The 56048-nt window shown below is 71.1% G+C and carries 53 protein-coding genes (2 of these 53 only partly in view); 25 read left to right on the top strand and 28 right to left on the bottom strand.

The genetic code is table 11. The features are described 5' to 3' along the window. Positions 1-828: the 5' portion of a protein kinase gene (locus ACIBHY_RS01310; protein WP_397305576.1), read on the bottom strand. 672 nt of this gene lie to the left of the window's left edge; only the first 828 of its 1500 coding nucleotides appear in the window; it begins with the start codon at positions 826-828; its stop codon lies off the left edge, out of view. A 124-nt stretch (positions 829-952) separates the two neighbouring features. Here ACIBHY_RS01310 and ACIBHY_RS01305 point away from each other — a divergent pair, with 124 nt between their 5' ends. Both ACIBHY_RS01305 and ACIBHY_RS01300 read left to right on the top strand, forming a co-directional pair. Beyond that, positions 953-2659 carry a DEDD exonuclease domain-containing protein gene (locus ACIBHY_RS01305; RefSeq protein ID WP_397245712.1) on the top strand — a complete coding sequence of 569 codons (1707 nt, stop codon included), beginning with the start codon at positions 953-955 and terminating at the stop codon, positions 2657-2659. Positions 2660-2669: 10 nt separating this feature from the next. Next, the gene (locus ACIBHY_RS01300; protein WP_184970864.1) at positions 2670-2957 is read left to right on the top strand and encodes an Lrp/AsnC family transcriptional regulator; all 288 of its coding nucleotides are present in this window, start codon (positions 2670-2672) and stop codon (positions 2955-2957) included. Positions 2958-3305: 348 nt separating this feature from the next. Here ACIBHY_RS01300 and ACIBHY_RS01295 read toward each other — a convergent pair whose 3' ends face one another. From ACIBHY_RS01295 to ACIBHY_RS01280, 4 genes are read right to left on the bottom strand one after another with little or no spacing between them, the layout of a single operon-like run. Then, a complete protein-coding gene (locus ACIBHY_RS01295) occupies positions 3306-4955 on the bottom strand; it encodes a cytochrome bc complex cytochrome b subunit (RefSeq protein WP_397305575.1) in 1650 nt (549 codons plus the stop codon). Continuing rightward, a complete protein-coding gene (locus ACIBHY_RS01290) occupies positions 4952-6052 on the bottom strand; it encodes a Rieske 2Fe-2S domain-containing protein (RefSeq protein ID WP_397105213.1) in 1101 nt (366 codons plus the stop codon). Before ACIBHY_RS01290 ends, ACIBHY_RS01295 begins: the two co-directional genes overlap by 4 nt. Further along, a complete protein-coding gene (locus ACIBHY_RS01285; RefSeq protein ID WP_397245707.1) occupies positions 6049-6858 on the bottom strand; it encodes a c-type cytochrome in 810 nt (269 codons plus the stop codon). Before ACIBHY_RS01285 ends, ACIBHY_RS01290 begins: the two co-directional genes overlap by 4 nt. A 14-nt stretch (positions 6859-6872) precedes the next feature. After that, positions 6873-7520 (bottom strand): heme-copper oxidase subunit III, encoded by a 648-nt coding sequence (locus ACIBHY_RS01280; RefSeq protein WP_184970856.1) that lies wholly within the window; start codon positions 7518-7520, stop codon positions 6873-6875. A gap of 207 nt (positions 7521-7727) precedes the next feature. Between ACIBHY_RS01280 and ACIBHY_RS01275 the strand changes: the two genes are divergently transcribed. Continuing rightward, the gene (locus tag ACIBHY_RS01275) at positions 7728-8126 is read left to right on the top strand and encodes a hypothetical protein (protein ID WP_184970982.1); all 399 of its coding nucleotides are present in this window, start codon (positions 7728-7730) and stop codon (positions 8124-8126) included. Positions 8127-8136: 10 nt separating this feature from the next. Further along, positions 8137-9183, top strand: a complete 1047-nt coding sequence (trpD, locus tag ACIBHY_RS01270; RefSeq protein ID WP_397245705.1) for an anthranilate phosphoribosyltransferase — start codon at positions 8137-8139, stop codon at positions 9181-9183. A gap of 335 nt (positions 9184-9518) precedes the next feature. Here trpD and ACIBHY_RS01265 read toward each other — a convergent pair whose 3' ends face one another. From ACIBHY_RS01265 to ACIBHY_RS01245, 5 genes are all read right to left on the bottom strand, one after another. After that, on the bottom strand, positions 9519-11072 hold the full coding sequence (locus ACIBHY_RS01265; RefSeq protein ID WP_397305574.1) for an MFS transporter: 1554 nt from the start codon (positions 11070-11072) through the stop codon (positions 9519-9521). Positions 11073-11194: 122 nt separating this feature from the next. Then, positions 11195-12391 carry an Ig-like domain-containing protein gene (locus tag ACIBHY_RS01260; protein ID WP_397245702.1) on the bottom strand — a complete coding sequence of 399 codons (1197 nt, stop codon included), beginning with the start codon at positions 12389-12391 and terminating at the stop codon, positions 11195-11197. A 142-nt stretch (positions 12392-12533) separates the two neighbouring features. Further along, positions 12534-12947 carry a cytochrome c oxidase subunit 4 gene (locus tag ACIBHY_RS01255; RefSeq protein WP_184970847.1) on the bottom strand — a complete coding sequence of 138 codons (414 nt, stop codon included), beginning with the start codon at positions 12945-12947 and terminating at the stop codon, positions 12534-12536. Beyond that, complete coding sequence (gene ctaD / locus ACIBHY_RS01250) at positions 12947-14599, bottom strand: cytochrome c oxidase subunit I (RefSeq protein ID WP_397245700.1); 1653 nt, start codon at positions 14597-14599, stop codon at positions 12947-12949. Before ctaD ends, ACIBHY_RS01255 begins: the two co-directional genes overlap by 1 nt. Then, positions 14596-15372, bottom strand: coding sequence for a cytochrome c oxidase subunit II (locus tag ACIBHY_RS01245; RefSeq protein WP_397305573.1), 777 nt, complete (start codon positions 15370-15372; stop codon positions 14596-14598). Before ACIBHY_RS01245 ends, ctaD begins: the two co-directional genes overlap by 4 nt. A gap of 199 nt (positions 15373-15571) precedes the next feature. Between ACIBHY_RS01245 and ACIBHY_RS01240 the strand changes: the two genes are divergently transcribed. From ACIBHY_RS01240 to ACIBHY_RS01230, 3 genes are read left to right on the top strand one after another with little or no spacing between them, the layout of a single operon-like run. Then, positions 15572-16705: a cysteine desulfurase family protein gene (locus tag ACIBHY_RS01240; RefSeq protein WP_397245696.1), complete on the top strand. Its 1134-nt coding sequence runs from the start codon at positions 15572-15574 to the stop codon at positions 16703-16705. Continuing rightward, on the top strand, positions 16702-16947 hold the full coding sequence (locus tag ACIBHY_RS01235) for a sulfurtransferase TusA family protein (protein WP_379611596.1): 246 nt from the start codon (positions 16702-16704) through the stop codon (positions 16945-16947). The genes ACIBHY_RS01240 and ACIBHY_RS01235 overlap by 4 nt, the downstream gene beginning before the upstream one ends. Before the next feature lie 56 nt (positions 16948-17003). Next, positions 17004-17438 (top strand): CBS domain-containing protein, encoded by a 435-nt coding sequence (locus tag ACIBHY_RS01230; RefSeq protein ID WP_379611595.1) that lies wholly within the window; start codon positions 17004-17006, stop codon positions 17436-17438. A 61-nt stretch (positions 17439-17499) separates the two neighbouring features. Here ACIBHY_RS01230 and ACIBHY_RS01225 read toward each other — a convergent pair whose 3' ends face one another. Together ACIBHY_RS01225 and ACIBHY_RS01220 are read right to left on the bottom strand one after the other, a co-directional pair. Further along, complete coding sequence (locus tag ACIBHY_RS01225; RefSeq protein ID WP_397245694.1) at positions 17500-18486, bottom strand: carbohydrate kinase family protein; 987 nt, start codon at positions 18484-18486, stop codon at positions 17500-17502. Between the two features lie 176 nt (positions 18487-18662). Beyond that, positions 18663-19016, bottom strand: coding sequence for an iron-sulfur cluster assembly accessory protein (locus ACIBHY_RS01220; protein ID WP_184970832.1), 354 nt, complete (start codon positions 19014-19016; stop codon positions 18663-18665). A gap of 184 nt (positions 19017-19200) precedes the next feature. On the opposite strand from ACIBHY_RS01220, the gene nadA reads away from it, so the two are divergent. Next, the gene (nadA, locus tag ACIBHY_RS01215) at positions 19201-20334 is read left to right on the top strand and encodes a quinolinate synthase NadA (RefSeq protein ID WP_397245692.1); all 1134 of its coding nucleotides are present in this window, start codon (positions 19201-19203) and stop codon (positions 20332-20334) included. 4 nt (positions 20335-20338) lie between these two features. Here nadA and ACIBHY_RS01210 read toward each other — a convergent pair whose 3' ends face one another. From ACIBHY_RS01210 to ACIBHY_RS01175, 8 genes are read right to left on the bottom strand one after another with little or no spacing between them, the layout of a single operon-like run. Further along, positions 20339-20947, bottom strand: a complete 609-nt coding sequence (locus ACIBHY_RS01210) for an SIMPL domain-containing protein (RefSeq protein ID WP_397245690.1) — start codon at positions 20945-20947, stop codon at positions 20339-20341. Between the two features lie 44 nt (positions 20948-20991). Continuing rightward, positions 20992-23340 (bottom strand): protein kinase, encoded by a 2349-nt coding sequence (locus ACIBHY_RS01205; protein WP_397305572.1) that lies wholly within the window; start codon positions 23338-23340, stop codon positions 20992-20994. Positions 23341-23398: 58 nt separating this feature from the next. Next, entirely contained in the window at positions 23399-26602 is a 3204-nt protein-coding gene (lysX, locus tag ACIBHY_RS01200) for a bifunctional lysylphosphatidylglycerol synthetase/lysine--tRNA ligase LysX (protein ID WP_397305571.1), read from the bottom strand. 17 nt (positions 26603-26619) lie between these two features. Next, a complete protein-coding gene (locus ACIBHY_RS01195; RefSeq protein ID WP_397305570.1) occupies positions 26620-27984 on the bottom strand; it encodes an alpha/beta fold hydrolase in 1365 nt (454 codons plus the stop codon). 51 nt (positions 27985-28035) lie between these two features. After that, a complete protein-coding gene (locus tag ACIBHY_RS01190; protein WP_397245682.1) occupies positions 28036-28593 on the bottom strand; it encodes a hypothetical protein in 558 nt (185 codons plus the stop codon). After that, entirely contained in the window at positions 28590-29486 is an 897-nt protein-coding gene (gene htpX, locus ACIBHY_RS01185) for a zinc metalloprotease HtpX (RefSeq protein ID WP_397245680.1), read from the bottom strand. Before htpX ends, ACIBHY_RS01190 begins: the two co-directional genes overlap by 4 nt. A 3-nt stretch (positions 29487-29489) precedes the next feature. After that, a complete protein-coding gene (locus tag ACIBHY_RS01180) occupies positions 29490-29768 on the bottom strand; it encodes a hypothetical protein (RefSeq protein ID WP_397245678.1) in 279 nt (92 codons plus the stop codon). Then, on the bottom strand, positions 29765-30589 hold the full coding sequence (locus ACIBHY_RS01175; protein WP_379611584.1) for a PspA/IM30 family protein: 825 nt from the start codon (positions 30587-30589) through the stop codon (positions 29765-29767). The genes ACIBHY_RS01180 and ACIBHY_RS01175 overlap by 4 nt, the downstream gene beginning before the upstream one ends. 126 nt (positions 30590-30715) lie before the next feature. On the opposite strand from ACIBHY_RS01175, the gene ACIBHY_RS01170 reads away from it, so the two are divergent. After that, complete coding sequence (locus tag ACIBHY_RS01170) at positions 30716-31327, top strand: DUF3043 domain-containing protein (RefSeq protein ID WP_397105179.1); 612 nt, start codon at positions 30716-30718, stop codon at positions 31325-31327. Between the two features lie 28 nt (positions 31328-31355). On the opposite strand, the gene ACIBHY_RS01165 is transcribed toward ACIBHY_RS01170, so the two are convergent. Beyond that, positions 31356-32336 (bottom strand): SMI1/KNR4 family protein, encoded by a 981-nt coding sequence (locus ACIBHY_RS01165; protein WP_397305569.1) that lies wholly within the window; start codon positions 32334-32336, stop codon positions 31356-31358. 80 nt (positions 32337-32416) lie between these two features. Between ACIBHY_RS01165 and ACIBHY_RS01160 the strand changes: the two genes are divergently transcribed. After that, a complete protein-coding gene (locus ACIBHY_RS01160) occupies positions 32417-33415 on the top strand; it encodes an aldo/keto reductase family protein (RefSeq protein ID WP_397245674.1) in 999 nt (332 codons plus the stop codon). 62 nt (positions 33416-33477) lie between these two features. Here the strand turns inward: ACIBHY_RS01160 and ACIBHY_RS01155 are convergent, their stop codons facing one another. Next, entirely contained in the window at positions 33478-33684 is a 207-nt protein-coding gene (locus ACIBHY_RS01155) for a hypothetical protein (protein ID WP_397245672.1), read from the bottom strand. 82 nt (positions 33685-33766) lie between these two features. On the opposite strand from ACIBHY_RS01155, the gene ACIBHY_RS01150 reads away from it, so the two are divergent. Then, positions 33767-34450 carry an SCO2322 family protein gene (locus tag ACIBHY_RS01150; protein ID WP_397305568.1) on the top strand — a complete coding sequence of 228 codons (684 nt, stop codon included), beginning with the start codon at positions 33767-33769 and terminating at the stop codon, positions 34448-34450. Positions 34451-34507: 57 nt separating this feature from the next. Continuing rightward, complete coding sequence (locus ACIBHY_RS01145) at positions 34508-35458, top strand: bifunctional adenosylcobinamide kinase/adenosylcobinamide-phosphate guanylyltransferase (RefSeq protein WP_397245668.1); 951 nt, start codon at positions 34508-34510, stop codon at positions 35456-35458. Here the strand turns inward: ACIBHY_RS01145 and ACIBHY_RS01140 are convergent, their stop codons facing one another. Both ACIBHY_RS01140 and ACIBHY_RS01135 read right to left on the bottom strand, forming a co-directional pair. Then, a complete protein-coding gene (locus tag ACIBHY_RS01140; protein ID WP_397245666.1) occupies positions 35459-36343 on the bottom strand; it encodes an aldo/keto reductase in 885 nt (294 codons plus the stop codon). Beyond that, complete coding sequence (locus ACIBHY_RS01135) at positions 36334-37188, bottom strand: NAD-dependent epimerase/dehydratase family protein (RefSeq protein ID WP_397305567.1); 855 nt, start codon at positions 37186-37188, stop codon at positions 36334-36336. The genes ACIBHY_RS01140 and ACIBHY_RS01135 overlap by 10 nt, the downstream gene beginning before the upstream one ends. Before the next feature lie 71 nt (positions 37189-37259). Here ACIBHY_RS01135 and ACIBHY_RS01130 point away from each other — a divergent pair, with 71 nt between their 5' ends. Further along, positions 37260-38198, top strand: a complete 939-nt coding sequence (locus ACIBHY_RS01130) for a LysR family transcriptional regulator (protein ID WP_397305566.1) — start codon at positions 37260-37262, stop codon at positions 38196-38198. On the opposite strand, the gene ACIBHY_RS01125 is transcribed toward ACIBHY_RS01130, so the two are convergent. Beyond that, on the bottom strand, positions 38145-38945 hold the full coding sequence (locus tag ACIBHY_RS01125) for an ABC transporter ATP-binding protein (RefSeq protein ID WP_397245660.1): 801 nt from the start codon (positions 38943-38945) through the stop codon (positions 38145-38147). The two genes, ACIBHY_RS01130 and ACIBHY_RS01125, sit on opposite strands and share 54 nt — an antisense overlap. Before the next feature lie 24 nt (positions 38946-38969). On the opposite strand from ACIBHY_RS01125, the gene ACIBHY_RS01120 reads away from it, so the two are divergent. Together ACIBHY_RS01120 and ACIBHY_RS01115 are read left to right on the top strand one after the other, a co-directional pair. Further along, positions 38970-40274, top strand: coding sequence for a phosphotransferase (locus ACIBHY_RS01120; protein ID WP_397305565.1), 1305 nt, complete (start codon positions 38970-38972; stop codon positions 40272-40274). Positions 40275-40276: 2 nt separating this feature from the next. Continuing rightward, positions 40277-41092 carry an adenosylcobinamide-GDP ribazoletransferase gene (locus ACIBHY_RS01115; protein ID WP_397305564.1) on the top strand — a complete coding sequence of 272 codons (816 nt, stop codon included), beginning with the start codon at positions 40277-40279 and terminating at the stop codon, positions 41090-41092. Positions 41093-41150: 58 nt separating this feature from the next. Here the strand turns inward: ACIBHY_RS01115 and ACIBHY_RS01110 are convergent, their stop codons facing one another. The 3 genes from ACIBHY_RS01110 to ACIBHY_RS01100 are packed head-to-tail and all read right to left on the bottom strand — an operon-like array spanning position 41151 to position 43335. Then, on the bottom strand, positions 41151-42029 hold the full coding sequence (locus ACIBHY_RS01110; RefSeq protein ID WP_397305563.1) for a CPBP family intramembrane glutamic endopeptidase: 879 nt from the start codon (positions 42027-42029) through the stop codon (positions 41151-41153). After that, on the bottom strand, positions 42029-42991 hold the full coding sequence (locus ACIBHY_RS01105) for a hypothetical protein (RefSeq protein WP_397245653.1): 963 nt from the start codon (positions 42989-42991) through the stop codon (positions 42029-42031). Before ACIBHY_RS01105 ends, ACIBHY_RS01110 begins: the two co-directional genes overlap by 1 nt. Next, the gene (locus tag ACIBHY_RS01100; protein ID WP_397305562.1) at positions 42988-43335 is read right to left on the bottom strand and encodes a GntR family transcriptional regulator; all 348 of its coding nucleotides are present in this window, start codon (positions 43333-43335) and stop codon (positions 42988-42990) included. The genes ACIBHY_RS01105 and ACIBHY_RS01100 overlap by 4 nt, the downstream gene beginning before the upstream one ends. A gap of 105 nt (positions 43336-43440) precedes the next feature. Here ACIBHY_RS01100 and ACIBHY_RS01095 point away from each other — a divergent pair, with 105 nt between their 5' ends. The 10 genes from ACIBHY_RS01095 to ACIBHY_RS01050 all read left to right on the top strand — a co-directional run. After that, positions 43441-44892, top strand: coding sequence for a leucyl aminopeptidase (locus ACIBHY_RS01095; protein WP_397305561.1), 1452 nt, complete (start codon positions 43441-43443; stop codon positions 44890-44892). A gap of 48 nt (positions 44893-44940) precedes the next feature. Beyond that, positions 44941-46305: a dihydrolipoyl dehydrogenase gene (gene lpdA, locus ACIBHY_RS01090; protein ID WP_397305560.1), complete on the top strand. Its 1365-nt coding sequence runs from the start codon at positions 44941-44943 to the stop codon at positions 46303-46305. A 21-nt stretch (positions 46306-46326) separates the two neighbouring features. Continuing rightward, positions 46327-47796, top strand: coding sequence for a 2-oxoglutarate dehydrogenase, E2 component, dihydrolipoamide succinyltransferase (gene sucB / locus ACIBHY_RS01085; RefSeq protein WP_397305559.1), 1470 nt, complete (start codon positions 46327-46329; stop codon positions 47794-47796). Positions 47797-48167: 371 nt separating this feature from the next. Beyond that, positions 48168-49052: a TIGR01777 family oxidoreductase gene (locus tag ACIBHY_RS01080; protein WP_397305558.1), complete on the top strand. Its 885-nt coding sequence runs from the start codon at positions 48168-48170 to the stop codon at positions 49050-49052. 31 nt (positions 49053-49083) lie between these two features. Beyond that, positions 49084-49821: a Type 1 glutamine amidotransferase-like domain-containing protein gene (locus tag ACIBHY_RS01075; RefSeq protein WP_397245640.1), complete on the top strand. Its 738-nt coding sequence runs from the start codon at positions 49084-49086 to the stop codon at positions 49819-49821. Positions 49822-49859: 38 nt separating this feature from the next. Beyond that, positions 49860-50534: a lipoyl(octanoyl) transferase LipB gene (gene lipB / locus ACIBHY_RS01070; protein WP_397245638.1), complete on the top strand. Its 675-nt coding sequence runs from the start codon at positions 49860-49862 to the stop codon at positions 50532-50534. Positions 50535-51022: 488 nt separating this feature from the next. Continuing rightward, the gene (locus ACIBHY_RS01065; protein ID WP_397245636.1) at positions 51023-52006 is read left to right on the top strand and encodes a hypothetical protein; all 984 of its coding nucleotides are present in this window, start codon (positions 51023-51025) and stop codon (positions 52004-52006) included. Positions 52007-52053: 47 nt separating this feature from the next. Next, positions 52054-52983: a lipoyl synthase gene (gene lipA, locus ACIBHY_RS01060; protein WP_379611560.1), complete on the top strand. Its 930-nt coding sequence runs from the start codon at positions 52054-52056 to the stop codon at positions 52981-52983. Positions 52984-53099: 116 nt separating this feature from the next. Further along, positions 53100-55475, top strand: coding sequence for a beta-glucosidase (locus tag ACIBHY_RS01055; RefSeq protein ID WP_397305557.1), 2376 nt, complete (start codon positions 53100-53102; stop codon positions 55473-55475). 93 nt (positions 55476-55568) lie between these two features. Then, a protein-coding gene (locus ACIBHY_RS01050) for a DUF4191 domain-containing protein (RefSeq protein ID WP_379611558.1) crosses the window boundary here: on the top strand, positions 55569-56048 show its 5' portion. It continues 195 nt past the right edge of the window; 480 of the gene's 675 nt are visible here — the first part of the coding sequence; its start codon is at positions 55569-55571; its stop codon lies beyond the right edge, outside the window.

Raw genomic sequence — 56048 nt, 5'->3', positions numbered from 1 at the left:
GTGGCCTCTGGGCAGCTCGGGGTTCTGGCCGGCGGCAAGCTGCCGCAGCGCGTGCAGGGCCGTGGCCGCGTCGGGGCGGGCGGCGGGGTCGCGGGCGAGCATGGCGGCCAGGAGGAGGCCGATCTGGCCGCGGGCGGGCCTGGGCGGCCTGGTGAGCGTGTTCTTGATCCGCTCGGCCACCGGCCCGTCGTACACGGGGCTGCCCTCGGCCGCCAGGAAGAGCGTGGCGGCCAGGGACCACAGGTCGCTGGCGGGGCCGCCCGGGTGGCCCTCCAGGCGTTCCGGCGCGATGAAGCCGGGCGAGCCGATCATCAGCCCCTGCTCGGTCAGCGTGGCCTGGCCCTCCTGGCGGGCGATGCCGAAGTCGGTCAGCACCACGCGGCCCGAGTCGGTCAGGAACACGTTGCCCGGCTTCACGTCCCGGTGCTGCAGGCCGCGGGCGTGGGCGGCCGACAGCGCGTCGAGCGTCTCGGCGCCGATGCGGGCGACCTGGGCGGGCGGCAACGGCCCCTGGGCGGCCACCAGCGCGCCGAGGTCGCGGCCGCGCAGCAGTTCCATCACCAGCCAGGGCCGGTCGTGCTCGACGATGACGTCGTGCAGCGCGACGATCCCCGGGTGGCGTAGCTGGGCGGTGGCCTGCGCCTCGCGTACCGCCCTGGTCACGGCCTCGTGGCGCTCGCGCGGGGCCAGGTGTTCGGGCAGCGTGAGCTCCTTGACCGCGACCTCGCGATCAAGCATCTCGTCTCGTGCCAGCCAGACGCGGCCCATGCCGCCGCTGCCGAGCGGCCGGATCAGGGCGTACCTGTTGGCGAGTCGTCCCCCGGACATAGATAGGAGACTAACGAAAGATCAGGATTTATCGGTCAGGTACGCTCCCGAACCCCCGGCGCGATCGGTGAGACAGGGGATGCGGGCGGATAACTGTCGGTCCTCCCTTCTATGGTCTTGGGTCGTGGACGCGGTTCAAGGCACTCTCGACGAGCTAGGCACTCCCCTCAGCGAAGTCACGTTCGTCGTCTTCGACCTTGAGACGACCGGCGGCTCCCCCGCCGAGCACGCGATCACCGAGATCGGCGCGGTGAAGGTCAAGGCCGGCGAGGTGCTCGGCGAGTTCTCCACGCTGGTCGACCCGGGTGGACCGATCCCGCCGTTCATCTCGGTGCTGACCGGCATCACCGACGCCATGGTCGTGGCCGCGCCACGCATCGAGTCGGTGCTGCCGAGCTTCCTGGAGTTCGTCAGCGGCGCCGTCCTGGTCGCGCACAACGCCGGGTTCGACACCCGCTTCATCAAGGCCGCCTGCGCCGCGCTCGGCTATCCGCCCCCGCTCAACCCGGTGGTCGACACCGTCGACCTGGCGCGCCGCGTGCTCACCCGCGACGAGGTGCCCAACGCCAAGCTCGGCACGCTCGCCCGCTTCTTCCGCAGCCCCACCGAGCCCTGTCACCGCGCCCTCCAGGACGCTCGGGCCACCGTGGACGTCCTGCACGGCCTGATCGGCCGGGCCGGCTCGTTCCAGGTCCACACGCTGGAGGAGCTCAAGTCGTTCGTCCGCGCCCCCACGCCCGAGCAGCAGCGCAAGCGCCACCTCGCCGAGTCGGTGCCCCACGCCCCCGGCGTCTACCTGTTCGAGGACGAGCGCGGCGAGGTCCTCTACATCGGCAAGTCCAACAACCTGCGCAACCGCGTCCGCTCCTACTTCACCGCCAGTGAGACCCGCCCGAGGGTGCGCGAGATGATCGGCATCGCCGAACGCGTGCGCCACGTGGTCTGCGCCACCGCCCTGGAGGCCGAGGTACGCGAGCTGCGCCTCATCGGCGGCGCCAAACCCCGCTACAACCGCCGCTCCCGCTTCCCCGAGAAGGTCGTCTGGCTCAAGCTGACCCAGGAGCCCTTCCCCCGGCTCTCGATCGTGCGCGAGGTACGCGACGACGACGCCGCGTACCTCGGCCCCTTCAGCAGCGCCAGAGCCGCCGACGACGCCAGAACGGCCCTGCACGAGGCCGTCCCCCTGCGCCAGTGCACCCAGCGCCTGACCGCCTCCACCCGCGTCGCCGCCTGCGCCCTGCACGAGATGGGCCGCTGCGGCGCCCCGTGCGCCGGCCACGAGAGCCCCGCCGACTACTCCCTGCACACCGAGGCCGCCAGACGCGCCATGCAGCACGACGCCGGCGCCGTCTACACCGCCGTCAGCGCCCGCATGGAACGCCTGTCGGTCGAGCAGCGCTACGAGGAGGCCTCCGTCGACCGCGACCGGCTGGCCACGTTCATCCGCGCCGCCGCGCGCATGCAACGCCTGTCCGCGCTGACCGGCATCCCGCAGATGGTCGCCGCGAGCCCCGCCTTCGACGGCGGCTGGGACATCCACGTCATCCGCTACGGCCGCCTCGCCGCCGCCGGCGTCATGGCCCGAGGCACCCACCCCGTCCCCTATGTGGAGTCACTGGTCGCCGCGGCGGAAACCGTCATTCCCGGCCCCGGCCCCACCCACGCCGCCACCGCGGAGGAGACGGAGTGCATCCTGCGCTGGCTGGAGTCCCCCGGCATCCGCCTCGTGGAGGTCGACGGCGAATGGAGCCTGCCCGCCCGCGGCGCCGCCCGCCACAAGGCCCGCATCGACCTGGCCTACCGCGGACTCGACCACAAGGCGCTGCGATAAGGTGGCAGCCATGGTCACGGCAATCGTTCACATCAACGCCGAAGTCGACCGCATCCCGGAGGTCGCGCAGACGATCGCCGAGATCGACGGGGTCAGCGAGGTCTACTCCATCACCGGCGAATACGACTTGCTGGCCATGGTCCGCGTGTCGGCCTACGAGCAGATCGCCGAGGTCATCCCGGGCCGCCTGAACAAGGTGGCCGGCGTGCTCCACACCGAGACCCACATCGCCTTCCGCACGTACTCCAAGCACGACCTGGAGTCGGCGTTTTCCATCGGCCTCCCCGAGACCGACTGATCTTTCTCTCCTCAAGGCCCTTTTCCATTACGGCCCGCCGCGCCCCCCACCACCCGCCGCCGTGGGCTCAGGCCGATCGTGGGGATCGCTTCTCACGTCGGACGACACCCCACCGCAACGGCCATAGGCAACACGCGGCCGCGCCCCGCCCGCGGCTCCTGGGCCCTCTGGGCTCTTGAGCCGCCCAGTGCCTTCAGACCGCCTGCCGCTCTCCCTGGGTTGGCCGCCTCCCCCGGCCGGCAGAGCCGTGACGGAGGCGCCCGAACGGACAGCCCACCACACGAAGAGCCGGAAACGCGCGAAGGGCCTGAACACCTGGTTCGGGCCCTTCGCGGTATTACTGGTGAACTAGTGGCGCGTGATGGACTTGTCCTCGCCGGCGCCGACCGCGGCGTGTTCGTCCTCGTGGCCGTGGCCATCGTCGAGGGGGATCTTCTCCCCGCCGTACGACTTGGACATGGCCGCCCGCAGCCTGCCCAGCGGCCCGCGCATCCCCTTGGGCGGAATGCCCGCACTGTCCTCGGCGACCGCCACCATCGGCACCGCCTCCTTGGCCCGCAGCGAGTCCTCGACCGTGTCGATCGGCGGCGTGTGCACCTCGATGAACTCACCATGCGGCAGCCGCTTGATCACACCCGACTCCACCCCATGACCGATCACCGCGGCATCCGAACGCTGCAGCCCCAGGCAGATCCGATAGGTGATCACATACGCCAGCACCGGCCCGATGAGCACCAGCACCCGACCCACATACGTGGTCACATTCAAGCTGATCTGGAAATTGGCCGACAACTCGTCGTTGGCCCCCAGCAACCACAACACGCCATAGAACACGATGGCCGACATGCCGATCGAAGTCCGGTGCGGGTTGTTGCGCGGACGATCGGAGACATGCAGGGCACGATGATCACCGGTCACCCAGCGCTCCAGGAACGGATACAACGCCAGCCCCGTCATGATGATGCCCATCGGCAACAACGCCGGAATGATCACACTCAACGGCAGCGTCCCCGCATGGGACGTACCGAACAGATTGATCTCCCAAGCCGGCATCAACCGCAGCGACCCCTCCAGGAAACCCATGTAGAAGTCAGGCTGCGACCCCGCCGAGATGTCCGCCGGGTTGTAAGGCCCGAAAATCCAGATCGGGTTGATCTGCGCGAACGTCCCCAGCCCCGCCACCAGCGCGAACGTGAACAGGAACATCGCCCCGGCCTTGAGCATGAACGCCGGATAGAACGGCGCGCCCACCACATTGTGGTTGGTGGCGCCCCGGCCGGGCATCTGCGTGTGCTTCTGCACCCAGGTCAGCACCACATGAGCGCCGATCAACGCCAGCAAAATGCCCGGAATGAGCAGAATATGCAGCGAGTAGAACCGGGAAATGACATCCATACCCGGATACTCACCACCGAACAAGAAGAACGTGATGTACGTCCCCACCAGCGGCAGCGAGATCGCCACACCCTCGGTGATCCGCAACCCCGCACCCGACAGCAGGTCATCCGGCAGCGAGTAACCGGTCAAACCCTCGGCCAGCGCAAGCGTCAGCAGAATGACACCGATCAGCCACGTCAGCTCACGCGGCTTGCGATAGGCGCCCATGAAGAACACCCGCAGCATGTGCACCATCATGCTCGCCACGAACAACAACGCGGCCCAATGATGCATCTGCCGCATCAGCAGGCCGCCACGCACATCGAAGCTGATCTCCAGCGACGACGCGTACGCCTGCGACATCCCCACACCCTTCAGCGGGGCGTAGGAACCGTCATAGATCACATGCTCCATACCCGGCTTGAACCACAGCGTCAGGAACGTACCGGTCAGCAGCAAAATGATGAACGAGTAGAGCGCGACCTCGCCCAGCAGATACGTCCAGTGATCCGGGAAGATCTTGCGCAGGTTGCGCTTGAGGAAGTTGCCCGCCCCCAGCCGGTCGTCGAGGAAACTCGACGGCCCGCTGATGGCCTTGGGCACTGACGTGAGCTCACTCATGCCGTGCTCCCTTCCCTGGCCGCCTTCTCGGCGTCACCGCGCTCCCAGTAGCTGGGGCCGACGGGGACGTTGAAGTCTTCCTTGGCGATGAGGAAACCCTCGGCGTCGACACCGATGTGCAGTTGCGGCAGCGGCCGCGCGGCCGGGCCGAAGATGACCTTGGCGCCGTCGGCCGCGTCGAACGTCGACTGGTGGCAGGGGCACAGGATGTGGTGCGTGGTCTGCTCGTAGAGGGCCGCGGGGCAGCCGACGTGCGTGCAGATCTTGGAGTACGCCACGATCCCGTCGTGCGTCCAGTTCTTGTTCGTGCCCGGCTTGAGGTCCTCCGGCCTGAACTTGATCAGGATCAGCGTGGCCTTGGCCAGGGCGTTCATGTCGTGCTCGTAGCCCTCGGGCACGACCGACAGGATGCCGCCGGGCGAGTTGAAGTCCGCGGCGCGGATCGGCTGCCCGGTGCCCTCGACGATCAGCTTCATCGGCTTCTTGAGCGTCTCGGCCCACACGGTGTGGCGCAGGAGCTTGTTGAAGTTGGCGCCGGTCATCTTGGAGTTGTCGAGGTCGCGCAGCAGTACCAGCGGCAGCAGGCCGAGCGGCGCGGAGGCCAGCAGCAGCGTGCGGCGCAGGAGCGGCCGCTTGACGAAGCCGCTCTCGTTGGCGCCCTGCAGGAACGTGTCGGCGACCTCTTCACGGGTCGTCTCGTCCGTGGCGAGGTCGTGGCGTTCCTGGATCAGGTTGTACTTCGGCATGATCGACCGCACCCAGACGGTGACACCGACGGCCAGGCCGAGCAGCGCCAGCGTCAGCGTGCCGCCGAGGGCCAGGTTGGACTGGCCCGTCGACTCCGGCGTGCCGACCTGGATCTGCACGTACAGGATGATGAAGGCGATCGCCGACAGGAACGTGATCGTGAAGCAGAGCGCCACGACCTTCTCCGCCTTACGCGCCGACTTCTCGTCGGGGATCATCACGCCGGGCACGTCGGCGTCCTCGACGGTCTCCTTCGCACCGAGCATCGAGGTGCCCGGTGCGGGAGTGCCGATGACACGCTTGGGTACGCGCTCGTCCGGCTGCTCGATCTCGTGCTCGTTGTCTGTCATGACTTCTTCCGCTTCTTCGCGGTGATCCAGATGGCGACGAGCGCCATGAAGCTGATACCCACGACCCACGCCACGAGACCTTCGGTGACCGGGCCGATGCGGCCCAGGCCGAAGCCTCCGGGGTCCCTCTGGGAGCGGACCTCGGTGATGTAGGCGATCATGTCGCGCTTTTCCTGCGGCGTGATCGTCGTGTCGTTGAAGACCGGCATCGCCTGCGGGCCGGTGACCATCGCCTCGTAGATCTGCTGAGGAGAGGACTCGTTGAGGCTGGGGGCGTACTTGCCTCGGGTCAGCGCGCCGCCGGCGCCGCCCCAGTTGTGGCACTGGATGCAGTTGGCGCGGAAGAGCTCACCGCCCTTGGCCGCGTTGCCCATGGCCGGGTCGATCTGGTCCTTGGAGGGGATCGTCGGCCCGCCGCCCAGCGACTGCACGTATGCGGCCAGCTGGCGGGTCGTCTCCTCGTTCACCCACCGAGGGGTGGGCTTGCGCGGCGCCTGGGCACCGGGGTTGGCCGCCGGCATGCGGCCGCTGCTCACCTGGAAGTCGACGGCCGCGGCGCCCACGCCCACGAGCGTGGGGCCCGTGGAGGTGCCCTCCGCGCTGAGGCCGTGGCAGCTGGAGCAGTGGGCCTGGAAGAGGCTCTTGCCCTGTGCGACGTCGTCGAGCTTGCCGGACGCGAGAGCCGCGTCCGCCGGCCGGCTTCCCTGGACGAGCGTGGCGTAAGCCACCCCGATCAGCGCCAAGGCCAGTACCAGGACGGCATATCTCGCGAGGGGATGCCGCCGCCAGGCGGTGGTCCTAGTCACAGAGATCCCGTTCCTTAACGAATGATGTAGATGGTCGCGAAAAGACCGATCCAGACGACGTCGACGAAGTGCCAGTAGTAGGACACGACGATCGCGCTGGTGGCCTGCTCATGCGTGAAGCGCTTCGCGGCGTACGTGCGTCCCAGCATGAACAGGAACGCGATCAGGCCACCGGTCACGTGCAGGCCGTGGAAGCCCGTCGTCAGGTAGAACACCGAGGTGTAGGCGTTCGCCGACAGGGTCGCGCCCTCGCTCGCCAGCTCCGCGTACTCATACAGCTGACCGGCCACGAAGACCGCGCCCATGAGGAAGCTGACGAAGTACCAGAATCGGAGCTTGCCGACCTGGCCCTTTTCCGCGGCCCACACGCCCAGCTGGCACGTCACGGAGGACAGAACCAGGATGATCGTGTTGACCGTCGCGAACGGGATGTTCAGGTGAGCAGCCGCCTCCGTGCCCGCAGGCTGGAGGGACGGGCCCCATTCGAAGCCGTCACCGATGCTCACCGACCGGATGGTGAAGTACATCGCGAACAGCGCCGCGAAGAACATGAGCTCAGAGGACAGCCACACGATCGTCCCGACGCTGACCAGGTTCGGTCTGCGCGACGAATGTGCTGTCGTCGTCGAAGTTATTGCGGATGCTGTCGCCACGGGCAGCATTATTGCGGTTCCTGTGGTCGGTCCGGCGCACGACCCCCCGTTAGCAGGAACAAACATGCCACCAACCAGGGATAATCAGGGCAAATCACCCGCCAGGCCCGGCGGCCTGGGATTCCGTCCCGCGCCCCCGGTACGATCCAGTTGACCCTACCTCTACGACCGATAGCGAGCGCAGCAGTGAGCACCACTGGGAGCACCGACGAGACCATGAAGGTCCTCGTCTACAGCGACGACGCCGGCACCCGGGACAAGGTGCGGCAGGCGATCGGGCGCCGCCCCGCGGCCGACGTGCCGTTCGTGGAGATCGTCGAGTGCGCCACCGAGCCCAAGGTGCACCAGTGGCTCGGCTCCGGCGAGATCGACGTGGCCGTACTCGACGGCGAGACCCAGCCCGCGGGCGGCATGGGCGTCTCCCGCCAGGCCAAGGACGAGGTCTACGACTGCCCGCCCATCTGCCTCATCATCGCCCGCCGCGACGACCGCTGGCTGGCCGACTGGTCCAAGGCCGACGCCGTGGTCCCCCAGCCGATCGAGCCGATCGTGCTGGCCGACGCCGTCGCCGGTCTCATGCGCCGCCGTTCCTCCTCCCGACTCAACGCGAAGTAGGTACCCGACGATGGACTCCCGCACGACCTGGCCCGCCCTGCTGTCGGCCCTCCTCGCTGGAGAGCACCTCACCGCGGACGAGACCGCCTGGGCCATGCGGGAGATCATGTCGGGGTCGGCGACACCCGCCCAGATCGCCGGGTTCGCGATCGCGCTGCGGGCCAAGGGTGAGACCGTGGCCGAGGTCGTGGGCCTGTCGCGCACCATGCTCGACCTGGCCACCCCGCTGCACGTGGACGGTCCCGTGGTCGACGTCGTGGGCACCGGCGGCGACCGCGCCCACACCGTGAACGTCTCCACGATGGCGGCGATCGTGGCCGCCGCGGCGGGCGCCCGCGTCGTCAAGCACGGCAACCGGGCCGCGTCCTCCTCGTGCGGGGCCGCCGACGTGCTGGAGCACCTGGGCATCCGCCTCGACCTGACGCCCGAGCAGACGGCCGGTGTGGCGCGCGAGGCCGGCATCGCCTTCTGCTTCGCGCCCGTCTACCACCCGGCGCTGCGCTTCGCCGGTCCCCCGCGCAAGGAGCTGGGCGTCCCCACCGTCTTCAACTTCCTGGGCCCGCTCACCAACCCCGCCCGCCCCTCCGCGCAGGCCATCGGCGTCTACGACCTGGACATGCTGCCCGTGCTGGCGGGCGTGTTCGCCGAGCGCGGGGTCTCCGCGCTCGTCTTCCGCGGCGACGACGGCCTCGACGAGCTCACCATCGCGACCACGTCCACGGTCTGGGTGGTCAGGGACGGCACTGCCACGCAGACCACGTTCGACCCGGCGGTGCTGGGCATCCCGCGCGCCGAGGTGGGCGCGCTGCGCGGCGGCGACGTCGATTTCAACGCCCAGGCGGTGCACAACCTGCTGCGCGGCGACAAGGGCCCGATCCGCGATGCGGTCCTGCTCAACACGGCCGCGGCACTGGTCGCGCTGGACGGCGCGGGCGACGACCTCGACTCGGCCATGATCGACGGCTATGCGCGCGCCGTCCAGGCCATCGACTCCGGCCGCGCCGCCGCCACCCTGGACCGCTGGATCGAGACGAGTCGGTCTCATCGGCCGCTGTGATCTTCAAGGGCTTTTCCATCTGTTACGGCTTTCGCCGTGGCCGCCCGGACTCGCCGCCGTGAGCTGAGGTCTGTCGAGCGCCGGTCGTGAGGGCTCACGGGGTTGCGCGCCGCTACGACTCCGCCCTTGACCGGCCACCGCGCACCACGCCGGCCACCGCCCAACGGCGCCGGCCTCCGCCGACCCCCACCCCATCGCGCGGCGCCGCAACACCCGTGTGAGGTGCCCGTCTCACGGACACCCCACCCACAGACCTTCCCTGCGCCTCCCACCAAGGCCCCGGCGACCTCCCGGGAGCTCGTATCCCCCGGGACGGTCTCGGCCGGTTCGAGGGGTCAGCGGGATACCTGGTCGAGTTCTTCCGCGGGGTGTGCGCCGAGGCTTGGCTGGGTGGGTGGGATGTGGCGCAGGAGGCGGGCTATAAGGACGGCCATCGCGGCCAGGGCTACCGCGGCGACCAGTGCCACGACGTTCAGGCTGGTCGTGAAGGCCTCTCTGGCGGTCGTCACGAGGGCTGCGCCCGTTTCTCCGCCCACTCCCTCGGCTGCGGCCAGTGCGGTCGCCAGCGTGTCTCTGGAGGCCGTCTCCACGGCAGGTGCGAGCGAGCCGGGCAGGGACAGGGCGCCTCGGTAGAGCGCGGCGCCCAGGCTGCCCAGGATGGCGATGCCGAGGGAGAAGCCCAGTTCGCCGCTGGTCTCGTTCAGGGCGGCGGCCGAGCCGGCCTTCTCGGGCGGGACCGAGCCCACGATCAGGTCGGTGCTCAACGTCACCAGCGGGCCCGCGCCCAGGTTGATCAGGATCCAGCCGCAGGCCAGCGTCAGCGGGCCCGAGACCGTGTCCACCTGCGTGATGACGAGGAGACCGGTGACCGAGACGGCCAGGCCGTACCCGATCAGGTAGGCGGGGCGCACGCGGCGGGCCAGCAGCGGCGAGACCAGGAAGCTGACGCCGTTGGCGGCCACGGCGGGCAGCATCGACAGGCCGGCGGCCAGCGGCGACAGGCCCTCGACGAGCTGCAGGTGCTGGGTGAGGAACAGCATGAGGGCGCCCATCAGCAGGGTGGCGGCCATCATGCCGGCGAGTGCGGTGCTGAAGGCGCGGCGGGTGAACAGCTTCAGGTCCAGCAGCGGGTGGGCGAGCCTGCCCTGTCTGCGGGCGAAGAGGATGCCCATGGCCAGGCCCAGAGCGAGGCAGGCGAGGGCGACGGGCTCCCAGCCGTGCTTGGCGATCTCCTTGAGGCCGTAGACCACGGGGAGGATGGCGGCCAGCGAGAGCGCGACGCTGACGAGGTCGATCCGGCCCGCCGACGGGGCGCGGTACTCGGGCAGGAGCACCGGGCCGAGGATGAGCAGCAGCACCATCGCCGGCACGCCCAGCAGGAACGCCGACCCCCACCAGAAGTGCTCGAGCAGCGCGCCGCCCGCGATCGGGCCCAGCGCGGCGCCGCCCATGAAGCAGGCCAGCCACACCCCGATCGCCAGCCCGCGCTGGCGGGCGTCGGTGAACATGTTGCTGATCAGCGCGAGCGTGGACGGCGCCAGCGTCGCACCGGCCAGTCCCAGCAGCGCCCGCGCGGCGATCAGCATGCCGGGGCTGGTGGAGTAGGCGGCGGCGACCGAGGCGAGGCCGAAGGCTGCCGCGCCGATCAGCAGCAGCCTGCGGCGGCCGATCCGGTCCCCGAGGGTGCCCATCGTCACCAGGAACCCGGCCAGCACGAACCCGTAGATGTCGGTGATCCACAGCTGCTGGGTGCTGCTTGCGCCCAGGTCGGCCGCCAGGTGGGGCAGGGCCAGCAGCATCACGAACACATCGATGGAGACCAGCAGCGAGGTCAGGGCCAGCACCGCCAGCCCGATCCATTCGCGGCGTCCCGCCGTCGTCGCCGTCATGGCGCGTCCTTCCGTCGTCTCTCCCGCGTTCACGGGAGAGTTCTCCTGTCCGCGCAGGAGAGTTCTCCTGCTTTCACGGGAGAGTCGGAACGGCACGCGCGTTCTCTACATGACCGGGCGCGCTACATCGCGTCGGTGCGGCCCGACTTGATCGAGCTCCACTGCAGCCACTGCTTCCAGTCCTCCTGCCAGTGGCCCCAGCCGTTGGTGGGCTCCAGCTTGCGCGGCGTGCCCGTGATGATGATCGGGTCGCCGATCAGGGTGTTCCTGATGAACCAGGAGGCGTTGGCCGGGCTGATGTTCACGCAGCCGTGGCTGACGTTGGAGTAGCCCTGGGATCCGACGGACCAGGGGGCGCTGTGGACGTACTCGCCGCTGTTGGAGATGCGGACGGTGTTGTAGACGACCATGCGGTAGTAGCCGGGCGAGCCGGGGCCGATGCCGGGCGAGATCATGATGGTGACCGGCTCGCGGGACATCGCCAGGTGGACGCCGGAGGTCGTGTAGTACTTCCAGACTCCGCCCTGGCCGGCGCTCATCGGGATGTCGCGGATCTTCTTGCCGTCTCTGCGCACGGTCAGGTAGTGGGCGTCGGTGCTGCCCTTGGTGATCTGCTCGCGGCCGATCTTGAAGTCGAGCACGTGGTCGCGCTTGCCGTACATGCCGGGGCCGCCGCGTACGCCGGCCAGGCGCGCTTCGAGGCGGACCTTGGTGTGCGCGGGCCAGTACGTCTTGGGGCGGAAGTCCACGTGCCGGTCGTCGAACCAGTGCCAGGCTCCCTCTACGGGCTTGCTCGCCTTGACGTACAGGTTGCGCTCGACACTGACCCGGTCGGTGATGTCCCGGTCGAAGGCGATCATGATGGGCATGCCGACGCCGACGGTCAGGCCGGTGTTGTCTTTGTGCGGGGTCAGCTGCTCGATCTCGAAGCTCTTGGTGGCCTTGACCGTGGTGAACGTGCTGGTGCTCTGCTTGCCGTCGCCGGTCGTGACGGCGACCGTGTAGGTGGTGCCCGGCCTGGCGGTCCGGGTGCTGCGCCAGCGGGTGCCGTCGCCGCTGAGCACGCCGGGCAGCGTGGTGCCGGGGCCGGTGACGCGGACGCTCTTCAGCGTGCCGCCGCCCGGCGCGGCGACGATCACGGTCTCGTCGGTGCCGATGTTCACGGCCTGGTTGGCCGGAAGCACCGACACGGTGGTGGTTCCCGCCGCGGCCGCCACCGGGCTCGCGCCCTCGTCCGCTCCGGCCGCGTTGCTCGCCGAGCACGCGGTCGCCAGTGCCAGGGCAAGCAGCCCGGCCGATCCAGTCGTTACGCGCCCCACGACAACTCCCCCGTATGTGATCACTCCGCCCACGTCCCCTTACTACCCTCAGTGAGCGAAACGCCACGTATGGCAAGCGGTAAAAAACGCGAAAAACGGGTGCCCTCCCCCGGTTCGGAGGAGAACACCCGTGATCGCGGTCTCAGTGGGAGAAGTTGCCCCGGTAGTACTGGAACACGAACCCGATCATGGCCATGACGACCATGAACAGCCCGATCAGGAACATCCAGAGGCCGATCGCGAACCCGGCGAAGGCGAACGCCGCCGCCAGGCAGAGGAACAGCGGCCACCAGGAGCTCGGGCTGAAGAAGCCGATCTCACCGGCGCCGTCGCTGATCTCGCCCTGCTTGTTGTCCTCCGGCTGGTCGCCGATCCGGCGCGCCGTGAACATCAGGTAGTAGCCGATCATGAAGGCGAAGCCGACCGAGATGGCCATGGCCGTGGTGCCGACCGGCTCGCCCTGCCCGGTCGCCGACTTGGTCCAGAACCAGTAGGCGACGTCGACGGCGGCGAAGAACAGGCCGCAGAGCAGGAACAGCCAACCCTGTACCTTCATCAGGCCTCAACCTCCTGCTTGGCCGAAACGTGCGGGTAGTGCAGGTCGAACGCGGGCCGCTCGGAGCGGATGCGCGGCAGCGAGGTGAAGTTGTGCCGCGGCGGCGGGCACGATGTCGCCCACTCCAGCGAGCCGCCGTAGCCCCACGGGTCGTCCACGGTGACCTTGGGCGCGCTGCGCGCGGTCTTCCACACGTTGTAGAAGAACGGCAGCACCGAGATGCCCAGGACGAACGCGCCCACCGACGAGATCATGTTGAGGTCGGTGAAACCGTCGGCCGGGCTGTAGTCGGCGTAGCGGCGCGGGAAGCCGAGCACGCCGAGCCAGTGCTGGACCAGGAACGTCATGTGGAAGCCGATGAACAGCAGCCAGAACTGCAGCTTGCCGAGCCGGTCGTCGAGCATCTTGCCGGTGAACTTGGGCCACCAGAAGTAGAAGCCCGCGAACATCGCGAACACCACGGTGCCGAAGACCACGTAGTGGAAGTGGGCCACGACGAAGTAGGTGTCGGAGATGTGGAAGTCGAGCGGCGGCGAGGCCAGGATGACGCCGGTCAGGCCGCCCAGGAGGAAGGTCACCAGGAAGCCGACCGAGTAGAGCATCGGCGACTCGAACGACAGGTGTCCCCGCCACATCGTGCCGATCCAGTTGAAGAACTTCACGCCCGTCGGCACCGCGATGAGGAACGTCATGAACGAGAAGAACGGCAGCAGAACCTGCCCGGTCGGGAACATGTGGTGCGCCCAGACCGTGATCGACAGACCCGCGATGGAGATGGTCGCGGCGACCAGCGAGATGTAACCGAAGATCGGCTTGCGGCTGAAGACCGGCAGGACCTCGGTGACGATGCCGAAGAACGGCAGCGCGATGATGTAGACCTCGGGATGGCCGAAGAACCAGAACAGGTGCTGCCAGAGCAGCGCGCCTCCGGTCTCGCTGGCGAAGATGTGGGTGCCGAGCTTGCGGTCGGCCTCCAGGGCGAGCAGCGCGGCGGCCAGCACCGGGAAGGCCATCAGCACGAGCATGCTGGTGAGCAGGACGTTCCAGGTGAAGATCGGCATCCGGAACATGGTCATGCCGGGCGCGCGCATGCAGATGATCGTGGTGATGAAGTTGACCGAGCCGAGGATCGTGCCCAGGCCGGACAGCGCCAGGCCCATGATCCACAGGTCACCGCCGAGTCCCGGCGAGCTGATCGCGTTCGACAGCGGCGTGTAGGCGAACCAGCCGAAGCTGGCCGCGCCGTTCGGGGTGAAGAACCCGGACACCGCGATGATGCTGCCGAACAGGTAGAGCCAGTAGCTGACCATGTTCAGCCGCGGGAACGCCACGTCGGGGGCGCCGATCTGCAGCGGCATCAGCTCGTTGGCGAAGCCGGCGAACAGCGGCGTCGCGAACATCAGCAGCATGATCGTGCCGTGCATGGTGAACAGCTGGTTGAACTGCTCGTTCGAGGTGAACTGCAGGCCCGGCTGCGCCAGCTCGGCGCGCATGATCAGCGCCATCACGCCGCCGATCAGGAAGAACGCGAACGACGTGATGAGGTACAGGTGACCGATGATCTTGTGGTCGGTCGAGGAAAGCCACTTCGCGATGATCCGGCCCTTGGGAGTCGGACGCGCCGTGGTGATCGGCTCTTGGATGGCGGTCACTGGGTGCTCCCGGCCTGTGCGAGGTACTTGTCGTATTCATCCTGCGCAACGAGCTTCACCGAGAACAGCATGCGGCTGTGGTCGACACCGCACAGTTCCGCGCAACGGCCCGCGTAGACACCGGGCTCGTTCAGCGTCTTGACCTCGAAGGTCCGGCCGGGGTTGCCCTCCTTGATGCCGGGGATCACGTCACGCTTGAACCGGAACGCGGGCACCCAGAAGGAGTGGATCACGTCAGGAGAGGACAGGTCGAACTGGACCGTCTTGCCGACGGGCAGCACGAGCTGCGGACCCTGCCTGTAGTCGCTCACCGGCTGGCCCACCACGGGCGTCAGCTTCTTGCCGCCGACCTCGGTCGTGAAGCGCCAGCTCCACTGGAAGGCCTCGACCTTCACCTTGACGTCGGGAGTGGCCGACACCTTCTCCAGCGTGTTGCTGTCACGCGCGGTGTAGAAGAAGAACACCGAGACCATGACCAGCGGAACCAGCGTGTAGAAGATCTCGATCGGCAGGTTGTAGCGAACCTGCGGCGGCAGCTCGGCCGACTTTTTCCGCTTGCGGTGGAAGATGCATGCCCAAAGGATCAAGGCCAGGACAACGGCACCGGTGGCGAGAGCGGCGATCCAGGCCCCGTTCCAGAGGCTCTCGACGACATTTCCCTGCTCGGTTACGCCCTTCGGCAGGAGGCCGCTGGACCAGTCGGCCTCGGGAACATCATTCGCACACGCCGTAGCGGAGGCCAGCAGCAACGCCAAAGCGGCGGCGCGTGGCACTCTGCCCCGGACCAACGAACGCCGCGTCGAACGGCGAGTCGGACTCACGGATCGCCTACCCCACAGATGAAGCCCAGGAGTCACTCCTGGGCGCTCGTATTTCCAAATGCACAGCTGATTGCAGACACATTAGCGCGGAGGGGCCTCGCCCTCCCGCCCGCCCCCTCGATGGCGCGCCGGGAGTGGGACGATAAGTCGCGTGGCGTACTTCGACGCGGCCTCCACCGAGCCGCTTCACCCCCAGGCACGCGAGGCGTATCTGGCGGCCCTGGACGTCGGCTGGGCCGATCCGGCACGGCTCTACAACCAGGCCCGCCGCGCGCACATGCTGCTGGAGCAGGCTCGCACGGAGGTGGCAGAGGCGCTCGGCGCGCGTCCCGACGAGGTGTCGTTCACCTCTTCCGGCACGCAGGCCGTGCATCTCGGCGTGCTCGGCACCCTACACGGGCGGCGCCGTACCGGCCGCCATCTGGTCACCAGCGCGGTCGAGCACTCCAGCGTCCTGCACGCGGCCGGGGTGCACGAGCGCGACGGCGGCACGGTCGAGACCGTGGGCGTCGGGCTGACCGGCCGCGTCGACCTGCCCGCCTTCACGGCGGCGGTCGCGGCCGAGGGCACGGCTCTCGCCTGCCTGCAGACCGCCAACCACGAGGTCGGCACGCTCCAGCCGGTGGCGGAGGCGGCGGCGGCCTGCCGCGAGCACGGCGTGCCGCTCCTGGTCGACGCCGCCCAGACGGCGGGGCGGCTGCCGATGCCGGAGGGCTGGTCGGTGCTGACGGCCAGCGCGCACAAGTGGGGCGGACCGGCCGGGGTGGGCGTGCTCGCGGTGCGCAAGGGCACCAGGTTCCGCTCGTTCCTGCCGGAGGACGAGCGCGAGCGCCGCCGGGTGCCCGGCTACGAGAACGTTCCGGCGATCGTGGCCGCGGCGGCGGCGCTGCGCGCGATGAGCGCGGAGGCGGCGCAGGAGCACGCGCGGCTGTCGGCCCTCGTGGACCGGATCAGGAACACGGTGCCGAAGGTCGTCCCCGACGTGGAGGTCATCGGCGAGCCGGTCGAGCGGGCGCCGCACATCGTCACCTTCTCCTGTCTGTACGTCGACGGGGAGGTGCTGCTCACCGAACTGGACAAGGCGGGATTCGCGGTATCGTCCGGGAGCTCGTGCACCGCTAGTACGCTTCGTCCATCGCATGTTTTGGAGGCGATGGGCGTGCTCACGCACGGGAACGTCAGAGTCTCGCTGCCCCGTGGAGCTTCCGCGGCGGAGGTGGACAGGTTCCTGGAGGTCCTTCCCGACATGGTGCGCCGGATCCGGCAGGACGCAGGAGTGGCATGACAGAAGTGACTCAGCCCGCACTGACGATCGACGCGCTCGGGAAGAAGTGCCCGATCCCGATCATCATGCTCGCCGAGCAGATCAACTACGTTCCGCTCAACGCGGTGGTGGCGGTGCTGGCCGACGATCCGGCCGCCTACACCGACGTGCCCGCCTGGTGCCGGCTGAAGTCGCATCCGCACGTGGGCACGTACGAGCTGCCCGGCGGCGGCTGGGCGATCCACGTGCGGCGCAATTACTGACCTGCGATTGTGGGTAGGACCGTGCGGGAATGTCATCTCATTTCGGGGGGAATCCGATGACCGCTGGACACCCGCACGAGACCGCCCGCGACCTGATGAGCGCGGGCGTGGAGTGCATCGCCGCCCACGAGACCCTGGACCGGGCGGCGCAGATGATGCGCGACCGCGGCGTCGGCGCGCTGCCGATCTGCGGTTCCGACGACCGGCTCAAGGGCATCATCACCGACCGTGACATCGTCACCAAGTGCATCGCCGAGGGGCACGACCCGTCCAGGGTCACCGCCGGCGACCTGGCCACCGGGCTGGTGTGGGTCCCGGCCGACGCCACCGTGGAGGAGGCGCTGGCCCGGATGGAGGAGAACCAGATCCGCCGGCTGCCGGTGATCGAGAACCACCGCATCATCGGGATGATCAGCGAGGCGGACCTGGCCAAGCACCTGCCGGACGACCAGCTCGCCGGGTTCGTGCACCGCGTCTACGCGGGCGTCTGACGGCCGGGCCGTACCGGGGAGGGAGCGGGCGCGGCGTTGACGGCCGCGCCCGATGCCGTCGTCAGGCGTAGTGGCACGTGACGTGGCCGGAGATCTCGGCGGCCGCCTCGGCGCCGTAGGCGGCCGTGAAGCGCTCCAGGAAGGACTTCTGGCCCAGTTCGTACTCCTGGCCGCCGACGCGCTCCAGCACGTGCGTGGCGGTGAGGTTGCCCACCTGGCCGCAGCGCTCCAGCGACAGGCCCCACGCCAATGCCGACAGGAAGCCCGCGCGGAAGGCGTCGCCGACGCCGGTCGGGTCGGCCTTGCCGAGCTCGGGCGCGGGCGCGACCTGGATGGACGGCTCGCCCTTGCGCGCGATGACCGCGCCCTTCGGGCCCAGCGTGGTGATGCGCACGCCCACGCGGTCCAGGATCTCCTCGTCGGACCAGCCGGTCTTCTGCTCGATGAGCCCCTTCTCGTAGTCGTTGGAGAAGAGGTACGCGGCCCCGTCGACGAGCTGACGGATCTGCTCGTCGGCCATGCGGGCCAGCTGCTGGGAGATGTCGGCGGCGAACGGGATGCCCCGCTGGCGGCACTCGTCGGTGTGCCTGAGCATCGCGTCGGGGTCGTTGGGGCTGATCAGCACCAGGTCGAGCGCGCCCACGCGGGCGGCGGTCGGCTGCAGCTCGATGTTCCTGGCCTCGGCCATCGCGCCCGTGTAGAAGGAGGCGATCTGGTTGTGGTGCTCGTCGGTGGTGCACAGGAACCTGGCGGTGTGGTGAGTCTCCGACACGTGCACCGAGTCGCAGTCGACGCCGTGGCGCTCCAGCCAGGAGCGGTAGTCGGCGAAGTCGGAGCCGACCGCGCCCACCAGGATGGGGGTCAAGCCCAGGCAGCCCATGCCGAACGCGATGTTCGCCGCACAGCCTCCCCGCCGGATCTGCAGGTCGTCGACCAGGAACGAAAGTGACACCCGATCCAGTTGTTCGGCGATGAGCTGATCGCCGAAGCTTCCTGGGAACGTCATCAGATGGTCTGTCGCGATGGAGCCGGTGACGGCGATGCGCACGGGATTCTTCTTCCTCGTTGTCTGCAGGCCAAGTAGAGCCTCACGAGGATATGCGAAGGCCACGTCCACACCAAGGTGAACGCGGCCTCCCACCAACCGGCCACCAGACCGGCTGGACGACGACCACAGCCCCGGCGCCCTCAGGCGGTCCGGGGCGGATCGGCGCGGACGCCTTCTTAGTTGAAGGAGTCGCCACAGGCGCAGGAGCCGGTGGCGTTGGGGTTGTCGATGGTGAAGCCCTGCTTCTCAATGGTGTCGACGAAGTCGATCGTCGCGCCCAGCAGGTACGGCGCGCTCATCCGGTCCGTCACGACACCGACGCCGCCGAAGTCGGTCACCACGTCGCCGTCCATCGAACGGTCGTCGAAGAAGAGCTGGTAGCGCAGGCCGGAACAGCCACCGGGCTGGACGGCCACCCGCAGCTGCAGGCCTTCCTCACCCTGCTGCTCCAGCAGGCTCTTGACCTTGGCCGAGGCCGCGTCGGTCAGGATCAGGCCCTGCGTCGTGGTCTCGCTGCTCTCAACCGTCATGTGCGAACTCCCGCGGTCTGTTTCTGACTTCCTACTAAGACGTTAGCAACACCGGCAGGCCTCTTCACATTCCCCACCGTCCGTGCGGCCGACCGTACCCCCTCAAAAGGGGTGGGGTACGGCAAAGCGCAGGGAAGGGTATGTCATCATGAGTATCGTCAATCCGACGATAAGGGGTTCGGCCATGACCACCACCCAGCTGTTCATCCTTGGCAGGAGCGCCGACGCGGGCAGCGAGCGCGGCGTCGACTGTCCCGGCGAGCTTCCCGCCGCCTCCGACCCTGACCTGGTCGAACGGGCGCGCAAGGCGAAGGAGGCGCTGGGCGAGCGCGTGTTCGTGCTCGGCCACCACTACCAGCGCGACGAGGTCATCCAGTTCGCCGACGTGACCGGCGACTCCTTCAAGCTGGCCCAGCAGGCGGCCGCCCGGCCCGAGGCGGAGTTCATCGTCTTCTGCGGCGTGCACTTCATGGCCGAGTCGGCCGACATCCTGACCGGGCCGGATCAGCGTGTGGTCCTGCCGGACCTGGCGGCCGGGTGCTCGATGGCCGACATGGCCACCTTCGACCAGGTGGAGGAGTGCTGGGAGGCGCTGGAGGACGCGGGGCTGGCCGGCGACGTCGTGCCCGTCACCTACATGAACTCCAGCGCCGACATCAAGGCCTTCTGCGGACGGCACGGCGGCGTCGTCTGCACGTCCTCCAACGCCAGGCGGGCTCTGGAGTGGGCTTTCGAGCAGGGCAAGCAGGTGCTGTTCCTGCCCGACCAGCACCTCGGGCGCAACACCGCGGTGCTGGAGATGGGCATGTCGCTGGAGGACTGCGTGGTGTGGAACCCGCACCGGCCCAACGACATGGGCAAGGTCGCCGAGGCGAAGATGATCCTGTGGAAGGGCCACTGCTCGGTGCACGGGCGCTTCACCGCCGAGTCCGTGGACGACGTGCGGGCCCGCATCCCCGGCGTCAACGTGCTGGTGCACCCGGAGTGCCGCCACGAGGTGGTGCTGAAGGCCGACCAGGTGGGCTCGACCGAGTACATCATCAAGACGCTCCAGGCCGCTCCGGCCGGGTCCAGCTGGGCCATCGGCACCGAGCTGAACCTGGTCAAGCGGCTGGCCCAGATGTTCCCCGACAAGAGCGTCTCGTTCCTGGACAAGACGGTCTGCTACTGCTCCACCATGAACCGGATCGATCTGCCCCACCTGGTGTGGGCGCTGGAGTCGCTCGCCCTCGGCGAGACGGTCAACCAGATCACGGTCGACGGGGACACCGCCCACTGGGCCAAGATCGCCCTCGACCGCATGCTGGCGCTGCCGTAACGGCTCAGCCGAAGGCGTAGACGACCCGGACCGACACCGTGACGGACTGCTCACCCGGGCTGATCGAGGACTGGTCGGCCATGGCCGCCGCGGCCATCATCATCGGCCGCGGCGGGGCGTCGGCCTCCTCGCTGACGGACACGACCTGGCCGAGCGGGCGGCCCGCCAGGCCCGCGTACTGCTCCGCCTTGGCCCTGGCGTCCTTGAAGGCCCGGTCGCGCGCGTCCCTGAGCGCCGCGACCGGGTCGGAGATCTCGAAGCTCACGCCGTTGAGCCTGGCCTCCTCGCCGACCCCCGCCACGAGGTCGATGATCCGGTCGGCCTGCGACAGGTCGCGCACCACCGCCTCGACGCCCTGGGCGGCGCGGTAGGCGGAGATCTTCGGGTAGTTCTCGTACTCGGGCCCCAGCGACAGCTCGCTGGTGCGCAGGTCCTTGGCGGCCAAGCCCGCCTCGGCCAGCGTCCGCAGGAGCCGCACCGCGGCGGCCCGGACGGCGGCGAAGGCCTCACCGGCGCTCGCCTTGCGCACCTCGACGCCGGCGTTGAGCCGCATGGCGTCGGGGGCGGCCGAGACCGCGCCCTGACCGAGCACGGTGATCTGCTGGCTGTCCACGTGTACCCCCTTCGAGGCGTCCGGAGCTTCTTGATCCTAAGCGCCTAGTGTGCTCCTCGCGTGTAGAGGAAGCCCATGGCGTCGAAGTCCTTCTTCTTGGGCGCGGTGGCCAGGATCCGCTTCGTGTCGCCCTTCATGTCGACGACCACGGCCTGGTAGCCGCCGGCGTGCACGCGCCAGATCGCCACGTGGTCCTCGTCCCACCAGCCGATCAGCCGGTTGGTCTGGACCGGGATGGGCGGCCTGCTCTCGCCCTGGCCGGTGACGGGCTTGGCGCACAGGCTGCTGCCCGCCTCGTCGCAGTAGGCGAGGTAGTGGGTGCCCGAGGGCGACAGCACGTCGCTCTCGACCCACAGCGGGTGGCCGCCGTCCGGCAGGGTGCGGGTGACGGGCTTGCCTTCGAGATCGAAGAAGCGCATGTCGCCGTTCGCCCACGTGCCGACGGACTCGCCGTCGCCGTCCCAGAAGTAGTCGTAGGTGCTGGTGTCGACGTCCTTGATCTGGAAGACGCGTGGCTTGCCGGTGGCGATGTCGAGGATGGCGTAGCCGTACGGGACGCTGTCGTTGTCGGTGGCCTTGTACAGGGTGAACAGGCCCAGCCTGCCGTCCGGCGACCAGCGCGGCGCGCTCGGGTAGACGGGGGCGGCGGTCAGCTTGATCGTGCGCTTGACGCCGGTGACGTGCTCGACGATCGAGACCTGGGAGTAGCCGTCGCTGCTGTAGTCGGCGTCGGTGGCCAGGGCGCGGGCGCCGGTGGTGTTGAGCGCGTACTCGAAGTAGGCGCGGTTGAGCACGAAGCGGTCGGCGCCCGCCTTTCTGACGTAGACGCGCTTGCCGCTGTCGGCGCTGTAGGAGACCAGCTTGATCGGATCGTCCTCGTGCTCCTCGACCGTCACCACCGTTCCCGGCAGCGTGAACCGCTTGGAGGCCACCGGTGGCGGCGTGGGGTTCTGGGTGGTGGGGGCGGGCGTGGCCGGGCGCGACGTCCTGGGGGTGGCGGAGGTCGTCACCGGGCCGCCCGCCAGCCGGGTGGCCGTGACCACGCCGACGACCGCCAGCACCAGCACCGCGACGGCGGCCGCCGCGATCACCCAGCCCGTGCGCATGCCGCGCGGCACGGTGGCCGGCGCCTGACGCATGGGCCGCGAGTGCTGCGGGGGCGGCAGATGAGCAGCCGGTACGGCCGGCGGCCCCACCCACGTCCCCTGCCCGGGAGGCGGCCCTTGACCGGGCATCCCTTGACCGGGAGGCGGCCCTTTACCGGGCATCCGCTGTCCGTGCGGCATCCCCGGCGGCGGCGTCGGCTGCCCCGGCGGGACGCCCTGCCGCGGCGGCATCCCGGGACCCCGCATGCCGGTGTGCTGCGGCGTACCGGGGACCGGCGGCGTCCCGGTGTGCGGCGGTGCCCCGGAGCCCGGCGGCGTCCCGGCGGGGCCGGTGTAGGGGCGGGCGTCCGGGGGCGCGAACGGCGCTCCGCCCGGCCCCGCGGCTCCGCCCGGCCCCGCGGCCACGGCCGTGCCCTCGACCAGCAGGCCGGGCGGCTGCGGGCCCGAGTCGGGCCCCTGCCCGAACGGGCCGCCCGGCGCGTGCCCCAGCAGGCGCATCAGCGCGTCCCCCGCGCTCGGCCGCCGGTTCGGGTCCTTGGCCAGGCAGTCCTGGACGAGCGCGCGCAGCTGCGGATCGGCGATGCCGCTGATGTCGGGCGCCGCGTTGAGGATGCGGTTGACCATGGCGGGCAGGCTGTCGGCCCCGAAGGGCGTGTGCCCGGTGGCGGCGTACAGCATCGTCGAGGCCCACGCGTGCATGTCCGCCCGTGGGCCGGGCACCGCGTCGGTGAGCTGCTCCGGCGCCATGAACGCGGGTGTGCCGATGGCGGTGGCGGTGAGCGTGGAGGTGAGGTCGAGCGCCTTGGCGATCCCGAAGTCGATCACCCGCGGGCCGTCGGGGGCGAGCACCACGTTGGACGGCTTGAAGTCGCGGTGCACGATCCCGGCCTGGTGGATCGCGACGAGCGCGGTGACGGTGCCGATCGCCAGGCGGTGCAGCGCGGGGCCGGAGCGCGGCCCCTCCCGCTGGACGACCTCGTGGAGCGTCGGCCCGTCGATGTACTCGCTGACGATGTACGGCCGGCCGTTCAGCAGCCCGGTCTCGATCACCTGGGCGGTGCAGAAGGGCGCGACCCGGCGGGCCATGGCGACCTCGCGGACGAAACGTTCGGAGGCGTCCTCGTCCCCGGCCAGGTCGGCGCGGAGCAGCTTGACGGCGACCCTGACGCCGGCGGAGTCCTCGCCGAGGTAGACGGTGCCCTGTCCGCCCTCGCCCAGGCGGCCGGTCAGGTTGTAGGCCCCGACCCTGCCGGGGTCTCCCGCCCGCAGGGCAACGAGCTCCGGCATCCCCACCCCCACATTTGGCGACTTTCCCGGCCATTGTGGTGGGTGTCTGGCAATCTCGTCATCTCTTTGCGGGACGTACCAGCGGGAAAGGCAGCGTCTGGCGGATGGGCGCGCCGGTCAGGAGCATGACGAGCCGGTCCACGCCGAGGCCGAGCCCGCCGGTCGGCGGCATCGCGTACTCCAGCGCGGCCAGGAAGTCCTCGTCCAGCTCCATCGCCTCGGGATCGCCGCCGGCGGCCAGCGACGACTGCTCGGCCAGCCGCCGCCGCTGCTCGGCCGGGTCGGTCAGCTCGGAGTAGGCGGTGCCCAGCTCCGCCCCGAACGCCACCAGGTCCCAGCGCTCGGCCAGCCGGGGGTCGTCGCGGTGCGGGCGCGTCAGCGGCGAGACGTCGGCGGGGAAGTCGACGTAGAAGACGGGCGCGGTGGTCCGCGCCTCGACCAGCCGCTCATACAGCTCCAGGACCAGCTCCCCGCGCCGCCACTCCGGGTGGTACGGCACGCCGAGCCGGTCGCAGAGCTTCCTCAGCTCCGGCGCCCCGGTGGCCGCGCCCACCTCCTCACCGGCGGCAGCGGAGATCGCCCGGTTGACCGGGACGACCGGCCACTCGCCCGAGATGTCCGCCCCTCGCACGACCAGTCCGCCCAGCGCCGCCTGGGCCGCTTCCTGGATCAGCGAGCGGGCCAGGTCCAGCATGTCCCGGTAGTCGGCGTACGCCTGATAGGCCTCCAGCATGGTGAACTCCGGGTTGTGCTTGTACGACACCCCCTCGTTCCTGAACGTCCTGCCCAGCTCGAACACCCGCTCCACCCCGCCCACGCACAGCCGCTTGAGGTAGAGCTCGGGCGCGATCCGCAGGTACAGGTCCAGGTCGTAGGCATTGATGTGGGTGCGGAACGGGCGTGCGCTCGCCCCGCCGTGCACTGGCTGCAGGATGGGGGTCTCGACCTCCAGGAAGCCCCGCCGTACCAGGCCGTCGCGCAGGGCCCGGACGGCGGCGGCCCGTACCCGCAGCATCTCCCGCGCGGCGGGCGAGGTGATCAGGTCGAGGTGGCGGCGGCGCACGCGGGCCTCGGGGTCGGTCAGCCCGCGGTGCTTGTCGGGCAGGGGGTGCAGGCACTTGCCGGTCAGCGTCCAGTCCTGGGCCAGCACGGAGACCTCGCCCGTGCCGGAGCGCTCGACCCGCCCGCTGACCCCGACGTGGTCGCCGAGGTCCACGACGCGCCGCCAGCGCGCCAGCAGCTCCGGGTCGGTGACCATGAGCTGCCGCTCCCCCGCCCAGTCGCGCAGCGTCGCGAACAGGATGCCGCCGTGGTCACGCACCAGCATCACCCGCCCGGCCACCGCCACCGTCTCGCCGACCCGCCCGGCCTGCGCCGTCGTGTGCGTGCGCGGGAAGTTCACCGGGTACGGCTCCGCCACCAGCGCCAGCTTCCCCGCCCGGACCCCGTCCTGCTCCGGCGGCCCGGCGGAGCGCGTGGCCGCGGGCGCGACCTCGGCGGCGGTCGCTTCGAGGGCGACCGGCGTCACGGACCCGGCCGCCCGGCCCTCACCGCGCCGCAGCAGCGTGGGCAGGCTCGGACCGGCCAGGAACCCCTCGGCCACCGCCGAGGCCAGCCCGACCTTGGGCAGGTCGCGGGTGTCGGCGTAGGCGAGGAAGCGCGGCACCCACTCGGGCCGGTACTTCACGTTCGACCGGTAGAGCGACTCCAGCTGCCACCAGCGCGAGAAGAACAGCAGCAGCCGCCGCCACGCCCGCAGCACCGGGCCCGCCCCGATCCTGGCGCCCTCCTCGAAGGCGGCGCGGAAGACGGCGAAGTTGAGCGAGATCCGCTCGACGCCCAGCTCGGCCGCCCGTTCGACCAGGCCGGCGACCATGAACTCCATGAGCCCGTTGTCGGCGCCCCGGTCGCGGCGCATGAGGTCGAGCGAGAGGCCGCGCTCGCCCCACGGGACGAACGACAGGATCGCCGCCTCGTCCCCGCCGGCGGTGAGCGCCTCGACGAGCACGCAGCGGCCGTCGGCCGGGTCGCCGAGCCGGCCGAGCGCCATGGAGAAGCCGCGCTCGGTCTCGGTGTCGCGCCAGGCGTCGGCCTTGGCGATGACGCTGCGCATCTCCTCGGGTGACAGCTCGGCGTGCCGGCGTACCCGCAGCGTGTATCCGGCGCGCCCGACCCGGTTGACCGCCTGCCGCACGCCGCGCATCTCGCGGCCGTCCAGGGTGAAGGCGGCCACGTGCAGGATCGCCTCGTCGCCGAGTTGCAGGATCTTGAGCCCGGCGCGGGCGTAGGCGCGGGCGCCGTCCTCGCCGGCGCCGATGGCGGCGGGCGTCCAGCCGTACTCCTCGGCCTGGCGCCGCCAGCGGGCGATGGCCGGCTCCCACGCCTCCACATCGCCGATCGGGTCGCCGCCCGCCAGGCTCACCCCGCTGACGACGCGGTAGGAGATCGCGCTCTTGCCGCTCGGCGAGAAGATCGCGGCCCGGTCGCGGCGGGTGGCGAAGTAGCCGAGCGAGTCGCGCTCGCCCGCGGCGGCCAGCAGTTCGCGGAGCCTGGCCTCGTCGCCGGGCAGCAGTTCGGCGATGGCCCACTGCGAGCGGAACAGCACCGCGAACGCCCACAGCAGCGCGATCGCACTCAGCAGCCCGATCGTGAACGCCACCCAGGCCGGCCCGTGCCCCTCGCGGTCGAAGTCGAGCGTGATCGCGCCGCCGAGCGCCTTCTCGATCACCCACGGCAGCCGGTCCTGCCGCCGGAGCGTGCCGTGGAAGGCGCTGATCAGCGCGTACCCCACCCCGACCGAGACCAGCAGCCCGGCCACGAGCGTGAGCAGGGCCTTGCGGAAGGCGGCCCGCTGGGTCTTGGCGAAGAACTCCGCACGCGCGGCCACCAGCAGCACGAGCAGGACGAGCGTGACGCCGAGGTTGACCGCGACCCTCCAGAGCGGGTAGTCCTCGCCCGCCGCCGGCTCCAGCCAGACGATCAGCCAGTAGAGCGCCAGCAGGACCAGCGTGAAGATCAGGAAGACCAGCATCAGCCGGTACGCGGCCCGCTTGCGCCGGGCGACGGCCCCGGCCAGCAGGGCCAGGAAGACGGCGTAGGCGAGGTTGGGCTCGGCGGGGAAGACGAGGTCGTTGAAGGTGTCGGTGACCGGCCGCAGCAGCGCGCGCAGGGGCCGGACCAGCGCGATCAGCGCGCAGTAGACGGCCAGGGCGGCGAGGATCCCGGCCAGGACCTTCGGCACCCACCTCCAGCGCGTCGTCATTGGCCGGATATACCCGGCTACTTTCCGTTAAATGACCTGGTGATGGCCTCGGGAGCGTCAAGCTGGACCTGGTGCCCGGCCCGCGGCAGCCGCAGCAGGTCCGCGCCGAGCGCGTCGGCCAGCCGCTCGTGGCAGCCGTCGGTACGCCCGGCCGTGATCACCAGCGTCGGCACCCGCGGATAGGGATGCTCCCGCCGGATCAGCTCCAGCTCGGCGGCCATGTCCCGGTAGGCCAGCCACTCCCCCGCGACCGCCGCCAGCACCTTGCCCTCGCGGTAGACGCCCGCCAGGTCGGGCCCGCCACCGGCCAGCCGGTGCGCCAGCGGACCGAAGCAGCGCGCCAGCGCCGCGGCGGCCCACGTGCCGCCGAAGGCCGGCAGCCAGCGGCCCAGCGCCCTGCCGGGGGCCGAGGTGCCGCGGCCCGGCTTCGTGCGGCAGCTCGGGTCCACCAGGACCACGCGGGAGACACGCAGCGGGTGCAGGCGGGCGAAGGCCTCGGCGTGCCAGGCGGCCACGGAATGGGCGATCACCGCCACCTTCTCGGGGTGGGAGGGGGCCAGCGCGGCCAGGCGGGCGGCCTCGCCGTACAGGGTGGGCGGGGTCTGGGGGGCGGGGCTGCGGCCGAGTCCGGGACGGTCGAAGCGGATCACGCGGTGCGCGGAGGCGAGCCCGGCGGCCACGGCGTCCCAGTGGAACCAGGCGCCGCCCATCCCGGCCGCCACCAGGACGGCGGGGCCGCGGCCGTCCTCGACCACGTGCGGGCGGCTCTCGTCCCGGACGGGCTGGGGCGCGGCCAGCAGGCGCGCGGCCACGTACACCAGCCAGAGCGCGATCACCAGGACCTGGACGCGCTGGGCCACCCCGATGAGGTGGGCGGCGGTGACCGCGGCCAGCGTGAGCACGCTGGCCAGCACGTACGCCCCGGCCAGGAAGACGGCGGCGCGCGTACGCCAGCTCCTGGCCAGCTCCACCATCGCGGCCAGGGCGGCGACGGAGGCGAGCGTGCTGGTGAGCGTGTGGAGGTGGTGCGGCAGCGAGAGCGGGCCGCGCGCGCACGCGGGATCGCTGACGACCGCGCAGTCCAGCGGCAGCGCGCCGTCGGCGACCGTGAACACCCCGAACAGCGCCAAGGCCAGCCAGCCGCCCCACGCGGCGGGCGCCCTGGGCGCGAGCGCGACGCCGATCACGACGGCCAGCCCGGCCAGCACGTCGGCCAGCCGGAACAGCCGCGACCAGGGCTGGTCGCGGGCGGCCAGCTCACTGAGGTAGCCCTCGGCCGAGTCGACCGCCGGGCTGGCGAACTGGCCCGGCACCCAGGCGCTGTACACCACGCCCGCGACGAAGAAGGCGCAGGCCGAGACCATGATCAGACGACGCTCCACGTCGCCATTAGATCACTCTGCGTGACAATTCCGGCGCTCCGGGGCACCATCTCAGAGACCGGGCGCGCCCCAGACCGGGAACCAGCGCGACAGATCCTCCTCGATCGGCAGCTCACCGGCCAGCGCGCCCCTGGCCTGGAGTTCGAGCGCGTTGTCCCGGCGCTCGCCCGGCCGCGGGGCGAACGGGTAGAAGGTACCGCGCTTGTAGAGGTAGACCACGGCCATGCGGCGGCCGGCCGGGTCGGCGAAGGACACCAGCGAGCACAGCAGCGACGGGCCGAACCCGGCGCCCTCCAGCGAGGAGTTCACCGCGTGGAGTTCGGTGACCAGGTCGCTGAGGTCGGACGGAGCCCGCCGTACCAGGAGCCAGGTGTAGCCGTAGGCGTCCGTGGAGCGCTCGACGCGCTCGCCCAGCAGCGCGCGCACGTCGCTCTCCAGCGTGGCGAACGCGCCGCCCTCGGCCGCGCGGAAGCTCACCGAGCCGAGCCCGGTGGGCGCCAGCCCGGTCGCGGCCCGCAGCGTCACCGCGGCCGACGGCAGCGCGAACAGCGCGTCGAGGTTGGGTTCGGCGGCCTTCGTCCGGCCCAGGAGGGAGTCGAGCCACTTCATCGGCCCAGCTCCGCCGAGATCTTGGCCAGGTTGTCCAGGCGCTTCTGCAGCGGCGGGTGCGTGGCGAACAGGTTCGCCAGCGACTGCCCCTTCGACAGCGCCGGGGCGAAGTAGAAGGCGTTGAACGGCTCCGCCGCGCGCAGGTCGCGGGTCGGGATCCTGGCCATCTCCCCGCTCACCTTGGTCAGGGCGCTGGCCAGCGCGCTCGGCCGCTGCGTGAGCAGGGCCCCGGCGCGGTCGGCGGCCAGCTCGCGGTAGCGCGACAGGGCTCTGGTCAGCAGGAAGCTGACCGCGTAGACAAGGATGGAGACGAGCAGGATGATCAGGCCGACGGGCAGGCCGCCCCGGTCGTCACGGCTGCGCCCGCCGAGGCCGGCGTAGAGGGCGAAGCGGGTCATCAGCCCGGCCACGATGCCGAGGAACGAGGCGATCGTCATCACCGCGACGTCGCGGTGGGCGACGTGCGAGAGTTCGTGGGCCAGCACTCCTTCGAGCTCCTGCGGCTCAAGGCGGCGCAGGAGGCCCGTCGTGACGCAGATCACGGCCTTCTTCTGGTTGCGGCCGGTCGCGAAGGCGTTGGGCACATCGGAGTCGGCGATGGCCACGCGCGGCTTGGGCATGTCGGCCAGCGCGCACAGCCGGTCGATCAGGCCGTGGAGTTCTGGCGCCTCCTGCGGAGATACTTCCCGCCCGCCCATCGCGAACAAGGCGATCCGGTCGGACAGGAAGTACTGCGCGAACAGCATGACACCGGCGATGACCAACACGGTCAGCGCCCTCACCCCCAAAGCGATGAGAACGCCGACGAAAGCAACGTAGAGCAACCCGAGCAGGAACATCGTCACGACCATGCGGCGAGTCAGGCCGCCGTCGGACGCGAACCGCGTGCGCACGGGTTAACCAGGGATCAAGCCCTGGTCGCCCAGCATCTCCCGGACTTCCTCGATCGAGGCGTCCGCGGGGGGAAGGATCAGCTCTGACGGCTCAAGGCTGTCGTCGGAAAGCGCCTTGCCCACATGGCGCACCTTGTCGAGCAGGGCGTGCAGCCGTACTCGGAAGTTCTCCTCGTCGTTGGCCTCGATGGCCGACTCAAGCTCGCTGTCCAGCTGGTTCAGGACGGCGATGTCGTCGGCGGAGATCTCCACCTGACCCTCGCCCATGATCCGTACGATCATGCTCCATCCCCCTGCCTGGGAAGCTGCTGGGTCTGGGGCTGCTGCTGCGGCTGGGCCTGCGGCTGAGGCTGCTGGGCCTGCTGCGGCTGCCCCTGCTCGATCGAGCCCTGCGGCGCCGGGCCCTGGCCGAGCTCGGCCTTCATGCGGGCCAGCTCGAGCTCGACGTCCATGCCGCCGCCCATGCGGTCGAGCTCGTTCTGGATGTCGTCGCCACGGGTGCCGCTGAAGTCGTCGAGCGCGCCGCTGGCCAGCAGCTCGTCGATCGCCCCCGCCCGCGCCTGCATCTGCGCGGTCTTGTCCTCGGCACGCTGGATCGCCAGGCCGACGTCGCCCATCTCCTCGGAGATGCCGGAGAAAGCCTCGTTGATGCGCGTCTGCGCCTCGGCGGCCGTGTAGGTCGCCTTGATCGTCTCCTTCTTCGTGCGGAAGGAGTCGACCTTGGCCTGCAGGCGCTGGGAGGCCGTGGTGAGCTTCTCCTCCTCGCCCTGAAGGTTGTCGTGCTGGATGCGCAGATCGGCGATCTGCGTCTGCAGACCGGAGCGACGGCTCAGCGCCTCACGCGCGAGGTCCTCACGGCCAACGGACAGCGCCTTGCGGCCCTGGTCCTCCAGCTTCCTGGATTGCTGCTCCAGTCCATTGATCTGCAGCTCGACCCGCTTACGGGAGGTGGCGACGTCGGCCACGCCCCTGCGTACCTTCTGCAGCAGCTCAAGCTGGCGCTGGTACGAATAGTCGAGGGTCTCGCGCGGATCCTCCATTTTGTCCAGGGCCTTGTTGGCCTTGGACTTGAAGATCATCGAAAGTCTCTTCATCACGCTCATGCGCGTCGGCCGTCCCCTTCTTAGGTCGTGCTGTTGGTCACCCACTGCAGCGCAGCCGCCTTGGGATTACCCTACGCATAACGCACGAGGGCGTCACTAAGTTGCAGTACAGGTAGGGTTGACGACGTGTTGCGACGCCGTTCCCAAACCTCCGTGGACGACACCCCCGTCCCCGCTGACGATCCTAAACCCCAGGGTAAGGGTCGTCCCACACCCAAGCGCCGGGATGCCGAAGGCAGAAGGCGCCAGCCGGTCTCCGCGCCGAAGGACCGCAAGGAGGCCTACCGCGCCGCGCGGGCGAAACAGGCCGCCGAGCGCGACCGTGCCAGAAAGGGCATGCTGGCCGGTGACGAGAAGTACTTCCCGGTCCGTGACCGGGGGCCCGCGCGCAAGTTCGCCCGTGACTGGGTCGACTCGCGCCGCCTGCCCAGCCAGTACTTCCTGCCGTTCTCCCTGCTCATCCTGCTGCTGACCTGGATTCCCTGGCCGGCCGGCCAGCGGGAGGTCGTCCTTTACTGGGTGATGCTGACGGGCTGGCCGATCATGATGGTCGGCGTGCTGTTCACGTCGGTGTACGTCTCCTGGAAGGTCAAGAAGGAGGCGGCGGCCAAGTTCCCGAACGAGCCCATGAAGGGCGTCGGGTTCTACGCCGCGATGCGGGCGCTGCAGATCCGCAAGCTGCGCTTCCCGCCGCCCCAGCTTCTTCCCGGCGGCAGGCCCGTCCCGCCCAAGAAGTAGGAGATCTTTTTCCGGTACGGCGGCGCGGTCAGTATTCCAGGTACTCCAGCTCCCACTGGAGTACTCCGCGCTCCGCCTTCGGCGTCCAACCGGCGACGTCACCACCGCGTTCCAGCACGTCCGCGGTGGTGCGCAGCAGGAAGGTGACGGGCGTGGGGTCCGCGTCGAGGCCGAAGCCCGCGACGTCGTCGTCCCAGCTCACGTTGTGTGACGCGGCGTCGACCACGGCCCAGCGCCCCGACCATCGGTACTGGAACGGGATCATCCGGGGAGCCTGCCACCACTCCCCTTCCACGCGGCACTGCCCGCGCCAGGTGTCGCGGATCTGCCTGATCGTCAGGTCGAGGCCGCCGGCGATCACGTCGTTGCCGCCGTTGTGGCGCAGCAGGGAGGCCCGCAGGTCGTCGGGGAAGTTCACGCCCATCTGCGACTCGGCTACCGCGATCGTGCGCGCCCGTCCCGGGCCGCCCAGCGTGCGGTAGGTGGTGGGGGCGTTCGCCTTGAGCCAGCGCTCGATCCTGCGCCATTCCCTCGTGACCTGCCGCTTCACCGCCGGGTCGATGGGCCGGACCGCCACCGGCCGCCTGGCGGGGGTGCACGTGGCAGGCCCGGCGAGCGCCTGCGGCGTGGCCTCCCCGGCTGACGGCGTGGCCTCCGCGGGGGACGGTGTCGTCTCCGCAGGGGACGGTGTCGTCTCCGCGGCGGCGGGCGTCGCGGCCGGCATCCCCTGCTCATGCGAGTTCGGGGCGAGCGCCCGCCCGGGTTCCTCCTGGTCCGTCCCTTCGGCCCGGTCCCGGCCCTGCGCGGGGATCAGCGCCACGGCCAGGACCACCGCGACCACCGCCGCGATGACCGCCCAGGCGAGCCACATGCCCGTCTTCTCCCGGACCTCCACCGGCCGGGGAGCGGGAGGGGGCGCCGGGCTCGGCCTCCTGGCGCGGCGGCGCAGCCGTACCCCCAGTGCGACCAGAATCGCGGCCGTCAGCGCGACCCGCACGAGCTTCAGCACGCCGGGCACCCTATCCCGAAAACTCCGCCCGGACGGCCCGGTGGCGGGGCGCCCCGCCCAGAGCACCTAAGGTCGGACGTATGGAATTCCGTCACCTCGGCCGCAGCGGTCTCCTGGTCAGCGAGATCAGCTACGGCAACTGGATCACCCACGGCTCACAGGTCGAGGAGGACGCCGCCAAGCTGTGCGTGCGGGCTGCGCTCGACGAGGGCATCACCACCTTCGACACCGCCGACGTCTACGCGGGCACGAAGGCCGAGGAGGTCCTCGGACGGGCGCTCAAGGGTGTGCGCAGGGAGTCGCTCGAGATCTTCACCAAGGTCTACTGGCCCACCGGCCCCGGGCCGAACGACCGCGGGCTGTCGCGCAAGCACATCACCGAGTCCGTCCACGGCTCGCTGCGCCGCCTGCAGACCGACTACGTCGACCTCTACCAGGCGCACCGCTTCGACAACTCGACACCGCTCGAGGAGACGCTCAAGACCTTCGACGACCTGGTACGCCAGGGCAAGGTCCTGTACGTGGGCGTCAGCGAGTGGACCGCCGGCCAGATCGCCCAGGCGTTGAGGATCGCCGACGAGATGGGCTTCGACCGGATCGTGTCGAACCAGCCGCAGTACTCGGCGCTGTGGCGGGTCATCGAGGCGGAGGTCGTGCCGCTGAGCGAGAAGGAAGGCGTCAGCCAGATCGTCTGGTCGCCGATCGCCCAGGGCGTGCTGAGCGGCAAGTACCTGCCCGGCCGCCCGCCGCCCGCGGGCTCGCGCGCCACCTCCGAGTCGGGCGCCGGGTTCATCTCCCGATTCCTTGACGACGACGTGCTCACCCGCGTGCAGGAGCTCAAGCCGATCGCCGCCGACCTGGGCCTCACCATGGCCCAGCTCGCCGTCGCCTGGGTCCTGCAGAACCCGAACGTGGCCAGCGCCATCGTCGGCGCCACCCGCCCCGAGCAGGTGCGCGACAACGTGAAGGCCGTCGGCGTCAAGCTCGACGCGGAGGTGCTGAAGCGCATCGACGACGCGCTGGGCCCGATCGTGGAGCGCGACCCGGCCAGGACGGTCAGCCCGGAGAAGCGCCCCTGACGTCTTTTGACGTCGTCCCGGCGGAAAACAAAAACCCCTTGAGTCACTCAAGGGGTTTTTCGTTACTCCGAGCGCAATGTCATTCCCGTGTATTCGACACGGTCCTCTTCCAGCAACGCAACTTGTTCGACACCGGCTTCGAGCAGCTCACGGTAGTTTTCCCCGAGCCAGGACTCGGCATCGGCCTGGCTCGGAAAGACTTCTCGCGGCAATGGGCGGTCGGTTACCTCACCACCATTTGCATTTTCATAACGCCACCGCCATGTCATGCCATACGCTCCTTTTTCCGCGGGTTCGCCGGTGCACCTTCCGACGGTTATGGAACCCTACTCCCCAGCTGGAGGTCATTCGATGCTGCGCAGAATTCGTGTTGCCGCGGGAAGTGCGGCGGCGGCACTGGCCATCCTCACCGTTCCCGCCCTCGCCACTCCGCCGGTCTCACCCGGCGATCCCGTGCCGGGGGCGCCCGATCCGAACGCCGTGCGCGTCTGGAGCGTATGGGAGAGCGACGGCACCGCCTGGCTGGCCGCCGCCCCCGCCGACGTGCCCTCCGACGGCGACGTGGCCGGCTGGCGCTTCGCCGCCTCCCCCGACGGCACCGCCGCCGAGCCGCCCGGCGGCGAACTGGCCGACTTCACCACCGTGTGCGGGCAGCGGGCCGGCGGCGACGGCAAGCGCGTCGCCGTGCTCGTGGACTTCGGCGACGCCGACAACGACGCCTACCCGGGCGAGCGTCCCCCCGCGCCGATCCGCACCTGTGTGCGGGGCGCCACGGAGGCGACCGCCGCGCAACTGCTCGCCCAGGCCGCCAGGACGCGCGTGGACGCGCAGGGGCGGGTCGTGGCGGTCGACGACTACCCCGCGCAGGAGAAGGGCGGCACCGAGGCCTCGGCGCCCGCGGCCGCGTCCTCACCGGGCGGGCCGCCGCTGCCGCTGATCCTCGGCGGGGCCGGCGTCCTGGTCCTGCTGGCGGGCGGCGTCCTCGTCGCCACCCGCCGCCGCGCCAGGCCCGCCGCCCACGGCACCCGCTCCTGACGCCCGCTCCTGACGCCCGCTCCTGACGCCCGCGCGTCCGGCGCTAGGCTCCGGACGGTGAAGATCGTGCTCTCCGGTACGGCGGGGCCGCGCGGCCGCCCGGAACCCGGCTGCCCGTGCGCCTCCTGCCTGACCCTGCCCGGCGGCCGGCGGCGGCCCGCCGAGGTGCTCGTGGACGGACGGCCCCTGTCGCCGGGCTCGCACGTGCTCGGAGGGGTGCGGCTGCTGTACGAGCCGGACGCCGCTCTGGCGTGCGGTGAGCCGGGCGGGCCGTACGACGTGGTGCTGCTCGATCTGCTCGGACGGCCGGAGCGGCTCGGGGAGCTGCGCCGGGCCGGGATGGTCGCCGAGCGCGCGCAGGTCGTGGCCGTGGGGCTTGATCACCGGGTCCGCTCGGAGGAGGAGCTGGGCAGGCGGCTGGAGTTGTGGGGGGCGCGGGCCGTACCGGATGGAACGGTCCTTGACCTGCCCGGCCCCGCGCGGGTCCCGCACCCGCGCAGGACGCTGCTGCTGGGCGGGTCGCGGTCGGGCAAGTCGGCCGAGGCCGAGCTGCGGCTGGCGGCCGAGCCGCACGTGACGTACGTGGCGACCGGGCCGTCGGGGGCCGGTGACGGCGAGTGGGCGGCGCGGGTGCGCGCGCACCGGGAGCGGCGGCCCGCGCACTGGGAGACCGCCGAGACCACGGACCTGGCCGGGACCGTCGCGGCGGCCACCACGCCGCTGCTGGTGGACGGGCTGGGGACGTGGGTGGCGGCGGTGTTCGACGAGCACGGGGCCTGGGAGGGTCCGCGTGAGCCCGTCTGGCGGCGCTGCGACGAGCTGGTCGAGGCGTGGCGGCGGACGCCGGTCGCGATCGTGGCCGTCTCGGACGAGGTGGGCCTGGGCGTGGTGCCGTCGACCGCGAGCGGGCGGGCCTTCCGCGACGTCCTGGGCAAGCTCAACGAACGGCTGGCGGCCGAGTCCGAGTACGTGGCGCTGGTGGTCGCCGGGCGGCTGCTGCCCCTGTGATCACGGGAGGCGGGCCAGCTCGCCGGCGGTCAGCACGAGATCGGCGGCGGCGGCCGAGTCCCCGATGGAGGCGGGCCTGGTGGCGCCGGGGATGGGGATCACGTTCGGCGCGAGCGCGAGGTGCCACGCCAGGCAGACCCGTTGCGGGCTGACCCCGCGCTCGGCTGCGACCTCGTGGAAGGCGCCGGGCCCCGGGACGGCGGCCCCGGCCGCGCTGGAGCCCGGGGCGGCGGTTCCGGCGTCCAGGGCGCTGGGGGAGATGCCGCCAAGCGGGCTCCAGGGCAGGAACGCGATGCCCAGCTCCGCGCACAGCCGCAGCTCCCCGATCCCCTCCGGCGCCGCGGGCGAGAAGCGGTTCTGCACCGAGGCCAGCCGCCCTCCGAGGATGGCGGCGGCCTGCCGGATCTGGCCGGTGTCCACGTTGGAGATCCCGGCCATGCGGATCTTCCCCTCGTCCAGCAGGTCGCGCAGCGCCCCGACGGACTCCGCGAACGGCACCGCCGGGTCGGGCTTGTGCAGCTGGTAGAGGCCGATCGCCTCGGCACCCAGGCGCCGCAACGACGCCTCGCAGGCCCGGCGCAGGTGGCGGGGGTCGCCGTCGACGGTCCACGAGCCGTCTCCCGGACGCCCGCGCCCGCCCTTGGTGGCCACGAGCACGTCGGCGGGGCCGTAGGCGGCCAGGGCCCGCGCGAGGAGCCGCTCGTTGTGCCCGGTCTCGTGCGCGTGCCAGTGGTAGGAGTCGGCGGTGTCGATGAGCGTGACCCCGGCGTCCAGCGCCGCGTGGACGGTGGCCAGCGCCCGCCCCTCCTCCGGCCGGCCCTCGACGGACAACGGCATCGCCCCGAACCCCACCGCTCCGACCTTGACGGCTCCGATCAGACGCATGCGCGTGCCTCCTCCACGACGCCGGGCAGCCAGTCGCCGACGTTCGAGAACGTGAAGCCGAGCGCCGTGGCCCGGCCGTTGTCCATGGTGTAGTCGCGCTCGAAGGAGTACGGCGACTCCCCGCGCGTGTAGAGCGGCCGCCCGATCGCCTCGCACAGCCGCCTGACGTCGAGCGTGCCGTGGGAGCAGGCGTTGACCGGCCCGCCGAAGTCGCCGAGCGCGGCCCAGGCCAGGAAGGCGGCGATCTCACGCTCCTCGATGAAGGAGGCGGGACGCGGATCGGCGCAGATCCCGACGGGAAGCCCCGCGTCGACCCGCCGGACGTAGTGCTCGAGCCGCCCGGTGAAGTCGTCTCCGCCGAGCACGTGGGCGGTCCGCACGGACGCGAACACGTACTCCGCCGGCCGCGCCAGCAACGCCTCGGCCAGCCGCTTCTCCGCGCCATAGGGACGTTCCCCGCTGCGGAGCAGGTCCTTGTGGACGATCTCGGCCGTCAGGTCGAGCGCGTCCTCCCGGTACGGCCCGCCGCCGCCGAGATCGGCGTAGACCTCGACCGTGGAGGTCATCACGTACCGCCGGGTCCTGCCCTCGAAGACCCGGCGGGCGACGGCGGCGTGCCCCGGGGTGTAGCAGACCTGGTCGACGACGACGTCGAAGGTACGGCCGCCCAGCGCCAGCCGCATGGCCTCCTCGTCACCCCGGTCGGCGCGCAGGTGGGTGACCCCCTCGGGCGGCGCGGACGAGCCCCGGTTGACGACGGTGACGCGAGCTCCGTGGTCGCGCAGGTTCTCGACCAGCCGCCGGCCGAAGTAGCGGCTGCCGCCGATGACGCAGATCTCGTTCATGCGGCCAGCATGCCGACCGTATAGTCGACAGTGGTAGTGACGACCTACTCAATCGGTCATTAGGAGAACTGTTGATCGACGTTCACCGGCTGAGCATCCTGCGCGAGGTGGCCAAGCACGGCAGCTTCAACCGCGCCGCCGGCGCCCTGCGCTTCACGCCGTCGGCGGTCTCCCAGCAGATCGCCGCGCTCGAACGCGGGCTCGGCGTCGCCGTGGTCCAGCGCAGCACCCGGGGAGTGACGCTGACCGAACCCGGCCGCATGCTCGTGGAGGCGGCCGACGCCATCGCCGCCGAGCTGAGCGACGCCCAGGAGCGCATCGACCGCCTGTCGGCCGAGCGGGCCCAGCTGACCGTGGCCGCGTTCACCAGCGGCGGCCGGGCGGTGCTGCCCAAGGCGCTGGCCACGTTCGTGGCCGAACATCCCGAGGTGGAGCTCACCATCCTCGAACGCGAGCCCGAGGACTCGCTCCCGCTGGTCCGCGCGGGCCGGGCCGATCTGGCGCTCGGCTACCACTTCGACGGCCTGCCGCCCGCCCGGCCCGGCGACCGCTCGGGACTCGACTGGACGCCGCTGGCACGCGATCCCCTGCGCGTGGTCCTGCCGCGCGGGCACCGTCTGGCCGGGCGGGAGCGGGTGGCCCTGGGCGAGCTGAGCGGGGAGCGCTGGGTGCTCGGCTGCATCAAGACCATGGATCTGCTGCGGCAGTACGCGGCGCTGGCCGGGTTCGAGCTGCGGGTCTCGTGCAGCGCCACCGACTATTTCTTCGCGCAGTCGCTCGTGTCGGCGGGCGTCGGGGTGGCGCTCGTCCCGGAGATCGCCCTGAACGGCGCTTCCGATCTGGTCGCGCTCGCGCTGGAGGCGCCCAGCCCGTCGCGGTTCATCGGGGTGGCCACCTCCCGGCGGCGGGGCGGGGCGGCGCGGCCGTACGTGGACAGGCTGACCGAGCTGCTGCTGTCAGGGGCGGACGGCGCGGGCGTACCAGCGGCCGTCGAGACGGTCGGCGTGTAGCGGGCGGCCGAAGCAGTCCGAGAGGTTGTCCGGGGTCAGGACCGCGTCGACGGGGCCGGCGGCGAGGACGCGGGCGTCCTTCATGAGCATCGCGTGCGTGGTCGTGGCCGGCACCTCCTCCAGGTGGTGGGTGACCGTGACCGTGGTGAGGACGGGGCGGGTGGCGGCCAGGTCCTCGATCGCGGAGATGAGGTCCTCGCGGGCGGGCAGGTCGAGGCCGGCGGCCGGCTCGTCGAGCAGCAGGACGGCCGGGTCGGCCATGAGCGCCCTGGCGATGCGCACCCGCGCCCGCTCCCCCTGCGAGCAGACGCGGAACTCCCGGTCGGCCAGGTCCTTGCAGCCGAGGTCGGCCAGCAGGCGCAGGGCGCGATCGCGCTCGGCCTCGCCCAGTTTGTCCCACAGCGGAACGCTGGTTCCGGTGTGCCCGGTGAGGACCACGGTGAGCGCGGTGGCGTCCTCGTCCTCCATCAGGCTCTCGTCGACGAGCCGCTGGCTGGCGGCGACGAGGCCGATGTGGCGGCGCAGCTCGCGCAGGTCCACCCGGCCGAGGCGGTGGCCGAGCACGTGGACCGACCCCTCGGTCGGGTGGCGTACGGCCGAGGCCAGCGACAACAGGGTGGTCTTCCCCGCGCCGTTGGGGCCGAGCACCACCCAGTGCTCGCCGAATTCGACCCGCCAGTCGATCGAGGACAGCAGAGTCTTGCCGACGACACGGACACCGACACCTTCGAGTTCCAGCACGTGCATCCGGCCACGATAACGTCCTCAATCATGCTAAGTGACAAGGTCCGCCAACTGATCACCTACGACGCGCGGCGGCGGATGGCCGTTGCGGACCATCCGAAACTCCGCGCGCTGGTGGAGCGGGCCCCGTCCGGCGAGGCCGCCGATCACGGGTCGCTGCGGGCGCTGGGTGTGGCGCTGCTGGCGCTGGGCGAGTACGAGCGGGCGGCCGGGCACCTGCGGCGCGCGGTGGAGCTGGCCGGGTCGCCCCGCCAGGTGATCGCCGCCCGGGTCGACCTCGCCGAGGTGTACCGGCACGAAGGCGACCTGCCGGGCTCGGAGCTGATCTGCCGGATGGCGCTGGAGCTGGCCAGGGCGCAGGCGCCCGAGATGGCCGCCCTGCCGCTGCTGCGCCTGGGCTGGACCCTGGCCGGGCAGGGGCGCCCCGAGGCGGCCAGGCAGGCGCTTGGCGAGGCGCTGGAGCTCCGCCGGAAGTTCGGCCCCGCGCCGGAAGCGGGCCGGGAACCCGGCCATGCGCCGGAAGCGGGCCCGGAGTCCGGTGAGATGCCGGAGGCGGAGCTGTTCGCGGAGGTGGACGCGGAGGTGGACGTGGAGGTGGACGTGGAGGGGCTCGCGGCGCCGCTGCCGCCTTCCGTCTCCGCGCTCCTGGGCGCGGAGCCCGAGTGGGACCTCGACCACGACGGCGCCAGCGGGTCGCTGGCGCGGGCGGGCTCGTACTTCGTCCGCCGGGGGCCGGAGGCGGTGGCCGAGCACGCGCGGCTCGTGTGGCTGCGGGAGCGGGCGGGGGTGGCGGAGGTGGCGGCGTTCGAGGGCGACGTGCTGGTCACCGGCGACACCGGGGTGGAGACGCTGGCCGCCGCCGAGGGAACGGACGATCCGGGCGTCGGCGCGGCCATGGGCAGGGCGTTGCGGGCGCTGCATGCCGTACCCGTGACGGACTGTCCTTTCGACGGGCGGCTGGACGTGCTGCTCGCCCAGGCGCGGCGCAACGTCGTCGAGGGGCGGGTGGACGCGGGCGACTTCGACGACGACAACCTCGGCCGCACGCCCACGCAGGTCTACGAGCGGCTGCTCGCCGAGCGGCCGGAGGGGGAGGATCTGGTCGTGGCCCACGGCGACTTCACCCCGTCCAACGTGATGGCGAACGGCGTGCTCATCGACCTGGCGCGGCTGGGCGTGGCCGACCGCCACCGGGACCTGGCCATCGCGCTGCGGGACCTGAGCGGCGATTTCGGTCCGGCGGCCGTGGCCGCCTTCCTGTCCGCCTATGGGCCGCAGGCGCCCGACGAGGCCAAGCTGGCCTACTACCGGCTGATCGACGAGTTGTTCTGACCGTGGACGGGCTGAGGTTCGCGATCGGCACGCTGTCGGTCTTCCCGGTGCGGGTCTCCCGGGTGGACCGGGAGGTGGCCGGGCGGGCGATGGCGCTGGCGCCCCTGGCCGGGCTGGCCCTGGGCGTGGTGGCGGCGGTGCCGTTGCTGCTGCCGCTGGTGTCGCCGGGGCCGCCGCTCCTGGCCGCCGCGCTGTCGCTGGGGCTGCTCGCCGTTCTCACCCGGGGCCTGCACCTGGACGGCCTGGCCGACCTCGCCGACGGGCTGGGCAGCGGCAAGCCCGCGCCCCAGGCCCTCGACATCATGAAAAAGTCGGACATCGGGCCCTTTGGGGTGGTGACGCTGGTCCTCACCCTGCTCATCCAGGCCGCCGCCCTGTCCGGCCTGCCCGCGTGGCTGGGGGCGGCGTCCCTGGTCACGGCCTGCGCCACAGGACGGCTGGCGCTCACGTGGGCCTGCCGGGCGGGCGTCCCCGCCGCCCGCCCCGACGGTCTGGGCGCCATGGTCGCCGCCACGGTACGGCCCGCCGCCCGCTGGACCGCCACCCTCGCCACCCTGGCCCTGGCCCTCGTCCTGTCGCTGCCCCTCATGACCGGCATCTCGCAAAGCCCCCTGCCGGTCGCGGTGACCGGCAGCTCGCGAGGCCTGCTGCCGGTCGCGGTGGTGCTGCCCTCGGCCGTGGTGGCGGGGCTGGCGGCGGCCATGGCCCTGCTCGGGCACGCGAGGCGGCGGCTGGGCGGGATCACCGGGGACGTTCTCGGCGCCCTGGTGGAAACGGCCACCACCGCCGCCCTGATCACCTGCGCCCTGCTCGCCTGAGGGCGGCCACGGCCCACCTCGAACCGCCGCACTCGCCCTTGCCCAGACCGGGCCGGGGTCAGGCGGCGGCCGGTTCGGCGGGCCGTACCGGAGAGAGCTTGAGGAGGGCCACGCCCAGCAGGGCGAGGACCACCCAGCCCACGAGACCGGTGACGCCGATGACGGCCGGGTTGGGCGGGGCGGCGGCGTCGCCCAGCAGGAGGGACGTGCCCGCGATGCCGTTGAGCGCGCCGTGCGCCACCACGGCGGGCCACACGCTGCCGGTGCGCAGGCGCAGCCAGCCCATCGCGACCCCGAGCAGGACGCAGGTGACGACGAAGTACGGCCCCGCCCACGGACCCAGAGCCGGGTAGTTGTAGCCGAGCAGGGTGAGAGGGAAGTGCCACACGCCCCAGATCACCCCGGACAGCAGCAATCCGCCCAGCACCCCGCGCGCGGCCACCAGGCGCGGCAGCAGCCATCCCCGCCAGCCCAGTTCCTCGCCGAGGACGGGCAGCGCGTTGAGCAGCGGCGTGGCCACCACGGCGAACACGATCTGCGCGATCAGCACGCCGCTCGCGTCGGCGGGCACCGCGACGCCCGCCGCCTCCATGCCCTGCCTGAACAGGCTGAGCCCGCCCAGGTCCAGCGAGACCAGCCCCAGCGCCGCGCTCAGGGCGAGGCAGAGCGCGACCACCAGCGGCGTGCCGATCCAGGCGGCGGCCACGAGCAGGAGCGTGCGGCGGCGATCGGGACCGAACGTGAGGCCGTTCTCGCGCGCCCAGTCACGGAACGGCGTGCGGGTCCTGGCCCACACCGCCAGGACGCCCAGAGCCGGCGTGAACATGAGCGCCGTGGCGCAGATCATGAACGCGGGAGAGGCCAGCCCGTCGCCGAGCCACAGCGGCAGGCAGAACGCCCACGCCAGCCCGAACGTGACCACCAGGAAGAGCGCCATCACGCCACCTTCTCCTCGATCAGGGCGTTGATCAGCGAGGCGCCGCGCCGGGCGTCGTCGACGCTGATGAGCAGCTGGCCGCCGGAGTGGTAGCGCAGGACGAGGCAGTCGCCGCCGCGCAGCATGATCGCGGCCATGCCGGGCACCCCGCGGATGCCCCAGCCGCCGACCTGGCTCGGGTAGCGGACCTCGGACCACGCCTTCTCGATCTTCGACAGCCGGATCCGCCGCACCGGCCAGCCGAACGGGCCGAAGCCGAGCGCCAGCCCGTCGTCGGTGACCCGCACGATGGCGGCGCTGGTGAACAGGCCGGACACGAACACCACTGCGCCGGCGAACAGCAGCGAGCTCCACACCGGGGTCGGGGTGGCGCCGATGAAGGCCACGCCGGAGGCCGCGATGAACACCGCTCCGCCCGCCACGGTCAGGGCCAGCAGCCAGGGGTTGCCGACCCGGCTCACCCACACCGAGCGCTGGCCGGCGCGCAGGCGCAGCTTGGGCGGCGCCTCACCGGCGGGGGGCGGCTGGTCGTGCTCGCCCCTGCCGAGGAGGCCCGCGGCCAGCCCGCCGCTCACGGCCGCCACGGTGACGGCCAGCACCACCCAGCCCGGCAGCTCGGCCTCGGTCCAGACGGGACGGCCGAGGTTGGCGTAGACGGTGGTCAGCGTGATGCCCACGGCGAACAGGCCGACTCCGACCAGGAAGCCCCACCAGTAGCCGCGGCTGAGGCGGCGGCGCAGCATCCGGCCGTGTACGGCCATGCCCAGCATCACCGCCCACGTCACCACCCACGGCACGACGGCCATCAGCATGAACTGGGTGAACGACGAGGACCGGTCGGCCCTGTCGGACCAGTGGGTGGCGAGCGGATCGGGCAGGCGATCCTGGAAGGAGAGGGGCACCGTGACGAGCACAGCGGTGATGATCAGTCCCCACACTGCGCCGAAGATCCGGGTTGTCATGGCAGTTCCTCCAAAATCGCGATGAGGTCGTCACGGCGGTAGCCGTACCGTCGGGCCTCTTCCAGCAGTTCGCGGGCGCGCTGCACGAGCAGCGCCCGGCCGTCCGCCTGGCCGGTCACGCTGACCCCGCGCCCTCTCCTGAACTCCAGCAACCCCTCGTCGCGCAGGTCGCGCAGGGCGCGCAGCACGGTGTTGGCGTTGATGCCGAGCACGTCGGCCAGGTCGCGGGCGGACGGCAGCCGGTCGCCGGGGGCGTAGGAGCCGTCGCCGATGGCGCGCCTGATCGCGCCGGCCACCTGCTCGTGCAGGGGGCGGGCGTCGTTGAGGTCGAGAGTGAGCAACATGGTGCTAATGACACTAGCACCATTCATTCGATGATGCCCACCTGCGATTCATGGGATGAACCCCTGTTTGTGGGTACACTGAAAGCGCGGATAGCATCGGTTTACGTGACCACTGTGCGGCTGAACTCAGCAGATCCCGTCTCGTTCGACACCGACGCACTGATCGTCGGTTTCCACCCCGGCGCTGAGGGCCCGCGCCCCGTCGCCGAAGGGCTCGACGCCGCGTTCGGCGGGAAGCTGGCCGCCTCGCTCACCGCGGTGGGCTTCACCGGCAAGGCCGGCGAACTGGCCAAGATCCCGGCGTTCGGCGCCATCACCGCGCCGCTCCTGGTCGCCATCGGGCTGGGCGAGGACCCCGACGCCGAAGCGCTGCGGCGGGCGGCCGGCGCCGCCGTACGGTCGCTGGCCGGAACCACGCGCGCCGCGCTCGCGCTCGGCGGCGAGCCCGAGGCCGTCGCGCTCGGCGGGCTCCTGGGCGCCTACTCCTTCGCCCGCTACCGCACCGACGGCGAGCAGAAGAACCCGGTCGCCGAGCTGACCGTGCTGGCCGCCGAGACCGCGGGCGCCGCCGAGCGCGCCGGCGTCCTGGCCGAGTCCGTCACGCTGGTGCGCGACCTGGTCAACACCCCGCCATCCGACCTGTTCCCCGCGCGCTTCGCCGAGATCGCCGAGGAGGAGGGCGGCAAGGCCGGGCTGAACGTCGAGGTGCTCGACGAGGTCCAGCTCAAGAACGGCGGCTTCGGCGGCCTCGTCGCCGTCGGCCAGGGCTCGGTCAACCCGCCCCGCCTGGTACGCCTGTCCTACAGCCACGCCGACGCCACCAAGACGCTGGCCTTCGTCGGCAAGGGCATCACGTTCGACACCGGCGGGCTCAACCTCAAGCCGTCCGCCTCCATGGACTGGATGAAATCCGACATGGGCGGCGCGGGCGCGGTCCTCGGCGCCCTGCTCGGCATCGCCAAGCTGGGCCTCAAGGTCAACGCGGTCGGCTACCTCTGCCTCGCCGAGAACATGCCGAGCGGCACCGCCCAGCGCCCCTCCGACATCATCCACAGCTACAGCGGCAAGACCGTCGAGGTGCTCGACACCGACGCCGAGGGCCGCCTGGTCCTCATGGACGGCATCGCCCGCGCCGCCGAGGACGAGCCCGACCTCATCGTGGACGTGGCCACGCTGACCGGCGCCCAGATCGTCGCGCTCGGCTGGCGCACCGCCGGCGTCATGGCCAACGACGACGACCTGCGCGAACTGGTCGTCGACGTGGCCGGCTCCGTCGGCGAGGGCGCCTGGGGCATGCCGCTGCCGGAGGAACTGCGCAAGGGCCTCGACTCCCCCATCGCCGACATCGCCAACCTCCAGCCGGAGCGCTGGGGCAGCATGCTGGCCGCGGGAATCTTCCTGAAGGAGTTCGTGCCCGACGGTGTCAAGTGGGCGCACATCGACATGGCCGGACCCGCCTTCAACAAGGGCGAGCCGCACGGTTACACCCCCAAGGGCGGGACCGGCGCCATCACCCGGACCCTCATCGGACTCGCAGAGCGGCACGCGAGCGCCTGAAACAAATGAAAAGATGACGGCATCACGATCCCGACAAGGAGCCTTCCTGTGGCCTACGACATCGTCGTCCTAGGTGGCGGCAGCGGCGGTTACGCCTGCGCGCTCCGGGCGGCCGAGTTGGGCAAGTCGGTCGCCCTGATCGAACGAGACAAGATCGGCGGCACCTGCCTGCACCGGGGTTGCATCCCCACCAAGGCCCTCCTGCACTCCGCGGAGGTCGCCGACGAGACCCGCGAGAGCGAGTCCTTCGGCGTCAAGGCGCGCTTCGAGGGCATCGACGTGCCCGGCGTCCACGCCTTCAAAGACAAGATCGTCACGCGTGCCTGGAAGGGCGTGCAGGGCCTGCTGAAGTCGGCCGGTGTGACGGTCGTCGAGGGCGAAGGGCGCCTGGCCGGCGCCAACAGCGTCCAGGTCGGCTCCGAGGTCTACGAGGGCCGCGCCGTCGTACTCGCCACGGGGTCGGCGCCCAAGTCGCTGCCCGGTCTGCGGATCGACGGCGAGCGCGTCATCACGAGCGAGCACACACTGACGATGGAGCGCGTGCCGAGCTCGATCGTCGTGCTGGGCGGCGGCGTCATCGGCGTCGAGCTGGCCAGCGTCTACCGCTCGTTCGGCGCCGAGGTGACCATCGTCGAGGCGCTGCCGCACCTGCTGCCGGCCGAGGAGGAGTCCAGCTCCAAGCTGCTGGAGCGAGCCTTCCGCCGCCGCGGCATCAAGTACGAGCTCGGCGTCTTCTTCGACGGCGTCAAGACCACCGGCACCGGCGTGGTGGTGACGCTCGCCAACGGCAAGACCCTCGACGCCGAGCAACTGCTCGTGGCCGTCGGCCGCGGCGCCGTCTCGGCCGGCATGGGCTTCGAGGAGCAGGGCGTCCAGATCGAACGCGGCGCCGTCGTGGTCGACCAGCACTGCCAGACCTCCGTCCCCGGCGTCTACGCCATCGGCGACCTGATCGACACCCCGCAGCTGGCCCACGCGGGCTTCGCCGAGGGCATCCTGGTGGCCGAGCACATCGCCGGGCTCAACCCGCCGCCCATCGACTACGCGGGCGTGCCGCGGATCACCTACTCCGACCCCGAGGTCGCCTCCGTCGGCATCACCTCCAAGCAGGCCGCCGACCGGGGCATCGAGACCGTCGAGCAGGTCTACGACCTCGCGGGCAACCCCAAGAGCCAGATCCTCGGCACCTCCGGGGCGGTCAAGGTGATCGCCCAGAAGGACGGGCCGGTCGTGGGCGTCCACATGGTCGGGCGCCGCATCGGCGAACTCGTCACCGAAGCTCAGCTCATCTACAACTGGGAGGCGCTGCCAGCAGAGGTCGCCCAGCTCATCCACGCGCATCCCACCCAGTCAGAAGCCATGGGCGAGGCGATGCTGGCACTGGCCGGCAAGCCCCTGCACGTCCACAACTAAGAACTCGAGGAAGACATACCCATGCCGGTCTCCGTACAGATGCCCCAGCTCGGCGAGAGCGTCACCGAGGGCACGGTAACCCGTTGGCTGAAGAAGGAGGGCGAGCGCGTCGAGGCTGACGAGCCGCTCCTCGAAGTGTCGACCGACAAGGTCGACACCGAGATCCCGTCGCCGTCCGCGGGCGTCATCACCAAGATCGTCGTGGCTGAGGACGAGACCGTCGAGGTCGGGGCCGAGCTGGCGATCATCGACGAGAACGGCCAGGCGGGCGCCCCGGCGGCCCCGGCCGAGGAGGCCCCCGCGCCGCAGCCGGAGCCGGCCCCCGCCTCTTCGATCCCGCAGCCCGAGCCCGCCCCGGCCCCCGCCCAGGCGCCCGCCGCCCAGGCTCCGGCCGCTCCGGCTCCGGCCGCCCCGGCCGCTCCGGCCCCTGCTCCGGCGCAGCCCGCCGCTCCGGCGCCCGCGCAGGCCCAGGCTCCGCTGCCGTCGTCGGGTGAGAGCCCGTACGTGACGCCGCTGGTGCGCAAGCTGGCCAACGAGCACGGCGTCGACCTGGAGGCGATCTCGGGCACCGGTGTGGGTGGCCGCATCCGCAAGCAGGACGTGCTGGAGGCCGCCAAGTCCCAGCGCGAGGCCGCCGCCCCCGCTCCCGCCGCACCGGCGCAGCCCGCGGCTCCCGCCGCTGCCGCCCCGGCCGCTGCCGCCGCTCCGGCCGCGCAGGCTCCGGCTCCGGTCAGCGCCTCGCCCGAGCCGGTCGAGGTGGACACGACGCTGCGGGGCCGTACCGAGAAGATGACGCGGTTGCGTCAGACGATCGCCAAGCGCATGGTGGAGTCGCTGCAGACGGCGGCGCAGCTCACCTCGGTCGTCGAGGTGGACGTCACGAAGATCGCCCGCCTGCGGGCCAAGGCGAAGGACGACTTCCTGCGCCGCGAGGGCGTGAAGCTGACCTTCACCCCGTTCTTCGCGATGGCCACGGTCGAGGCGCTCAAGCAGCACCCGAAGCTCAACGCCACGATCAACAACGAGACCAACGAGGTGACCTACTTCGACGTCGAGAACCTCGGCGTCGCGGTGGACACCGAGCGCGGCCTGCTGGCCGCCGTCGTCAAGAACGCCGGCGACCTCAACCTGGCCGGGCTGGCCCGCAAGGTCACCGACCTCGCCGAGCGCACCCGCAACAACCAGGTGACGCCCGACGAGATCACCGGCGGCACCTTCACGCTCACGAACACCGGCAGCCGCGGCGCCCTGTTCGACACGCCGATCCTCAACCAGCCGCAGGTCGGCATGCTGGGCACCGGCGCGGTCGTCAAGCGTCCCGTGGTGGTGGACACGCCTGAGGGCGAGGTCATCGCGGTGCGTTCGATGGTGTACCTGGCGCTCACCTACGACCACCGCCTGGTCGACGGCGCGGACGCGGCCCGCTTCCTGACGACGATCAAGCGTCGCCTCGAAGAAGGCCGCTTCGAGGCCCAGCTGGGCCTGGCCTAGTTTTTCGCCCCCAGGGCCGTCCGACGGATCGTCGGACGGCCCTGTGCGTTTTCTCAGTGCGGTCCTTTCCGGCGGCCTATCGGTTACGGCAGGCCAAGCGGGCCACCGACCGCCGCCGTGGGCGGGCGGCCTCTTCCGAGCGGCCGGCAGCCGGACGAGGTTCCCGCCGCCACAAGGCACGATGGGGCCGGGCACCATGGCCCGGCTCAGCACCGCACAAGGGCGCCGAGCCCCGCCGTCCGCCCCGCGCGCCATGGCCTGTGTGCCGTGTGATCGGAGGGCAGGGCGTGGTTGTTGTTTGGGGTGCGTGTCTCGGTTTCCCCGGGGTTGCCTGACCGGCTTGCTGGGTGGGTGGAGCGTAGGGTGGGGGCATGGTGATCACCGTGACCGGGGGTTCTGGGCTGCTTGGGCCGGCGTTGATGGCGGCGCTTCGGGAGCGTGGGCACGAGGTGCGGCAGCTGGTGCGGCGGCCGGTGCGGGCCGATCATGAGTCCTTCTGGGATCCGGGTGCGGGGGTTGTTGATCCGGGTGTGCTTGAAGGGGTTGCCGCGGTTGTGCACCTGGCCGGGGCTTCGATCGCCGGGAAGCGGTGGAGCGGGCCGTACAAGAGGCTGCTGGTGGAGAGCCGGGTTCGTAGCACGGCCACGCTCGTCGATGCGATCGGAAGGCTCTCGGCGCCGCCCGAGGTGCTGGTGTCCGCCTCCGGGGTGGACTTCTACGGGGATACCGGGGATCGGGTCATCGATGAGGGTGCGCCGCTCGGGCGTGGGTTCCTTGCCCGGCTGTGTGAGGTCTGGGAAGGGACGGCCCGGGACGCGCCGGTGCGGAACGTGCAGCTTCGGACGGGGCTGGTGCTGAGCGGGAAGGGCGGGGCGCTCGGGCCGATGCTGCCGATCTTCCGGATGGGGCTCGGGGCGCCGCTGGGCTCGGGGCGGCAGTACTGGTCGTGGATTGCCGTGGAGGATTGGGTAGGTTCCGTGCTCCATGTCCTGGAAAATCGGGAAATCTCAGGACCGGTGAATCTTGTGGGGCCTTCTCCCCTGACCAACGCGGAATTCACGAAAACTCTCGGGCGGGCGCTTCGGCGGCCGACCATGCCGATCGGGGTGCCGGGGTTCGCGCTGGAGCTGGGGCTGGGCGAATTCGCCAAGGAAGCGCTGCTCCCGAGCCATCGCATCGTGCCGAAGAAGCTGGTGGACAGCGGCTACGGCTTCATCCATACGCGTCTCGATCAGGCACTGGCCGCCGTAATCTAGTCTGTCCGACACGATGTGGGGGAGCACAGTCATGACCAGAACCGGCCAGTCACACATCCTTGCCATCGGTGGTGGATCGTTCCGCCCGACGCGGCGCCACGGCTTTCTCCAAGCCAGCCCGCTGCTGCGCTACGGACTCGACCTCACCGGGCAGGACCGTCCCAAGCTGGGTCTCCTCGCCACGGCGATGGGCGATGACGCCGACTGGTTGCTGAAGATGTACGGCGCCTTCTCCCAGTGGGACGTCGAGGTGAGCCACCTGACGGTGTTCCCCATGCCCAATCTGGAGGATCCGCGGGCCTGGATGCTCGACCAGGACATGATCTACGTCAGCGGTGGCAGCGTGGCCAACCTGATGGCGTTGTGGCGGCTGCACGGCTACGACGAGATGCTGGAGGAGGCCTGGCAGTCCGGCGTGGTGCTGTCCGGGCAGAGCGCGGGCGCGCTGTGCTGGCACGTGGGCGGCAACACCGACTCGTTCGGCCCCGACCTGCACGTATGGGCGGAGGGCATGGGCCTGCTCCCCTACTCGTGCGGCGTGCACTACAACTCCGAGCCGCAGCGCCGCGAGATGCTGCAGGCCTCGGTGGCGGGCGGCGAGCTGCCCGGCGGGTACGCCGCCGACGAGGGCGTCGGCCTGCATTACGTGGGCACCGAGTTCATCCAGGCGGTCACCGTCGACCCCAGGGGCTACGCCTACCGCCTGGAGCACGACGGCGACGCCGGCGTGAAGGAGTTCAGGATCGAGCCCCGGCTGCTGACGTCCTGAATTACCCTTCATAGGTGAGGGAACGGCACAATGGACACATGCGCCACGCCTTGGCCATTGTGCGGCTCGGTGTCGATGTCCCCTACGAGCAGGCCTGGAACCTCCAGCGCTGGGTGCACGAGAAGCATCTCGCCGGAGAGCTGGGCGACACCGCCCTGATCCTGGAGCACGCGCCCGTCTACACCGCGGGCAAGCGCACCGCCCCGCACCAGCGCCCCGCCGACGGCACCCCGGTCATCGACGTCGACCGGGGTGGCCGGATCACCTGGCATGGGCCCGGCCAGCTGGTCGGGTACCCGATCGTGGCGGTCTCCGACGTCAGCGACTACGTGCGCCGCCTCGAAGAGGCCATGGTGCTGGTCTGCGCCGACTTCGGGGTCAGCGCGCGGCGCGTACCGCGCAGGGGCGGGGTGTGGGCGGTCGGGGACGCCGCCCTGGGCCTGCCGGACCGCATGCTGGGCGCGGTCGGCATCCGGGTGACGCGCGGGGTGGCGATGCACGGCTTCGCCCTCAACTGCGCCAACGACCCGCGCTGGTTCAACCGCATCGACCCGTGCGGCATCCCGGGCGCCGGCGTCTCCACCCTCTCCGCCGAGACCGGCCGCCGCATCGTGGTCGAGGAGGTCATGCCGATCATGGAGAAGCGGCTGGCGGACGTGCTCGGCCTCGAGTCCTACGACGTCCACGAAGAAGACCTCCTCCGCCACCGCTGACCCACCCCGCCCGGCCCGGACGGGATGTGCCCGACCGGCCAGGACGGGAGTGTGCCTGGCCCGGCCCGACGAGTCGACACGCCCGGATGGCCGAGCCAGGTGGGCCGGACCCGAACGGATGGGCCGCGAGTTCGGCCACCGAAGGGCGCAGGCCTGGCGGGAGGGACAGTGGGCCGAGCAATGGGGTCGAGGCCGACAAGCGGGCGACCGTGTCGGAGGTTGGCGCGCGGAAGAGCGGTGGAGCCGGGCGGGCGTGAGGCCGGCACCCGTGCAGCCGCACAGATGTGAGACGGCACAGGTGTGAGACGGCACAGGTGTGAGGCCGATGGCGAGTGAGGCAGGGGTTGGCGGAAGGCGGGGCCGGGGCTGGGGCGGTGGGTGGGATGGAGTGGGGCGAAGAGGCCGGGGTTGGGGAAATGTCGGGCTGGTAATCGAATCGGCATCCAATTGCGGTTGATTCCGGATGAGGCGTTTCTACGATCGGGCCTGTGAAGCGTCTTCTGGCTCTCGTGCTGTCGCTGATCGTCCACGCGCTGACCCTGGCCTTCATCCTGGCCGGTGGCGCGCTCATCGCGGTCAATCCCGGCGAGGTTCCCGCCTGGGTCGCCGGGGCTCTTCTGCTGGCGGTCGGGGTCATGCTGCGGCCGCGTCTCGGGCGGCTGGCCGCCGATGCCGAGGTGCTGGCGCGCTCGTCCGCCCCCGAGCTGTACGGCGCCGCCGCCCGCGTGGCCGGCGCGCTGGCCGTCAAGCCGCCGGCCACCGTGGCCATCATGGATCTGGGCGTCGACGCCACCTACACGCGGATCGGCCTGCGGCGTACCCCGGTGGTCGTCGTCGGGCTGCCGCTGTGGCTGGCGCTGACACCGAGGCAGCGGGTAACGCTCCTGGCCAGGGCCTACGCCGAGGGCAAGATCGGCGAGGGGCTCATCGTGGGTGAGGCGCTGTCCACGCTGGCGGAGTGGCGGATGGGGCTGGTCGGCGCGGCGCCGCTGAAGCAGCGCGAGGAGGCCAGGGTGGTCATGGACCGCGCCTCCCTGGGCGTGATGCACGCGCCCGGCGCCTCCTACGAGGCGGCGGGACTGCTCGGCCGGATCTTCGGGCGGGTGCTGGGCGGCCCGGTGCTGCTGGCCGAGTACGCGCTGACCCGCCTGGTACGCGCGGGCGACGGCCGTACCCGGGAGGAAAGGCGGGTGCTGACGGCCAGGGTGACGTCGGCGGAGGAGCTGGACGAGCTGGAAGGCCTCATGGCCAGCGGCCGCTATCTCGCGCCGATCCAGGCGGCGGCGCTGCGCGGGGAGAGCGTCTCGGCGATCAGGCAGGACGCGCTGACCAGGGCCAGGCTCTCCGACGACGGCGTGCTGACCTCGGCGCCGGGCTCGGAGCTGCTGGGGGCGCGGGAGTCCGGGCTGATCGACGAGGAGTTGCTGAAGCACTACACGCGGGCCATCCGCGGGTTCGGGCTGATCTCGTGATACTGGTCGGGTCATGGGATGTTCTCGAGGGGACGTAAGCTGGGTCCGTGACCGTTGCCCCTGAAGGCCGAAAGCTCCTCCGCTTGGAGGTGCGCAACGCCGAGACCCCCATCGAGCGCAAGCCCCCGTGGATCAAGACCAAGCTGAAGACGGGCCCCGAGTACACCGAGCTCAAATCGCTCGTGCGCCGGGAGGGCCTGCACACGGTCTGTGAAGAGGCGGGCTGTCCCAATATCTACGAGTGCTGGGAAGATCGCGAGGCGACCTTCCTCATCGGCGGCGACCAGTGCACCCGCCGGTGCGACTTCTGCCAGATCGACACGGGCAAGCCCAAGGAGTACGACAAGGACGAGCCGCGCAGGGTCGCCGAGTCGGTTCAGCAGATGGGCCTGCGCTACGCCACCGTGACCGGCGTCGCCCGTGACGACCTGCCCGACGGCGGCGCCTGGCTCTACGCCGAGACCGCCAGGCAGATCCACACGCTGCTGCCCGGCTGCGGCGTCGAGCTGCTGGTGCCCGACTTCAACGGCGACCGCGAGCAGCTGGAGGAGGTCTTCTCCAGCAAGCCGGAGGTGTTCGCGCACAACGTCGAGACCGTGCCGCGCATCTTCAAGCGGATCAGGCCGGCCTTCCGGTACGAGCGTTCGCTCGGCGTCATCACGATGGCCCGCGAGGCGGGGCTGGTGACCAAGTCCAACCTGATCCTGGGCATGGGCGAGGAGCGCGAGGAGATCGTGCAGGCGATGCGCGACCTCCACGAGGCGGGCACCGATCTGCTCACGATCACGCAGTACCTGCGGCCCACGCCGCGCCACCACCCGGTGGAGCGCTGGGTGAAGCCGGAGGAGTTCGTGGAGCTGCAGGCCGAGGCCGAGGCGATCGGCTTCGCCGGTGTGCTGTCCGGTCCGCTGGTCCGCTCGTCGTACCGGGCGGGCAAGCTCTACAAGCAGGCGATCGAGGCGCGGCAGAGCGCCTGATCCGGCTGACGGGAAACCGCATCCCTCACCGAGGGGTGCGGTTTTTTCAGGCCCTCTATGTAACGCAAAGGTCACAAACCTAGCTCTCGGTCGGTTTTCTGGTTAACACTGACGGGGTGGATTTCGACGAACTGATCAACAAGCTGGATCTCAGCACCAAGATCCGCCTGCTCACCGGGGCCGACATGTGGTCGCTGCCCGCGATCCCGGAGATCGGGCTCGACCGGCTCGTGATGAGCGACGGCCCGATCGGCGTACGCGGCGAGCAGTGGAGCGCCGTGGACCCGTCGATCGCCCTGCCCAGCCCCACCGCGCTGGCCGCCACGTGGGACGTCGGCCTGGTCAGGCAGGTCGGCCGGCTGCTCGCCCAGGAAGCCCGGCGCAAGGGCGTCCACGTGCTGCTGGCCCCCACCATCAACCTGCACCGCACGCCGCTCGGCGGACGGCACTTCGAGTGCTTCTCCGAGGACCCGTTCCTCACCGGGGAGGTCGGCGCGGCCTACGTCGAAGGCGTCCAGGACGGCGGGGTCGGCACCACGCCCAAGCACTTCGTGGCCAACGACTTCGAGACCGACCGCTTCACCGTCGACGTCAAGGTGACCGACAAGGTGCTGCGGGAGACGTACCTGGCGCCGTTCGAGCGGGTCGTGCGGGCGGGCGCGTGGGGTCTCATGAGCGCCTACAACTCGGTCAACGGCACGACCATGACCGAGCACTCCGACCTGGTCAACGGGGTGCTGAAGGACGAGTGGGGCTTCGACGGGTACGTGGTGTCCGACTGGACGGCGGTGCGCTCCACCGAGGCCGCCGCGCTCGGCGGCACCGACGTGGCCATGCCGGGACCGAACGGGCCGTGGGGCGAGAAGCTGGAGGCCGCGGTCCGCGAGGGGCGGGTGCCGGAGTCGGCCGTGGACGACCGCGTCCGCCGCATCCTGCGGCTGGCCCAGCGCACCGGCGCGCTTCACGGGGGCGCGGGCCGTACCGGCGGATCGGCGGTTTCGATCGACGGGGTGGCGCTCGCGCGTGAGGTGGCCGCGCGCTCGTTCACGCTGCTCAGGAACGAGGGCGGCGTGCTGCCGTTCGCGGGCGTGCGGACGCTCGCGCTCATCGGGTCGGCGGCCGACGAGGCGCGGATCATGGGCGGCGGCAGCGCCCAGGTCTTCCCCGACCGGATCGTCTCGCCGCTGCAGGGGCTGCGCGAGCGGGACGGCGTCGAGGTGCGGTACGCGCTCGGGACCGACCCGCGGCTGCGCTTCTCGCCGCTCAACGCCCCCGCCACCGCGCTCTTCCTGGACGGCGACGGCCAGGTGCTGACCGAGGCGGCGGTGCCGATCGCCGAGGCGCGCTGGGTGGGCCAGCCGCCCGCGGGCGTGGAGCTCGACCGGCTGGCCGCGGTGGAACTGCGCACCAGTTACACGGCGGACGTCGCCGGGGAGCACCAGTTCTCGGTCGCGGGCGTCGGCCGCTACACCTTCACGATCGACGGCGCGACCGTGTTCGACGACGCCATCGTCTTCGAGGGCGACGACCCGGCCGCCGGGCTGCTGCACGCGCCGGAGCGGCGCTTCACGCACGCGCTCGAGGCCGGGCAGACCGTCGAGCTGTCGCTGCGCCAGCACGAGGTGGCCAGCTTCAACGGGATGACGCTGATCCTGTTCACGATCGGGCACGCCAACCCGTCGGCCGGCGAGGACGAGCTGCTGGCCGAGGCGGCGCGGCTGGCCGCGGGGAGCGACGTGGCGGTGGTGGTGGCCTCGACCACGCTGGAGGTGGAGAGCGAGGGGTTCGACCGGGAGGACCTCAAGCTGCCCGGCCGCCAGGACGAGCTGATCGCCGCCGTGGCCGCGGCCAACCCGCGCACGGTGGTCGTGGTCAACGCCGGCTCCCCGGTCGAGATGCCGTGGGTCTCGGACGTGGCGGCGGTCCTGCTGACCTGGTTCCCCGGCCAGGAGGCCGGACCGGCGCTGGCCGACGTGCTGTTCGGCGACGCGGAGCCGGGCGGGCGGCTGCCCACGACCTGGCCGGTGTCGCTGGAGGACAGCCCGGTGGTCAACGTCACACCTCTGGACGGGGCGGTGCCGTACGACGAGGGGTCCTTCATCGGTTATCGGGGCTGGGAGAAGGCGGGGCGGACTCCGGCCTTCTGGTTCGGGCACGGCCTCGGGTACACGTCGTGGGCCTACAACGCCGTGGACGCCAACACCGAATCGGTCACGGTTTCCGTCACCAACACCGGTGAGCGGCGCGGGCGGGAGGTCGTGCAGGTGTACGTGGCTCCGGCCGGTCCCGGTGAGCGGCCGGCGCGCTGGCTGGCCGGGTTCGCTGTGGTAGAGGCGGAGCCCGGTGAGACCGTCGTGAGCACGGTGTTCCTGCCCGAGCGCACGTTCCAGGTGTGGGGCGGGGACGGCTGGACCACCGTGCCCGGCGCGTACACGGTCGAGGTGGGCGCCAGCGTCGCCGACCGGCGGCTGACGGCTGACATCAGCGTCTGAGACCGGTGAACAGGGGCGTGCCCGGTCCGGGCGCGCCCCTTTCCCGTGGTCACGTTTTCATCTCGGGGGGCTGGGCTTTGTATCCTTCAAAGCATGGCAACCGCAGAAGAGAAGCCGGGGCGTATCAAGCAGCTCCGCATGATCGCGCAGATCATCAAGCAGGCCAACCCCAAGGGGCTGCCGATCGTCTTTCTCTCGGCGGTCGCCACCCTGGCCGTGGCCGTGGTCATCGGCCTCGTCATCGACCAGCTGATCTATTCGATCATCCTCGGCATCATGCTGGCCTTCACCGTCGGCCTGGTGGTCTTCGGCCAGCTCGCCCAGCGCGCGCAGTACTCCATCCTGCACGGCCAGACCGGCGCCGCCGCGGCGGTCCTGCAGGGCATGCGCGGCAACTGGCAGGTCACCCCGGCCATCTCGGTCAACCGCGACCAGGACCTGATCCACATGGTCGTCGGCTTCCCCGGCGTCGTGCTGGTCTCGGAAGGTCCGGGCAACCGGGTGGCCAAGATGCTCACCGCCGAGAAGAAGCGCATCTCCCGCGTGGCGCTCGGCATCGAGATCTACGACCTC

The organism is Nonomuraea sp. NPDC050547 (assembly GCF_044457345.1).
GTDB lineage: Bacteria > Actinomycetota > Actinomycetes > Streptosporangiales > Streptosporangiaceae > Nonomuraea.
This window is presented reverse-complemented; position numbering and strand designations above follow the sequence as displayed.

Excerpts from the sequence above, each read along its gene's own strand:
- ACIBHY_RS01295 (WP_397305575.1), bottom strand. The coding sequence starts at position 4,955 with ATGAGTGAGCTCACGTCAGTGCCCAAGGCCATCAGCGGGCCGTCGAGT.
- ACIBHY_RS01080 (WP_397305558.1), top strand. The coding sequence starts at position 48,168 with ATGGTGATCACCGTGACCGGGGGTTCTGGGCTGCTTGGGCCGGCGTTG.
- nadA (WP_397245692.1), top strand. The coding sequence starts at position 19,201 with ATGACCACCACCCAGCTGTTCATCCTTGGCAGGAGCGCCGACGCGGGC.
- ACIBHY_RS01180 (WP_397245678.1), bottom strand. The coding sequence starts at position 29,768 with ATGATCGTACGGATCATGGGCGAGGGTCAGGTGGAGATCTCCGCCGAC.
- ACIBHY_RS01300 (WP_184970864.1), top strand. The coding sequence starts at position 2,670 with ATGGTCACGGCAATCGTTCACATCAACGCCGAAGTCGACCGCATCCCG.
- ACIBHY_RS01150 (WP_397305568.1), top strand. The coding sequence starts at position 33,767 with ATGCTGCGCAGAATTCGTGTTGCCGCGGGAAGTGCGGCGGCGGCACTG.
- ACIBHY_RS01255 (WP_184970847.1), bottom strand. The coding sequence starts at position 12,947 with ATGAAGGTACAGGGTTGGCTGTTCCTGCTCTGCGGCCTGTTCTTCGCC.
- ACIBHY_RS01235 (WP_379611596.1), top strand. The coding sequence starts at position 16,702 with ATGACAGAAGTGACTCAGCCCGCACTGACGATCGACGCGCTCGGGAAG.
- lipB (WP_397245638.1), top strand. The coding sequence starts at position 49,860 with ATGCGCCACGCCTTGGCCATTGTGCGGCTCGGTGTCGATGTCCCCTAC.
- ACIBHY_RS01280 (WP_184970856.1), bottom strand. The coding sequence starts at position 7,520 with ATGCTGCCCGTGGCGACAGCATCCGCAATAACTTCGACGACGACAGCA.
- sucB (WP_397305559.1), top strand. The coding sequence starts at position 46,327 with ATGCCGGTCTCCGTACAGATGCCCCAGCTCGGCGAGAGCGTCACCGAG.
- ACIBHY_RS01100 (WP_397305562.1), bottom strand. The coding sequence starts at position 43,335 with ATGTTGCTCACTCTCGACCTCAACGACGCCCGCCCCCTGCACGAGCAG.
- ACIBHY_RS01265 (WP_397305574.1), bottom strand. The coding sequence starts at position 11,072 with ATGACGGCGACGACGGCGGGACGCCGCGAATGGATCGGGCTGGCGGTG.
- ACIBHY_RS01205 (WP_397305572.1), bottom strand. The coding sequence starts at position 23,340 with ATGCCGGAGCTCGTTGCCCTGCGGGCGGGAGACCCCGGCAGGGTCGGG.
- ACIBHY_RS01135 (WP_397305567.1), bottom strand. The coding sequence starts at position 37,188 with ATGAACGAGATCTGCGTCATCGGCGGCAGCCGCTACTTCGGCCGGCGG.
- ACIBHY_RS01275 (WP_184970982.1), top strand. The coding sequence starts at position 7,728 with ATGAAGGTCCTCGTCTACAGCGACGACGCCGGCACCCGGGACAAGGTG.
- ACIBHY_RS01230 (WP_379611595.1), top strand. The coding sequence starts at position 17,004 with ATGACCGCTGGACACCCGCACGAGACCGCCCGCGACCTGATGAGCGCG.
- ACIBHY_RS01290 (WP_397105213.1), bottom strand. The coding sequence starts at position 6,052 with ATGACAGACAACGAGCACGAGATCGAGCAGCCGGACGAGCGCGTACCC.
- ACIBHY_RS01155 (WP_397245672.1), bottom strand. The coding sequence starts at position 33,684 with ATGACATGGCGGTGGCGTTATGAAAATGCAAATGGTGGTGAGGTAACC.
- ACIBHY_RS01140 (WP_397245666.1), bottom strand. The coding sequence starts at position 36,343 with ATGCGTCTGATCGGAGCCGTCAAGGTCGGAGCGGTGGGGTTCGGGGCG.
- ACIBHY_RS01120 (WP_397305565.1), top strand. The coding sequence starts at position 38,970 with ATGCTAAGTGACAAGGTCCGCCAACTGATCACCTACGACGCGCGGCGG.
- ACIBHY_RS01105 (WP_397245653.1), bottom strand. The coding sequence starts at position 42,991 with ATGACAACCCGGATCTTCGGCGCAGTGTGGGGACTGATCATCACCGCT.
- ACIBHY_RS01075 (WP_397245640.1), top strand. The coding sequence starts at position 49,084 with ATGACCAGAACCGGCCAGTCACACATCCTTGCCATCGGTGGTGGATCG.
- ACIBHY_RS01160 (WP_397245674.1), top strand. The coding sequence starts at position 32,417 with ATGGAATTCCGTCACCTCGGCCGCAGCGGTCTCCTGGTCAGCGAGATC.
- ACIBHY_RS01190 (WP_397245682.1), bottom strand. The coding sequence starts at position 28,593 with ATGAAGTGGCTCGACTCCCTCCTGGGCCGGACGAAGGCCGCCGAACCC.
- ACIBHY_RS01175 (WP_379611584.1), bottom strand. The coding sequence starts at position 30,589 with ATGAGCGTGATGAAGAGACTTTCGATGATCTTCAAGTCCAAGGCCAAC.
- ACIBHY_RS01220 (WP_184970832.1), bottom strand. The coding sequence starts at position 19,016 with ATGACGGTTGAGAGCAGCGAGACCACGACGCAGGGCCTGATCCTGACC.
- ACIBHY_RS01110 (WP_397305563.1), bottom strand. The coding sequence starts at position 42,029 with ATGGCGCTCTTCCTGGTGGTCACGTTCGGGCTGGCGTGGGCGTTCTGC.
- trpD (WP_397245705.1), top strand. The coding sequence starts at position 8,137 with ATGGACTCCCGCACGACCTGGCCCGCCCTGCTGTCGGCCCTCCTCGCT.
- lysX (WP_397305571.1), bottom strand. The coding sequence starts at position 26,602 with ATGACGACGCGCTGGAGGTGGGTGCCGAAGGTCCTGGCCGGGATCCTC.
- ACIBHY_RS01125 (WP_397245660.1), bottom strand. The coding sequence starts at position 38,945 with ATGCACGTGCTGGAACTCGAAGGTGTCGGTGTCCGTGTCGTCGGCAAG.